General features: G+C 42.2%; 40 protein-coding genes and 1 other annotated feature. Of the genes, 30 read left to right on the forward strand and 10 right to left on the reverse strand.

The annotated features are described in order from the left end of the window. The first annotated feature begins 133 nt into the window (after positions 1–133). The 7 genes from addB to AC25Y6_RS16185 all read left to right on the forward strand — a co-directional run bounded on the left by addB (position 134) and on the right by AC25Y6_RS16185 (position 11,722). Positions 134–3,631 (forward strand): helicase-exonuclease AddAB subunit AddB, encoded by a 3,498-nt coding sequence (gene addB / locus AC25Y6_RS16155; protein ID WP_488143748.1) that lies wholly within the window; start codon positions 134–136, stop codon positions 3,629–3,631. Continuing rightward, on the forward strand, positions 3,606–7,319 hold the full coding sequence (addA, locus tag AC25Y6_RS16160) for a helicase-exonuclease AddAB subunit AddA (protein ID WP_488143749.1): 3,714 nt from the start codon (positions 3,606–3,608) through the stop codon (positions 7,317–7,319). The genes addB and addA overlap by 26 nt, the downstream gene beginning before the upstream one ends. Continuing rightward, complete coding sequence (locus AC25Y6_RS16165) at positions 7,316–8,500, forward strand: DUF418 domain-containing protein (RefSeq protein ID WP_488143750.1); 1,185 nt, start codon at positions 7,316–7,318, stop codon at positions 8,498–8,500. The genes addA and AC25Y6_RS16165 overlap by 4 nt, the downstream gene beginning before the upstream one ends. A 59-nt stretch (positions 8,501–8,559) precedes the next feature. Then, positions 8,560–9,459, forward strand: a complete 900-nt coding sequence (locus AC25Y6_RS16170) for a fumarylacetoacetate hydrolase family protein (RefSeq protein WP_482103793.1) — start codon at positions 8,560–8,562, stop codon at positions 9,457–9,459. 75 nt (positions 9,460–9,534) lie between these two features. Beyond that, positions 9,535–9,909: a YisL family protein gene (locus AC25Y6_RS16175; protein WP_482103794.1), complete on the forward strand. Its 375-nt coding sequence runs from the start codon at positions 9,535–9,537 to the stop codon at positions 9,907–9,909. Between the two features lie 212 nt (positions 9,910–10,121). Beyond that, positions 10,122–10,253, forward strand: a complete 132-nt coding sequence (locus AC25Y6_RS16180; protein ID WP_488143751.1) for a hypothetical protein — start codon at positions 10,122–10,124, stop codon at positions 10,251–10,253. 11 nt (positions 10,254–10,264) lie between these two features. Next, positions 10,265–11,722 carry an alpha-amylase family glycosyl hydrolase gene (locus AC25Y6_RS16185; RefSeq protein WP_488143752.1) on the forward strand — a complete coding sequence of 486 codons (1,458 nt, stop codon included), beginning with the start codon at positions 10,265–10,267 and terminating at the stop codon, positions 11,720–11,722. A gap of 623 nt (positions 11,723–12,345) precedes the next feature. On the opposite strand, the gene AC25Y6_RS16190 is transcribed toward AC25Y6_RS16185, so the two are convergent. Genes AC25Y6_RS16190 through AC25Y6_RS16200 form a run of 3 tightly spaced genes read right to left on the reverse strand, consistent with a single transcriptional unit; the run spans position 12,346 to position 15,389 of the window. Beyond that, positions 12,346–13,671, reverse strand: coding sequence for a CoA-disulfide reductase (locus AC25Y6_RS16190; RefSeq protein ID WP_488143753.1), 1,326 nt, complete (start codon positions 13,669–13,671; stop codon positions 12,346–12,348). Positions 13,672–13,694: 23 nt separating this feature from the next. Beyond that, positions 13,695–14,552 carry a DegV family protein gene (locus AC25Y6_RS16195; RefSeq protein WP_488143754.1) on the reverse strand — a complete coding sequence of 286 codons (858 nt, stop codon included), beginning with the start codon at positions 14,550–14,552 and terminating at the stop codon, positions 13,695–13,697. Positions 14,553–14,579: 27 nt separating this feature from the next. After that, positions 14,580–15,389 carry a Cof-type HAD-IIB family hydrolase gene (locus tag AC25Y6_RS16200; RefSeq protein ID WP_488143755.1) on the reverse strand — a complete coding sequence of 270 codons (810 nt, stop codon included), beginning with the start codon at positions 15,387–15,389 and terminating at the stop codon, positions 14,580–14,582. A 137-nt stretch (positions 15,390–15,526) separates the two neighbouring features. Here AC25Y6_RS16200 and AC25Y6_RS16205 point away from each other — a divergent pair, with 137 nt between their 5' ends. The 4 genes from AC25Y6_RS16205 to AC25Y6_RS16220 all read left to right on the forward strand — a co-directional run bounded on the left by AC25Y6_RS16205 (position 15,527) and on the right by AC25Y6_RS16220 (position 19,597). Then, a complete protein-coding gene (locus AC25Y6_RS16205) occupies positions 15,527–16,294 on the forward strand; it encodes a prolyl oligopeptidase family serine peptidase (protein WP_488143756.1) in 768 nt (255 codons plus the stop codon). A 54-nt stretch (positions 16,295–16,348) separates the two neighbouring features. Further along, positions 16,349–16,657: a metal-sulfur cluster assembly factor gene (locus AC25Y6_RS16210; RefSeq protein WP_482100221.1), complete on the forward strand. Its 309-nt coding sequence runs from the start codon at positions 16,349–16,351 to the stop codon at positions 16,655–16,657. Between the two features lie 163 nt (positions 16,658–16,820). Beyond that, the gene (gene rraA, locus AC25Y6_RS16215) at positions 16,821–17,306 is read left to right on the forward strand and encodes a ribonuclease E activity regulator RraA (protein ID WP_488143757.1); all 486 of its coding nucleotides are present in this window, start codon (positions 16,821–16,823) and stop codon (positions 17,304–17,306) included. 155 nt (positions 17,307–17,461) lie between these two features. Then, positions 17,462–19,597, forward strand: coding sequence for an ATP-dependent Clp protease ATP-binding subunit (locus AC25Y6_RS16220; protein WP_488143758.1), 2,136 nt, complete (start codon positions 17,462–17,464; stop codon positions 19,595–19,597). Between the two features lie 91 nt (positions 19,598–19,688). On the opposite strand, the gene AC25Y6_RS16225 is transcribed toward AC25Y6_RS16220, so the two are convergent. Then, positions 19,689–19,871, reverse strand: a complete 183-nt coding sequence (locus AC25Y6_RS16225; protein WP_482100224.1) for a DUF2929 family protein — start codon at positions 19,869–19,871, stop codon at positions 19,689–19,691. Between the two features lie 186 nt (positions 19,872–20,057). On the opposite strand from AC25Y6_RS16225, the gene AC25Y6_RS16230 reads away from it, so the two are divergent. The 3 genes from AC25Y6_RS16230 to AC25Y6_RS16240 all read left to right on the forward strand — a co-directional run bounded on the left by AC25Y6_RS16230 (position 20,058) and on the right by AC25Y6_RS16240 (position 23,670). Further along, the gene (locus AC25Y6_RS16230; protein ID WP_482103802.1) at positions 20,058–20,990 is read left to right on the forward strand and encodes a beta-ketoacyl-ACP synthase III; all 933 of its coding nucleotides are present in this window, start codon (positions 20,058–20,060) and stop codon (positions 20,988–20,990) included. 78 nt (positions 20,991–21,068) lie between these two features. Next, positions 21,069–22,304 carry a beta-ketoacyl-ACP synthase II gene (gene fabF, locus AC25Y6_RS16235; protein WP_482100226.1) on the forward strand — a complete coding sequence of 412 codons (1,236 nt, stop codon included), beginning with the start codon at positions 21,069–21,071 and terminating at the stop codon, positions 22,302–22,304. A gap of 1,201 nt (positions 22,305–23,505) precedes the next feature. After that, on the forward strand, positions 23,506–23,670 hold the full coding sequence (locus AC25Y6_RS16240; protein WP_482100599.1) for a hypothetical protein: 165 nt from the start codon (positions 23,506–23,508) through the stop codon (positions 23,668–23,670). Here AC25Y6_RS16240 and trpS read toward each other — a convergent pair. Both trpS and AC25Y6_RS16250 read right to left on the reverse strand, forming a co-directional pair. Next, a complete protein-coding gene (gene trpS / locus AC25Y6_RS16245; RefSeq protein ID WP_488143759.1) occupies positions 23,621–24,607 on the reverse strand; it encodes a tryptophan--tRNA ligase in 987 nt (328 codons plus the stop codon). The two genes, AC25Y6_RS16240 and trpS, sit on opposite strands and share 50 nt — an antisense overlap. 48 nt (positions 24,608–24,655) lie before the next feature. Further along, positions 24,656–24,912 (reverse strand) — a binding site (T-box leader). Between the two features lie 59 nt (positions 24,913–24,971). Further along, positions 24,972–25,316 (reverse strand): DUF3899 domain-containing protein, encoded by a 345-nt coding sequence (locus tag AC25Y6_RS16250; protein WP_488143760.1) that lies wholly within the window; start codon positions 25,314–25,316, stop codon positions 24,972–24,974. 238 nt (positions 25,317–25,554) lie between these two features. Here AC25Y6_RS16250 and AC25Y6_RS16255 point away from each other — a divergent pair, with 238 nt between their 5' ends. From AC25Y6_RS16255 to pepF, 10 genes are all read left to right on the forward strand, one after another. Continuing rightward, positions 25,555–27,261: a peptide ABC transporter substrate-binding protein gene (locus tag AC25Y6_RS16255; RefSeq protein ID WP_488143761.1), complete on the forward strand. Its 1,707-nt coding sequence runs from the start codon at positions 25,555–25,557 to the stop codon at positions 27,259–27,261. Between the two features lie 168 nt (positions 27,262–27,429). Beyond that, positions 27,430–28,359, forward strand: coding sequence for an oligopeptide ABC transporter permease (opp3b, locus tag AC25Y6_RS16260; RefSeq protein ID WP_488139532.1), 930 nt, complete (start codon positions 27,430–27,432; stop codon positions 28,357–28,359). Beyond that, entirely contained in the window at positions 28,359–29,378 is a 1,020-nt protein-coding gene (gene opp3C / locus AC25Y6_RS16265; protein ID WP_482100231.1) for an oligopeptide ABC transporter permease, read from the forward strand. Before opp3b ends, opp3C begins: the two co-directional genes overlap by 1 nt. 14 nt (positions 29,379–29,392) lie before the next feature. Next, on the forward strand, positions 29,393–30,457 hold the full coding sequence (locus tag AC25Y6_RS16270) for an ABC transporter ATP-binding protein (protein WP_488143762.1): 1,065 nt from the start codon (positions 29,393–29,395) through the stop codon (positions 30,455–30,457). Continuing rightward, positions 30,457–31,380: an ABC transporter ATP-binding protein gene (locus AC25Y6_RS16275; protein ID WP_482100233.1), complete on the forward strand. Its 924-nt coding sequence runs from the start codon at positions 30,457–30,459 to the stop codon at positions 31,378–31,380. Before AC25Y6_RS16270 ends, AC25Y6_RS16275 begins: the two co-directional genes overlap by 1 nt. 775 nt (positions 31,381–32,155) lie before the next feature. Then, the gene (locus AC25Y6_RS16280) at positions 32,156–33,361 is read left to right on the forward strand and encodes a putative glycoside hydrolase (protein ID WP_488143763.1); all 1,206 of its coding nucleotides are present in this window, start codon (positions 32,156–32,158) and stop codon (positions 33,359–33,361) included. 424 nt (positions 33,362–33,785) lie between these two features. Next, entirely contained in the window at positions 33,786–34,181 is a 396-nt protein-coding gene (spxA, locus tag AC25Y6_RS16285; RefSeq protein ID WP_482100600.1) for a transcriptional regulator SpxA, read from the forward strand. A gap of 203 nt (positions 34,182–34,384) precedes the next feature. Further along, positions 34,385–35,101, forward strand: coding sequence for an adaptor protein MecA (mecA, locus tag AC25Y6_RS16290; RefSeq protein WP_488143764.1), 717 nt, complete (start codon positions 34,385–34,387; stop codon positions 35,099–35,101). A 145-nt stretch (positions 35,102–35,246) separates the two neighbouring features. Then, complete coding sequence (locus tag AC25Y6_RS16295) at positions 35,247–36,398, forward strand: competence protein CoiA (protein ID WP_482103810.1); 1,152 nt, start codon at positions 35,247–35,249, stop codon at positions 36,396–36,398. Positions 36,399–36,452: 54 nt separating this feature from the next. Then, positions 36,453–38,270, forward strand: coding sequence for an oligoendopeptidase F (gene pepF, locus AC25Y6_RS16300; protein ID WP_482103811.1), 1,818 nt, complete (start codon positions 36,453–36,455; stop codon positions 38,268–38,270). 515 nt (positions 38,271–38,785) lie between these two features. Here pepF and AC25Y6_RS16305 read toward each other — a convergent pair. From AC25Y6_RS16305 to AC25Y6_RS16315, 3 genes are all read right to left on the reverse strand, one after another. Next, entirely contained in the window at positions 38,786–39,592 is an 807-nt protein-coding gene (locus AC25Y6_RS16305) for a DsbA family protein (protein WP_482103812.1), read from the reverse strand. After that, positions 39,589–39,981: a globin domain-containing protein gene (locus AC25Y6_RS16310; protein WP_482100239.1), complete on the reverse strand. Its 393-nt coding sequence runs from the start codon at positions 39,979–39,981 to the stop codon at positions 39,589–39,591. Before AC25Y6_RS16310 ends, AC25Y6_RS16305 begins: the two co-directional genes overlap by 4 nt. Positions 39,982–40,086: 105 nt before the next feature. Beyond that, positions 40,087–40,776 carry a lytic transglycosylase domain-containing protein gene (locus AC25Y6_RS16315; RefSeq protein WP_488143765.1) on the reverse strand — a complete coding sequence of 230 codons (690 nt, stop codon included), beginning with the start codon at positions 40,774–40,776 and terminating at the stop codon, positions 40,087–40,089. A gap of 157 nt (positions 40,777–40,933) precedes the next feature. Between AC25Y6_RS16315 and AC25Y6_RS16320 the strand changes: the two genes are divergently transcribed. The 4 genes from AC25Y6_RS16320 to AC25Y6_RS16335 are packed head-to-tail and all read left to right on the forward strand — an operon-like array spanning position 40,934 to position 43,744. After that, complete coding sequence (locus tag AC25Y6_RS16320; protein ID WP_482100241.1) at positions 40,934–41,323, forward strand: UPF0738 family protein; 390 nt, start codon at positions 40,934–40,936, stop codon at positions 41,321–41,323. An 18-nt stretch (positions 41,324–41,341) separates the two neighbouring features. Then, positions 41,342–42,016 carry a GTP diphosphokinase gene (gene yjbM / locus AC25Y6_RS16325; RefSeq protein ID WP_482103815.1) on the forward strand — a complete coding sequence of 225 codons (675 nt, stop codon included), beginning with the start codon at positions 41,342–41,344 and terminating at the stop codon, positions 42,014–42,016. Then, positions 42,016–42,816: an NAD kinase gene (locus tag AC25Y6_RS16330; protein ID WP_482104033.1), complete on the forward strand. Its 801-nt coding sequence runs from the start codon at positions 42,016–42,018 to the stop codon at positions 42,814–42,816. Before yjbM ends, AC25Y6_RS16330 begins: the two co-directional genes overlap by 1 nt. Further along, positions 42,788–43,744 (forward strand): RluA family pseudouridine synthase, encoded by a 957-nt coding sequence (locus AC25Y6_RS16335; RefSeq protein WP_488143766.1) that lies wholly within the window; start codon positions 42,788–42,790, stop codon positions 43,742–43,744. The genes AC25Y6_RS16330 and AC25Y6_RS16335 overlap by 29 nt, the downstream gene beginning before the upstream one ends. Here AC25Y6_RS16335 and prpE read toward each other — a convergent pair. Beyond that, positions 43,728–44,468: a bis(5'-nucleosyl)-tetraphosphatase PrpE gene (gene prpE / locus AC25Y6_RS16340; RefSeq protein WP_488143767.1), complete on the reverse strand. Its 741-nt coding sequence runs from the start codon at positions 44,466–44,468 to the stop codon at positions 43,728–43,730. The two genes, AC25Y6_RS16335 and prpE, sit on opposite strands and share 17 nt — an antisense overlap. A gap of 91 nt (positions 44,469–44,559) precedes the next feature. Here prpE and mgtE point away from each other — a divergent pair, with 91 nt between their 5' ends. Then, positions 44,560–45,933: a magnesium transporter gene (gene mgtE, locus AC25Y6_RS16345; protein ID WP_488143768.1), complete on the forward strand. Its 1,374-nt coding sequence runs from the start codon at positions 44,560–44,562 to the stop codon at positions 45,931–45,933. Positions 45,934–46,480: 547 nt separating this feature from the next. Beyond that, positions 46,481–46,936, forward strand: coding sequence for a hypothetical protein (locus tag AC25Y6_RS16350; RefSeq protein WP_488143769.1), 456 nt, complete (start codon positions 46,481–46,483; stop codon positions 46,934–46,936). The last annotated feature ends 180 nt before the right edge of the window (positions 46,937–47,116 follow it).

Raw genomic sequence — 47,116 nt, forward strand, 5'->3', positions numbered from 1 at the left:
TTCTTTCCGGCTTATCGCGGGAGGCATCCACAAAGCGCCGAAGCGTGTATGATGGGAAATAATATCAATTAGTCTTAAATGTTAAACACATATAGAAATAAATAACCTACATATATAAAAAGGAGGAAACCATATGTCACTGCGTTTCATTACCGGAAGGTCTGGATCCGGGAAAACGACATTCATTGAACGCGAAATTGCTACCGAACTCGAGCAGAATCCAATGGGCGCACCAATCATTGTCATCGTTCCGGATCAGATGTCGTTCTCGATGGAGCATAGTTTGTCCGTTAAGTTTGGCTTAAAAGGAATCATCCGTGCACAAGTATTGACGTTCAAACGCTTGGCATGGCGTGTGTTGCAGGAAACAGGCGGCATCACACGTAAGGAAATAGATAGCTTTGGTTACAGGATGCTTGTTCGAAGCGTTCTTGAAGACAACCGAGACGATTTTAAACTATTTCGGCAAGCTGCGAGTAAACGGGGATTCACTGAACAAATCGGGGATTTGTTGAAGGAGTTCAGCCGCTATTCTCTTGACCATCAGACAATGAACACGCTACACGAGACACTCGCTGCATCAGGCGCGCCGCGTACATTGCTCGACAAGGCGGAAGATTTATCACTATTGCTGACAAAACTTGAAGAAAAACTAGGCACAACATATGTCGATAGTGAAGGGCATCTTGCACTCCTTGCTTCGCAAATTCATCACGCAGACCTGTTAAAAGGGGCTGACATTTATATAGATGGTTTTGAAAACTTTACAACAAGGGAATACGAAATCGTGACGGAACTGATGAAACATGCAAATCGGTTGACGGTCGTATTGCCGATGGAAGGTGCGCTAACGGGTTTTGCGGATCACGAATTATTTTTCAATCCAGTTAGAACCTCGCTTAAATTGCGTGAATTGGCTAGGGCGGATTCCATCGACGTTGAAGAAGATGTCTTCATGCAGGGTTCGCACCGATTTCTCAATACGGATCTTACTCATTTTGAAGCTGAATTCGACCACTATCCAGCGCAGCAAAACCCATCTGAAGGCAATGTCGTTCTGATTGAATCTGCGGACCGGCGTGCAGAAATCCATGCAGTGGCACGCAAAATTCGTGAGCTGATGATATCAGGGAAACGGTACAAAGACATGTCAATCCTGTACAGGCAGCCTGAAAAGTATGATGAACTGATTGAAACTATTTTTCCGCATTATGATATACCAGTGTTTATCAGCCAGAAAAAGCCTATGCTGCATCATCCACTCATTGAGTTTTCGCGTTCAGTGTTAGAAGCGGTGACTATGGGATGGTCGTATGAATCGGTATTCCGTGCTGTTAAAACGGATTTGTTTTTCCCGCATAGGGAAACGAAATTACTATGGCGTGACAGGGCAGACAGACTTGAAAACTACGTACTTGCACATGGAATTCATGGACATCGTTGGTTCGACGACACTCGCTGGCGCGTGAAAAAGTACCGTGGGCTCGAAATGCATACAAATGTACAAACCGATGAAGAACTAGCAATGGAGCAGCAATTGCATATGATTCGGGATGCAATTAGAGAACCGCTCGCGGCTTTAGAACAACGTTTAAAACGATCGAAAACAGGCCGCGATGTAACGGAGGCATTGTTTGTATTCATGGAAAAACTTCATGTGTACGATAAAATTATCGATTTACGTGCTGAGGAAGAACGAGCGGGGCGTTTGCTTGGTGCAACGGAACATGAACAGGCATGGAACGGGTGGATTAACGTCCTCGATCAGTTTGTATTGATGTTTGGTGATAAGGAAATGGATGTTGTGGAAGCTGTTCGCATATTGGATGAAGGGTTTGATTCACTCGAATTTGCCCGCATTCCGCCGTCGCTCGACCAAGTGACTGTTACATCTGTTGAGGTTTCCAGTTTAATGGACATCGATGCGGTGTTTGTTCTCGGCGTAAACGATGGCGTAATGCCAAAACGAGTGGACAATGAAGGGCTTCTCTCGGATGTAGATCGTGAATGGTTTTCGCAAATTGGCTTTGAACTTGCGCCGACCTCGAAAATGAAGTTGATGGATGAAACATATATGGCGTACCGTGCATTCACGGCGTCGCGCGAAAAATTATATGTATCGTATCCAATCGCAGACGAGGAAGGAAAAGCACTCATTCCATCGTTATATATAACGAGAATTGGACAGTTGCTCCCGGGAACGCCACTTGAAATCGCTGTGACAGATCCATCTGAATTGCCACTTGAAGCCGATCAATTCGATTACATCAGCCATCCAAGATCAGCACTCCCTTACGTTTCCATGAAGTTGAAAGTGGCGGAACAGTCAGGTGTCCTGGAACGTGAATGGCGTGCGGTGATGGCGTATTACGAAGAGGATCCCTACTGGTCATCTGTGATAAGCCATATCTCGCGCCCGATGCATTCAAAGAATGATGCAGAACGTCTGCGATCCGAGATCACAACAGGGTTATACGGGGAATCATTTGTCTCTAGCGTATCACGCATTGAATCCTACTACAGTTGTCCGTTTCAACATTATGCGTCGTTTGGGCTTGGCTTACGCGAGCGGACGGAGTTTACACTTGAAGCACCAGCAATCGGTGATTTATTTCACGCTGCGCTTAAATGGATTTCGGATGAAACAATGCGTCTCGGGAAGTCATGGGCAGCGTTGTCACGCGAGGAATGCTGGAATCTTGCAAGAGGTGCAGTGGAAGACATTTCGCCATACTTTTTCAATCGGATTTTATTGTCGACGAACCGTTATGTCTATATTAAACGAAAGCTGATGCACATTATTCAGCGGACAATCTATTCACTTAGTACGCAGGCGAAATCGACTGTGTTTAAACCAGTTGCTATTGAAGCAGGATTTGGTCCGGGCGAGGAACTGCCAGCGCTTGAAATTCCACTACGTCGGGGCGATTTGATGAAACTGCGTGGGCGCATTGACCGTGTCGATGCAACGGAAATAAGCGGAAAAAACTATGTCCGCGTTGTCGACTATAAATCATCTGCGAAAAGCCTTGACCTGACGGAAGTCTACTACGGCTTATCCCTGCAAATGATGACGTATCTTGACGTTGCACTCGAAAATGCGGACGAATGGCTCGGAATCCATGCAGATCCAGCGGGTGTTTTATATATGCATATCCATAACCCGATGATCAGATCCGGTACGGAATTAACACCAACACTCTTAGAAGCAGAAATTGTGAAGTCCTACAAAATGAGAGGCTATCTGCTCGATAATCCGGAAGTCGTTATCGGAATGGACGCTGATATTGGACGGTCTTCTTCAATCGTACCGGCCTCTATTAAAACGGATGGAACGTTTGCAAAAACTTCAAAAGTCTTGTCTCCAGATGATTTACAGATGATGCGGTCATTTGTCAGAACGCGCCATCAAAAGGCAGGAGACGCGATGTTAGCGGGCGATACCCGCGTTTACCCGTACAAATTAAAAGACAAAATGCCGTGCGAGTTCTGTTCATACCGTTCGGTTTGTCAGTTCGATCCGACAGATCCTTCTTCACAGCACAGGCCGTACAGTGAAATGGACCCAGAAACGTCACTTGATAAAATGCGTAAGGAGGTTGCGGATGATGCAGATACCCTTGAAACCTGAAGGACTGACATTTACAGATGCCCAGTGGAAAGCGATTTGGGCGACAGGAAAAGATATTCTTGTTTCCGCTGCCGCCGGTTCTGGTAAAACGAAAGTATTAATCACACGAATGATTGAAAAAGTGTTGGATGAAACCGATCCGATAGATGTTGACGAATTGCTTGTCGTTACATTCACGAATGCGTCCGCTGCAGAAATGCGGCATCGAATGGCAGAGGCACTGGAAGAAGCCATTGCTGCAAGGCCGGAATCTGTACATTTGCGCAGGCAATTGAATTTATTGAATAAAGCTCAGATTTCAACATTGCATTCGTTTTGCATGAATGTCGTCAGGCAATATGCTTATTTGATAGATATCGATCCTGGATTCAGAATTGCGGATAGCACGGAAGCAGCGCTATTGAGTGACGATACAATTGGCGCTGTACTTGAGGATGCGTATAGCGCGGAAAATCCTGAAGCCATGTACCGGCTGGCGGACAGTTTCACGTCTGACCGCAATGATCAGTCGATTGAAACACTGATTGACCGGTTGTATGATTATTCCCGCGTCCATCCCGTGCCGGAACAGTGGCTACGCCTCATTCCGGAGCAGTATGAAATCGACGCCGGATCTTCCATAGATGATCTGCAATTTATCGGACCGCTGAAAACAGCTATCACGCATACCCTTGAGGAAGCGGCGGCACTGACCAACGACATGAAACGAATTGCACTTATGCTTGACGGACCAGAACCGCTTGCGGCCACGGCGGAAACGGATCTACTGTGGATAAATGAAGCCATCCATCGCATAACTGAAGGTACATGGGAACAAACCTATGCATTTTTTGGTACGCTGAAATGGGTGAAGGCCGCTACAATTCGCAAAGATTCGTGTGACGAGGAATTGGCAAAACGTGCGAAAGCACTTCGTGATGCAGTGAAAAAGATTATTAACACACTTAAAGAGTCCTATTTTACAAGGACTCCGGCTCGACTGCTCGATGAAATCCGGTTGATGGCACCGACGATGCATACGCTGATTGACTTAGTCATCGATTTTGGCAGACGTTTTGAACTTGTAAAAATAGACCGTGGGATTGTCGACTTTTCGGATTTAGAGCATTACGCACTGCGGATTCTATCCAAAGTAGAAGATGGGGTAATTGTGCCATCTGATATTGCAGTTGATTATAAGAACCGTTTTGCGGAAGTGTTGGTCGATGAATACCAGGACGTCAATTTGTTGCAAGAGACAATCATCCAGCTCGTCAAGCGTGGTGGGGAAGCGGATGGAAACTTGTTCATGGTCGGCGATGTCAAGCAGTCCATTTACCGTTTCCGTCTTGCGGAGCCAATGTTGTTTCTAGGAAAATACAATCGCTTTACCGAAACAGATGGCGATCAAGGATTGAAAATCGACTTGAATGCCAATTTCAGGAGTCGTAAAGAAGTACTGGATGCAACAAACTTCATTTTTTCGCAAGTGATGGGCGTGCGTGTTGGTGAAATTGACTATGACGACGCTGCAGCATTGAAATATGGCGCAAATTATCCTGAGAAATCTGTGATGACGGGTCTAACACTTCTTTACGAAGAAGCGGATGACGAACTAGAATTAGACGATGCGACTGAACTGGCGGGACAAAGCTTGAAAAGTTCGCAAGCAGAAGCGCGCTTTATGATTAAAAAGATTCAAGATATGATTGCATCTGGCGCGGAAGTGACGGATGCGTTTAGTGATAAAAAGAGGCCGCTTGAGTATCGAGATATTGTCATCTTAATGCGTTCAATGACTTGGTCTGGAGAAATTGCTGAGGAATTTAAACTGGCGGGTATTCCAATTTACACTGAACTAAAGCGCGGCTATTTCGATGCGCTCGAAGTAATGATTATGCTAAACACGTTACGGGTCATCGATAATCCGTATCAAGATATTCCGCTCGCGTCCGTCTTGCGCGCTCCGTTTATTGGTATGACAGAAAATGAATTGGCGCAAATTCGACTTGCTGGAAAAAGTGAGCCGTTCTTTGAGGCGTTGAACCGTTTTGTGTCAACTGGTGGAGCCGGTATTGCACCATCTACGCAAGAAAAACTGCAACGATTCTTCACGCAATTTGAGAACTGGCGCAACTTGGCGCGACGCGGTTCGTTGTCAGAACTTATCTGGCAAGTATTATCGGATACACATTACTATGAAATGGTGGGTGCCATGGCGAATGGTAAGCAGCGCCAGGCAAATCTACGTGCACTGCATGATCGTGCAATTGATTATGAAAAGACTTCGTTTCGAGGATTGTTCCGCTTTCTTCGTTTTGTTGACAGGATGCGAAAGCGTGGGGATGACCTCGGCGCAGCACGTTCACTAACAGAGAAGGAAAATGTCGTTCGTATGATGACAATTCATTCATCCAAAGGACTGGAATTTCCTTTTGTCTTCATCGCAGGGGCTGGCCGGAAATTCAATAAAATGGATTTCAATGAACCTTATCTATTTGACCAGCATTTTGGTTTGGCGGTCAAAGCAATCGATCCAGATAATCGCATCACGTATACATCATTGCCGTTCTTAGCAATGAAGGAAAAGAAAGAACTTGAAATGCGCGCGGAAGAAATGCGTATTTTGTACGTCGCGATGACTAGAGCAAAAGAGCAGCTTGAAATAATTGCTTCTGTAAAAGACATCGAGAAATCGATTGTGAAATGGCAGGATGCACAGCTTGTCAATCCTGACCAAATGCTGCCGGAATATACTCGATCACGTGCGAATGGCTACTTAGATTGGATTGGGCCGGCTGTTGCGAGACATTCATCATTCGCGAAATTTGGCACTATGCCAGGGGGGCAGTCCATTATGGATTCATCAAACTGGCATATAAATGCACTGCCTGTTTCCTCGTTATTTACGCGAATTGAGGGTATAGAAGAGGAAGAGATGCCGCCCGAAATCGTTCCAATAGAAGAAGTCGACGAAGATATGCTCGTAGAAGTGAAACGAAGATTCGATGCGACCTATCCGTTTCTTTCGTCCGTAACGAAGCGTTCGAAACAGACCGTCAGCGAGTTGAAACGCTTGGCGATTCTAGAACAACAGGCGGAAGAAGACATCGTAATCTCGGGAAATGAAGATGTAAGTACAGCGTATCTGCATCAACGACCGGCATTCATGCAATCGCGTGCGCTGTCTGCTGCTGAAGTCGGAACGGCGATGCACACAATTATGCAGCATATTGATATTCGTAAAAAAGGTAACGTCTCTACGATTGAAAAGCTAATAACAGAGTTGACGGCCCGCCAATTGCTGACTTTTGAAGAAGCGAATGCAGTCGATGCGAATCGGATAGCCAAATTTTTCAATATGGATATTGCAAAACGACTGATGTCAGCTGAGCGCATTGAACGGGAATTGCCGTTTACATATGCCCTTGATGACCTAGATGGCGACTATCAAATCTTGCAGGGAATCGCCGATTGTCTATTCAAAGAAAAGGACGGTTGGGTACTGCTAGATTATAAAACGGACCGGGTAAGCGGACGCTATGGTTCTGATGAAGAAGTGGAAGTAGAAATGCAAAAACGTTATGGAATCCAGTTGAATTTGTATAAGAAAGCAATTGAAGAAATCTTGAAAATCGAAATTAAAGAGATGGTCCTCTATTTATTTGATGGAGAAAGGACTGTGGACATACAGGGGGAAAGAAATTGAAATTAACTTCAACTACGCTTGGAAATCGGATTGAGACACTTGACGTGTTACGCGGAATTGCGCTGCTCGGGATTTTTATCGCGAATATGTTGCATTTCCATTCCCCTTATCTGTACTTGGATCCGTATACATGGTTCAGTGCACCGGGTGATGTGGAAAACTTCAAGTGGATAGATATATTTGTAGAGGCTAGTTTTTATCCGATTTTTGCAATGCTGTTCGGTTATGGCATAAACATGCAATATGAAAAAACGCTTGTCAACAGGTCACCGTTTGCTCCAGTTCTTGCACGACGCATGGGAATTTTGCTGCTTTTTGGATTGTTCCATGCGTTGTTCATCTGGATGGGTGACATCCTGTTTACTTACGCATTAATGGGCTTTATCATGATTGCTTTCATTAGAATCCCAAAGAAATGGATGCTTCCGCTAGCCGCGGTGCTGTATATCATTCCTACGGGTATCGTTTATGCAGCGACTTACTACTTAAACAAATTGCGCCCGGATGCCATGATGGAAGGGTACGCTGATATTCATCAGATTGAACGATCACTAGAAGCGTATGCTTACGGAAATTTCGGTGAAATCTTCACCTTCCGTTTTTTTGAGTGGGCTTTATACGGATTGACAGGGGTTCTCACTGCTCTATTCATCGTATTGCCACTAATCTTAGTCGGTGCGGGTTTGTCTAAATGGAAAGTAATTGAACGAGCTAGTGAATTTAAAGGACGCATCCTAATAGTGACTGTTATTACGCTTGCTGCCGGGATATGGATGAAGGCTGCTCCCTTCATAGGAGGCCCATCATCAGATTCGATTATGTTGCAATCGCTATTCGGCGGTCCTGTTTTAGGGGCGGGTTATGTCGGTCTAGTGCTTTTACTTTATCAGGTACCGCTGTTTCGCACATTATTCCGTCCGCTCTCAAAAGTGGGACGCATGTCATTGACAACGTATATCACACAATCCATTGTGGGTACACTAATTTTCTATGCCTATGGTTTTGGCATGTACGGCAAAGTGGATTTAGCTACAGGGATATGGATTGCAGTTGGTGTATTTGTCATCCAAGTCTTATTCGCAGAGCTATGGTTGTCGAGATTCCGTCTAGGACCACTGGAATGGCTTTGGAGAAAAGCGACTTATGGAAAGAATTTGCCGGATAAAGAGGAAAAAGGATAACGTTTGTCGTAATGAATTAGAATAAGACGTTTTTTCAATATGAAGGGGTGGGCACTCAGATGAAGTTATTATCGTTCCGTTATGAAGGTAGGACATTATTCGGTCCGAAAGTGAAAAGGGAAGAAGCTGTATGGGATATGATTGCCATTGCAGAAGCATATGAAGATGCTGAATTTCCTAAAACAATCACGGAAGGTATCGCATCAGGTCGTGACTTCGTTGATAAAGTGACAAAACTCGCTGAGCGAGCACGGGAGGATGAAAACGCAGATCAATTTAAACATGCGTTTACGGCTATTGAGTGGCTATCACCAATTCCGAGAACGCCTAAAAATATTCTGTGTGTAGGCAAAAATTATGCAGACCATGCGGCAGAAATGGGTTCGAATGCACCGCCTGAAAAATTGATGATCTTTACTAAATCTCCGACATCCATTGCTGCGGACGAGCAAGAACTTTCAATTCATAGCGATATAACGGATAACCTCGATTATGAGGGAGAGCTTGCTGTTGTTATTTGCAAAGAAGGTCGCAACATTCCGAAACAGCTTGCCTATGACTATGTTTTTGGTTATACAATTGCGAATGACGTAACAGCGCGTGACGTACAAACTGCGCATGGTCAATACTTCCTAGGGAAAAGTCTCGATGAATCGTGTCCGATGGGTCCATATATTGTGACGAAAGATGAAATTCCGAATGCACATGATTTATCGATTGTTACGAAGGTCAACGATGAAGTTAGACAAAATGGCAATACGGCATCGATGATTTTCAAAATTGATGAACTAATCGCAGAGATTTCACGATTCGTTACGCTTGAACCGGGCGATGTTATTTTAACAGGCACTCCCGCTGGTGTCGGAAAAGGCATGAAGCCGCCAACATTTTTGAGAAAAGGTGACTCGGTGAAAGTCTCAATTGAAGGCATTGGTACTCTTGTAAACAAGTTTGTTTAAGGTATATTCCTTTTGTGAAATAGGAGATTATGATAGGGTTATTATGTAGTTATAATAACAAATGAGGTGACAAGTATGGACGCATTAACAAACACAACACATCTTCATATTTTCACTTGGGTTGTCGGAATCATTCTATTCCTAGTTGCTACAAGCATGGACAACGAATCCAAAGGCAGAAAAATACTTCACATGATTGCACGTCTATTCTACGTACTAATCCTAATCTCAGGCGCATTGCTATTCTTCGAATACTCTTCGCTTGACGCAGCGCTGTACGGCGTCAAATTCCTATTGGGTCTTGTAACAATAGGTATGATGGAAATGGTTCTTGTCCGTTCTACAAAGAACAAAAGCGTCAAAGTGGTCTGGATTCTGTTCTTCGTCTTCTTATTGGCGACGTTATTCCTCGGATTCAAACTACCGGTAGGATTTGACTGGTTCGCATAAATTTTTGTGATGGGGAGGAATGAGGATGGAATCGAGAATCGGAATATTGTTTCTGATTGTTGTCTTGATGTTAATGGCATTGTTTGTCGTTTCTGCCTTCTATACTTCCCGGAAAAAGCGGACATCTTCAGAAGAGAATGAATAAGACACTTGCTGGCTAATTGCCGGCAAGTGTTTTTTTTGATTTTTAGGAAACAATAAAGTGTTGGTCAGTGGATAACGTTAATCCTTACCAATTTCACAAAATCGACCTATTTCGCGGTGTAGAAGAAGGTTTTTCACGTTATAGATGGCGGGCGGTCACTCTGTTTGGTAAAATGACGGATGACAGTTCGTTTATATAGGAGGCTATTTTGTGAAAGCGAATAAATGGTTTGGACTTATTGTAACTTTTCTATTACTGGTAGCGACCCTCAATCCATCGGGGGCATTTGCAGAAACGGAAAAGACAATTGAGGATGAAAGTATATATGATTTACTAGTTGACCGGTTTAACAATGGCGACGGAAATAACGATTTTGATGTCGATGCAACAGACCTTAGTGCGTTTAATGGCGGTGATTTCACCGGCGTGTCTACGCGCTTGGATTATATCGCAGGAATGGGTTTCACACTTATTTCGCTAGGACCTGTGTTTGAGACGGAAACGTATGACGGAAACAAAGTGCTAGATTATACAAAGTTTGACCCTCACTTTGGGACTGACGCAGAATTCTCAGAAATGGTAAAAGCAATTCATAAGAAAGATATGTCCGTTATCGCTGATTTTCCACTCGCTGGAGTTAGTTCGAATCATATCTGGGCGACAGAAGGAACAGTGAAAGCAGTGCCTGTCGCTGAAGGAATAATCGATTGGGATTATTCTGATACAGCTACTCAACAGGCTTTGATAGAAACGATTGCAGATTTTGTTAAAACGAATAAGTTGGACGGAGTTCGCTTAACAAAGATCGAACAAATTGACACGGCTCTATTGAATGACATCATTCAGGCTGTGAAAACGGCTAATCCGAAAGCGTATGTAGTGACAAATGAAGAAAGTGATGCGGACTTCGATTCTACACCTAATATGGAAAAAGTAAACGCAATGAGAGCATCTTTTTCACAATTTGACGCGGACTCTTCACCATTATCGATTTTTTCAAATGACACTGAGAAGGAAATGATCCAGTTCGATGATTTGACAGGACCGCGATTGACTTTCGATATGGTGGAAGCGAAAATGTTCCCGCCAACCAGATGGAAAATTGCAGCAACTGCTCTATTTTCACTTCCTGGAGTACCCGTAATGACATACGGTAGTGAAATAGCTGTGAACGGACAACAGGCACCTGAAAGTCACCAGCTTATGAATTTCAAGATTGACACAGAACTGATTGAGCATATCGGGGACCTCAACACACTGCGCAACAAGTCTGAAGCGTTGCGTAACGGAGATTTTGAAATGCTGCACAATGAGGGCGGATTTACGGTCTATAAGCGTTCAAATGACGAGGAAACATGGATTATAGCGCTAAATAATACGACAGAAACGGCTAGTCTAGAAATACCGAAAGAAGTATTCGGGGAAAATAAGAAACTACGCGGTTTGCTTACTGGTGATACGGTACTTGAAGGAAAAGACGAGATTTTCCGTATCGTACAGGAACGTGAAGTTGCTGAGATTTACATCGCTGATGAAGACAAAGGATTCAATATCCCTTATCTAATCGCATCCATTCTTATATATGTACTGTTCTTAGGATTCTTATTGACAGTTTGGCGTAAAGGAAGAAAAGGTAGAAAAGAACAAAAAGAAGGAAATATAAAATAAGAGGAAAAACACCAAGGTTAGTAGCCCTGGTGTTTTTTTATTGAGCCGCCATTTTCACTGGATTATTTTCGGCCCGCTTTCGGCGAATTAATCACGACACTTTTAGCCACGCATTTTTCGGTCATACTGTTGTGATTATTCGCCTGTCGCGTTCCTACAATATTCAAGTGAAAAGTGCAGTTGTTTTGAATGAAAGAATAGATGAGCTTCTATAAAGAGTGTAAGTGCCCGAAGATGCAATTTCGGGCACTCTCTCACGCTGTACATTGTATTCATTGCCTTACTCTATACGAAATTGATACTTCTTTATAATAAAAAGAGAAACACTATAATAGAAGGCTTTAGCGGTCAAAATTGTATCTTTGACCGCTTCTCTCCATGTGAGAAGCAATCTATTCTATCTTACCGAAAAGCTTAGGCACTTCTTGTACCAGTGTCTTTGGAAAGCGACGGATGAACGAACACCATACGATTATCGGAAAAATAAGTAGGGATGCGACAAAGTCGCATCCCTACTTATTAAAACATCTCGATAATGGTATAGAAGTCGTTCAATTCATAGCGATCCAAACATACTATACACGTAGTGCCGAGTGTCTAAACTCCAGCGCTTTTCAGGTCTACTAATCCGCTTTATAACCTACCATATTCACCGGATCTTTTGGTGAAGAGTAAGCAGGGGAGTAGACGAGTTCAAGAGCAGCTAAATCCTCAATTGTCATTTTGCCCATGATAGCGGTAGTGATGACATCGATTCGCTTGTCGACTCCTTTATCACCGACGGCTTGCGCGCCAAGGACGAGCCTAGACTTTTGATCATAATGGACACGCAATAAAATCTGTCCGTGATCCGGATAGTAGCCCGCGTTCGTCCGGCCTTTATAGACGGAAGTGCCAAACGCAATGCCTTCATCCGACAGACTTTTCGCTGAATGTCCAGTCATAGCAGCTGTCAGTGAAAACAGTTTTGTAATCGATGAACCAAGCAGACCATTCATTTTTACGGGTTTTCCTGCCAGATGGCTTGCAACAATGAACGCTTGCCGGTGTGCGTGCCATGCGAGTTTGACGTTTTTCGGTTTGCCCGTGAACCAATCTTTGGACTCTGCTGCATCACCAATCGTATAAATGTCCGGATCGTTAGTTTGCATAAAACTGTTGACGACAATCCCTTTTGTAGGACCGATTTCTAAACCGGCTTCGATGGCAAGTTTTGTATTCAGATCGATTCCGATGCTCGCAACGATAAAATCGACTTCAAAATCCACACCATTTTTCATTACTAAACGCTTGTCTTCAATGCGTTCAATGGCGTCTTCGAAGTAGATCTCTACATGATTGTCCTTCATCTCTTGCCCAAGTACTTCAGAGATTTCTGCATCCATGATATTCATGATGCGATCATTTCGGTCAATAACTGTTGTTTTCAATCCTTTATGGATGAAGTTTTCAGCAAGTTCGATGCCGATGAATCCGCCGCCGATGACTGCACAGGATTGCGGTTTTTCCTGTTCAATGTAATTCATGATTTCTTCCATCTCGGCAAAATTCTTCAATGTAAATAAAGGGAGTTTGCCAAGACCTTTCAAATCAGGAATACGGGAAGTGCCGCCCGGAGACAAAATGAGTTTATCGTAAGATTCGGTAAAAGTCTGTCCAGTTTCCAGGTTTTGTACCTCGACGGTTTTATACTGTCGGTTAATGGACAAAACATCATGCGCTAACTGGACATTAATATCCCGCTGTTCACCAAATTCTTCAGGCGATGCACCAACGAGTTTCGATTTCTCATCGATTAAGCCACCGATGACGTACGGCATACCGCATGTGCCATAACCCAGTACTGGATCACGTCCGAATAATGTGATTTCTGAATCCGGCACTGCTCGTCTAATTTGAGCAGCGACAGTAGAACCTCCTGCAATCGCTCCGACAATGACTACTTTCATGCATTCAATCTCCTCGAGAAATATTATTTATTCAACTTGTTTAAAAAATAGATACCGACCGTCCCAGGCCCTACATGAGCGCCAATGACTGAACCAATTAGGTGTATTTCAATGCTTTTAGGATGGAAAAGCTCTTCAATCGTTGCCTTCAACTCGAGTGCTACAGCTTCATCGTCGCCGTGGCTGATTGCAATCGTTTGTTCAGACAAATTATCGCCTCGCTCTGCCATCAAATCAGTCATACGTCGCAACACTTTTTTACGTCCGCGGTGTTTTTCAATTGGAACAAGTTTTCCACCTGCGACGTGGAGCAAAGGTTTAATGTTCAGTAAACCACCAATGAATGCACTTGCTTTTGATACACGCCCGCCACGTGCCATATAGTCAAGATCTTCCACGGTGAAAAGGTGCTCCATATGACCGGCCATGAAACGGATTTTACGTTCGATTGTCCGCACATCGTCTTCTCCAGCATCACGGAGACGGACCGCCTCTTTTACCAGCAGTCCGTAACCAAGAGATGCGCATCTTGAATCAATGACAATTAGATTCATACTTGGATTTGTTTCTTTTATTTGATCTTTTGTCATAATTGCAGTATCAAATGTACCTGATAACTCCGATGAAAAAGCAATGTATATTCCATCTTTGCCAGATGCTGCGAGTTCTCTCCATTTTTTCAGGAACAACTCGGGAGCTACTTGTGATGTCTTAGGTTGTTTACCATTCCGGATGGCATTATAAACTTCCAACGCATCAATTGTTGCTATGTCATCGTATTCCTTGTCGTCAATTAAGACGCGTAAAGGGAAAAGTGTAACATCGTTTTCTTCGTAAAATGACTTTGGCAGATCGCAAGCACTGTCCACAAAAATTCTCATTTAAATTCCTCCATTGGGTACATATAGTTACTTCAAGTGTAACCTCTCTCTAAGGACACGTGCAATGCCATCTTCGTTATTGGTATCAGTCACCTCATCCGCAATCGATTTCAATCTGTCAATTCCATTGCCCATTGCAACTCCAACCCCAGCATAGTCAATCATTTCTAGGTCATTGTCTTCGTCACCAAATGCAATAATCCGTTCTTTCGGAATATCCATCCATTTGGATACATGAGAAATGCCTACCGCTTTATTCAACCCATGCCGAACGATTTCGATGACTTTCCATGGTGCTCCCCATTGGCGGTGATCAATAACTTCAGCGTGCACGTCACCGAGATGCCGTCGGATGGTATCGACTTTATCGTCAGGTGCATGGATTAATAAACTAGTCGGATCGACTTGTAAAAACTTACGGATGTCGCCTTGTGTAATTGTAGGATTCCCAAAACCAAAAATATCAAGCAGTTTTTCGTCATGATAGTGCATATATACATCATCCATCACTTCAGCAACGATATTATGGAACGTAAATTCCTGCATTGCATCAATGACATCATTGACTACTGGAAGCGAAATCGTCTCATGTATGATTTTCCAAGATTGATCGCCTGGATGGTGTACGAACGCACCGTTGAAATTAACGATGGGCGTCTTAAGCCCAAGTTGACGATAATACACTTCACTTGCTCTGTATGGCCTACCGGTTGCAATCATGATGTGGTGGCCATTATCCTCTGCTAATTTTAATGTGCTTTTTGTTTTATCTGATATGACTTTTTCATCTGTGAGTAACGTCCCGTCAAGGTCGAGGACGATTAAATGTGGCTTCAAAAAAAACGCCTCCTTCTGTTAATTAGTCTATCGTTAAAGTGTGATGCACGTCAAAAAATTCCAACGCATAAAACGTACTTTTTGTTTTATTAGAAAAACTTTGGTAGGCTAGATTGAAAAGGAACAGGTGATTGTCTATGATGATAACTGACGAATCTTGGGGAAATATCCCATTACTTCATATAGTGGAAGAAGAGTTTGCAGACAAACAAGTGCCTGTCGTTATTTTCTTCCATGGATTTACGAGTGCTAAAGAACATAATTTGCATTACGCATATAATATAGCGAAAAAAGGTATTCGGGTTCTACTGCCTGATGCGCATCTGCATGGCGCTAGGGGAGAGGATTTAGACGAAGTTCAGTTGAGTTTGCGGTTTTGGGAAATCATCTTAACCTCCATTGAAGAAGCAGGTTTCTTGCATGACGAACTGCACAAACGGGGCCTTCATTCGACAGGGAAAATTGGTTTTGCGGGGACATCGATGGGTGGCATTACAACGCTCGGATGTCTTGCCCTTTATGAATGGATCGACACGGCAGCGGTTATGATGGGCGCACCAGGCTTCGTTCAGTTGGCAAAAGCGCAAATGGCTGAGTTTGAGCGACGCGGTTTTAAATTACCTATAACAATTGAAGAAAAGCAGAAGCTACTGGCAACGTTAGCAACGTTCGATTTAACGAAAAACCCATCACTCCTAAACAAGCGACCTGTCTATTTCTGGCATGGTGAGCAGGATGCAGTAGTGCCTTATGAACCGACGCATAACTTTTATAAGGCAGTCAAAGCAGCATATACTGACACGCCCGACAACATTAAATTTGTTTCAGATAAAATGGCAGGGCATGCTGTTTCCAGAACGGGAATGCTAGGAGCTGCGGAGTGGCTTGCTGTTCATTTGAAATGATGGAGCAAACTCTGTTATGATGGGACTATCAAACGCAGGGAAAGAGGGATGTAGATGAGTCAGGATATGAAAGACAGTATGATGGGCGCACTGGAAAACGTAATTGACCCGGAACTAGGTGTCGATATCGTCAACTTAGGGCTTGTATATGATGTTGAACTCGACGAAGAAGGTACTTCAAAAGTTACGATGACACTTACATCGATGGGCTGTCCGATGGGGCCGCAAATCGTTGCCAACGTGACACAAGAACTGATGGAACTCCCAGAAGTGAAAAATGTTGATGTTAACATCATTTGGAATCCACCATGGTCTAGAGAGAAAATGTCACGCTATGCAAAAATAGCGCTTGGCGTTAGATGATACCAATATCCAGACTGTGTGACTTAGAGATGAGTCATGCAGTTTTTTTGTTTGGAAAATCTACAAAGTCGGACGTAATTCAAACATAGCTTTAAATTAGTACCTGGTAAAAAAGGAATCTGGAATTAATGTCGAATGATATACATATAGGGAGTGGATGATTTTGTCGGTAAATACAGCTGATGTGTGTGACGATTTTGCAAGTGAGTTACAAGTATGTGCCATTGAATTTAAATCTTATGGTAAAAATAAAAACTTTTCTGGTCCGATTGCAACGGTTAAAGTATTTGAAGATAACGTTCTAGTAAAAGAAGCGCTGCAAACAATTCCTGAGGGCAGCGTTCTCGTGGTTGATGGAGGCGGATCCAAAAGATGTGCACTACTTGGAGGGAACCTAGGTGAAATTGCGGAAACACGTAAGCTTGCCGGTATAATTATAAATGGTTGTGTCCGTGATACAACTGAACTTTCAGCGCACAACATCGGTGTTCTTGCGCTTGGAAGCAATCCAATGAAGACTATAAAAGTGGGTAATGGGGAGCAGGATATCGTATTACGCTTCGGAGACATCGAATGGACGCCAAATCATTACGTTTATGCTGATGAGGATGGTGTCGTCGTCGCTCCTCGAAATCTATTTAGCAACTGACAAACCTCTGAGAAGGAAAGCCTCTTCTCAGAGGTTATTCCTTGTTTACAATCCAGTGCAAATACTTTACAACAAGTTCAATTCATCCTATAATTTAGTTAGTCAAAGATAGTCAAAGTCGAAGTTAACCTATAGAAAGGTGGATGGTTATGCGAATGGATGGACAACAAGAAGACCAGCGTACACCTCTTGAACAATTCGGACGCAATCTTGTCGAAGAAGTAAAAAAAGGTAAAATGGATCCAGTTATTGGACGTGATGAAGAAATTCGAAACGTCATTCGGATTTTATCGAGAAAAACGAAAAATAACCCTGTTTTAATAGGTGAACCTGGCGTTGGGAAAACAGCAATCGTAGAAGGACTCGCACAGCGGATTGTGAAAGGCGACGTGCCTGAAGGATTGAAAGACCGTCAAATTTACGAACTTGATATGAGTTCACTTATCGCGGGTGCAAAATACCGCGGTGAATTTGAAGAGCGCTTAAAAGGCGTACTGAAACAAGTGAAAGACAGTGCAGGGGAAATCATTCTATTCATCGATGAAATCCATACCATTGTCGGTGCTGGAAAATCTGAAGGTGCAATGGACGCTGGAAATATGCTGAAACCAATGCTAGCACGTGGCGAACTGTATTGTATCGGGGCTACAACGCTAGATGAGTACCGCATGAATATCGAAAAGGATCCAGCACTAGAACGTCGTTTCCAGCAGGTACTTGTACGCGAACCTTCCGTGGAGGATACCGTATCAATTTTACGGGGTTTGAAAGAACGCTACGAACTTCATCATGGCGTGCGCATACATGACCGCGCAATTGTCGCAGCGGCAACCTTATCGGACCGCTATATAACAGAACGTTTCTTGCCGGATAAAGCAATTGACTTAATCGATGAAGCGAGTGCGATGATTCGTACTGAAATCGATTCGATGCCATCTGAATTAGATGCAGTGACACGTCGGATTATGCAACTTGAAATTGAAGAACAAGCTATGCGTAAAGAAAAAGATGCAGTGAGTAAAAACCGTCTAGAGGTACTGCGGGGTGAATTGAAAGAACTGAAAGATTCGTCCGCAGGAATGCGTGAGCAGTGGGATTCGGAAAAAGCGGCATTGCGTGTCATTCAGGACAAACGCGAAAAACTAGATCGTTTCCGGCGCGAACTGGAAGATGCTGAAAATCGCTTTGATTTAAACAAAGCAGCGGAACTCTCTTATGGAAAAATCCCAACGCTTGAGCAAGAGTTGCATGAAATGGAGGCCATCCTCGTAGATGGTCAGGAAAATCGACTGCTCCGTGAAGAAGTAACGGAAGAAGAAATTGCAATGATTGTTGCGAGGTGGACGGGCATTCCAGTGACGAAACTGGTTGAAGGTGAACGTGAAAAACTGCTTCGTTTGCGTGAAACACTTGAAGAGCGAGTTATCGGGCAAGATGATGCGGTTCAACTTGTAACGGAAGCCGTATGGCGTGCGCGTGCAGGTATTAAAGATCCAGACAAGCCTATTGGTTCATTCCTATTCTTAGGGCCAACCGGCGTCGGAAAGACTGAACTAGCGAAAACACTTGCAGCAACACTGTTTGATTCGGAAGATCATTTCATCCGCATCGACATGTCGGAATACATGGAAAAACACAGTATATCGAGACTGGTCGGCGCACCACCTGGCTACATCGGTTACGAAGAAGGCGGCCAGTTGACAGAAGCGGTTCGTCGCAATCCATACGCGGTCATCTTGTTGGATGAAATCGAGAAAGCACATCCGGACGTTGCAAATATCTTGCTACAAGTGCTAGATGATGGACGGATTACCGATAGTCAGGGAAGACTCGTAAATTTCACAAATACAGTTGTCATCATGACGTCAAATATTGGCTCAGCCTACTTGCTTCATGGTTTGGACGATACAGAAAATCATGCAGCAGAAGATCTCGTTATGGCTGAATTAAAAAATCATTTCAAACCGGAATTATTAAATCGAATGGATGATATTATCATTTTCCATTCGCTTACAGGAAATTCGTTCCGCAGGATTGCACGAAAAATGATTGATGACCTCGTCAAACGATTACGCATGCAGGAAATTGCTTTGGAATACAGCGAAGATGTACTTGATTGGATTATTAATGAAGGAACAGATGCCGATTTCGGTGCACGTCCATTGAAGCGGTTCATCCAGCGCCATGTTGAAACAATTGTTGCAAAAGAAGTCATTAAAGGCGATCTCAAGCTGAATGATAAGCTCGTTCTTACTATGGAAGAAGGAAAACTGGTTATTCAGCTAGTCTAAAAGAAAAAGCCGCGGCGCTTGAATTCCGTGGCTTTTTCTATGGGTTATCCAATAAAAAACCATCTCCGACGTGGGAGATGGTTTTTGTTGATCAATTATCTGCAACTTCTCCGTTTGGTAAAGCTTCACCCAAGATGATGACGACTACACCAACGATTAAAGAAACAACCACACCTGCCATGAAGTCAAATGGTACGTTGGCAATTGCACCAGTTACATAGTTCAACATTGTGATTAAACAGAAAGACCAGAAAAATGTCATTACGTATCTCATCGAATTCACCTCTACATTACTATTTCATTATTTATCATAGCACAGCAAGTGCATTGGAGAAACTATTTTCCATGGAATCAGAAGTTTATTTGGCGAAAAAGTGTCAGCGGGTTGAAAAATCGGCCTGTTTCTTTTATAGTTAAGAGCAGGTACTAATAATAGATGATAAAGAGCGGGGGATGCGAAATGAATGCTGGTATATTAGGCATGGGTAAATACGTGCCAACACAAGTTTTAACGAATGCGGACCTTGAGAAGCGTTTAGATACTTCAGATGAATGGATACGTACAATGACAGGCATCGAAGAAAGACGAATTGCAGATGATTCAACGAATACTTCTCATATGGCCTACAATGCCGCAGTGGAAGCGATTGATAAAGCAGGAATTAAGCCAGAAGAAATCGGACTAATCCTTGTTGCGACAGTAACACCGGACCGACCGTTTCCTTCTGTATCTGCCATGCTTCAAGAACAGTTAGGCGCAACACATGCAGCAGCAATGGATGTTTCAGCGGCTTGTGCAGGTTTCATGTACGGTGTTGTTACTGCGAAACAATTCGTCGAGTCGGGAGCATATGATTATGTACTCGTTGTTGGTGTTGAAAAACTTTCAAAAATCACCAACTGGGAAGACCGCAATACCGCGATTCTTTTTGGAGATGGAGCGGGAGCTGCTGTCATCGGAAAAGTGAGTGAAGGACGTGGAATTCTGTCATTCGAACTTGGTGCAGACGGTAGTGGCGGCAAACATCTATACCAGGATGAAAAACTTGTCATGAACGGCCGCGAAGTATTCAAATTTGCTGTTCGTCAAATGGGAGAAACGGCTGAAAGTGTTATTGAAAAAGCGGGTCTTCAAAAAGAAGATATTGACTTTCTCATTCCACATCAAGCAAATATCCGAATTATGGAAGCATCTAGACAACGACTTGGTTTACCAGTCGAAAAAATGTCGAAGACAATTCATAAATATGGTAATACATCTGCGGCATCTATTCCCATTTCACTTGTCGATGATTTAGCTGAAGGCAAAGTAAAAGATGATGATGTCCTGGTTCTTGTTGGATTCGGTGGAGGATTAACATGGGGTGCTTTATGCATCAAGTGGGGACGTTAAGAATTGGGGAAATACGTTTTAAAATGGTTTTGCAATAACTGATCGAATTATCTTATATAGAGGGGAAGTTTATACGCTATGGAAACAAAACGTGTAGTAGTTACAGGAATTGGTGCTGTTTCGCCATTGGGGAATTCCGCTGAGGAGTCATGGAGTGCGGCATTAGAAGGCAAGTCTGGAATTGGACCATTGACAAGACTTGACAGTGATAAGTTTCCTGTAAAAGTAGCAGCAGAGGTTAAAGATTTCGATATCGAAACGTACATCTCGAGGAAAGATGCGCGTAAAATGGACCGATTCACACATTTCGCGCTTGCATCCTCGATTATGGCGATGAAAGATGCGGACCTGGTACTTGAAGGCGACTTAGCGCTTCGTACAGGTGTATGGATTGGATCAGGCATCGGTGGCATGGAAACACATGAACAACAGTTTCTAACATTCCAAGAGAAAGGCTACCGCCGCGTTAGTCCATTTTTCGTTCCAATGATGATACCGGATATGGCAGCTGGCCAAGTTTCCATTTACCACGGTGCAAAAGGCATTAATTCATGTACAGTAACAGCTTGTGCATCAGGTACGAATTCAATAGGCGACGCATTTGAAGTCATCCGTCGAGGTGAAGCGGATGTCATGATTACCGGCGGGGCAGAAGCACCGATTACAACGATGGCTGTTGCTGGTTTTTGTGCAAACACAGCTTTATCACTAAATCCGGATCCAGCAACTGCATCACGTCCTTTCGACAAGGAACGTGACGGCTTCGTAATCGGAGAAGGTGCGGGGATTCTCATTCTTGAAGAGTATGAACATGCTGTCGCACGCGGTGCGAAAATTTACGCGGAAATGGTCGGATACGGTTCGACAGGTGATGCATATCACATAACAGCTCCAGCACCTGGTGGCGAAGGCGGTGCGCGAGCGATGATGCAAGCGATTGAAGACAGCGGCATCAGTCCTGACAAAATCGATTACATCAATGCCCACGGGACTAGCACAGCGTATAATGATCAATACGAAACAATGGCAGCAAAAACAGTTTTCGGTGAGCATGCTTATAAACTTGCAATGAGTTCAACCAAATCAATGACGGGTCATTTACTTGGTGCGGCAGGCGGATTGGAAGCAATCTTCACAGTGAAGGCGCTACAAGAAGGAATTCTTCCACCGACAACAAATTATGTCAATGCGGATCCTGAATGTGATCTTGATTATGTCACTGAAGGTGCACGTAAAGCCGACATCACTTATGCAATGAGCAACTCTCTTGGTTTTGGCGGACATAACGCTACACTCGTGTTCAAAAAGATATAAATTAAAATGGTTGGGCGTCCCTTTTAAAAGGGGCGTCTTTTTTTGCTTGGTTAGGTTTTGGATTCGGTTTATAAACAATGCGATGGCAATTAACGACAGTATATATACGTAGAGTGAAACGGAGATTCTGCTAATACCGCTTTGGCGCTTTGTGGATGCCTCCCGCGTTAAGCCAGAAAGGAGACCGCTTTCCGTCTTATCGCTCCGGCTACCACGTAGTCGCGCCTGCGCTGGAAGGTCTATTTTAGAAAGCACATTTCGTTATTGAGGATGAGATTGGTAAATGTTAATTCCATAAAATGAGAGAATGAGTTTGACAACAGTATGTATATATAGAACGAACCAGAAAGCCGGTTAATACCGCTTCAGCGCTTTGTGGATGCCTCCCGCGATATGCCGGAAAGGAGATCGCTTTCAGTCTTATCGCTCCGGCTACCACGAAGTCGCGCTTTCGCTGGAAGGTCAATGTAATAGGAAAGCATATTTCGTTATTGGAGATTTGACTTGCAATCTATAGTGCCTTTTTCTCCAATGAAATTAGTATCAAATAGTAATCACATTATAATCTCAGTGCATACATCTCAGAATTACTATCAATAATGGAACGCTCCAGCGCAAGCGCGACAAGGGGTAGCCGAAGCCCTGAGACAGGATGCGAAGCGCTATTCCAGGCTCAGGGCCAGAGGCATCCCCAAAGCGCCAAGCGGTATAAATTCCACACTCTGAACTAAAACTCTATCAATAATGTTACACTCCAGCGCCGGCGCGGCAAAGGGGTAGCCGAAGCCATGAGACTGGATGCGTAGGTTTATCCAGGCTCATGGCGAGAGGCATCCCCAAAGCGCCATGCGGTATAAATTCCACACTCTGAACTAAAACTCAATCAATAATGTTACACTCCAGTGCCGGCGCGGCAAAGGGGTCGGCGAAGCTATAAGACTGGATGCGAAGCGTTAATCTAGGCTCATGGCGAGAGGCATCCCCAAAGCGCCAAGAAATCTAAATTCCACACTCCAAATTGCCCTAGCCATATAAGCCAGCCAACTATATCTCCAAATTTACTCCACACAAAAGCCCCTCTTTCGTCTAAAAGAGGGGCATGCAGTCATATAATCAAAGAAAATCAAAAGGACGATGCATAATGACAAGGTTATTCCTATTCCTTATGAGCTACGGACTCATTGTCGTTACAGTTTCAAATATGATTTTCTATTTTAACTACAGATCACTAGGATATGAGTGGTATCAAATATTCTATTTCATTTTACGTACGGCGGATTTTACACTGTTCGTTATTTCCGCAATCGTGATCATTCTTACCGTCTACGTCCGAGCCCCATCGCGGCCTCCATCTTACCGAGAGTGACAGACGCAATTGCGTTTGCTTTCTCCGCACCTTTATCCAGAATTTCATCAAGAACAGGTGAATCCAACAACTCATAATATCTTTCTTGAATAGGCGTCAAATGATTAATAACTGCTTCAGCAACACCCGCTTTAAATGCACCGTATCCAAGACCATCGTATTTCGCAACGAGATCGTCAATTGACACGCCAGACAATGCAGCTTCAATTGTTAGCAGATTTGATACGCCGGGCTTATTCTCGATATCGAATGTAACGATGCCTTCTGAATCAGTCACTGCGCTTTTGATTTTCTTTTCAATATCTTTCGGTGAATCGAGAAGAGAGATGGTTCCCTTTTTATTAGGGTCGGATTTACTCATTTTCTTTGAGGGATCCTGAAGGGATTTGATACGTGCACCATTCTTTGGAATCCGGACTTCAGGAATTGTTAAGACCTCGCCGTATCTCTTATTAAAACGTTCCGCCAAATCTCGTGTTAACTCGAGGTGTTGCTTCTGATCATCGCCGACAGGAACGATGTCAGTGTTATACACTAAAATATCAGCGGCCATAAGTGGTGGATATGTCAGCAAGCCAACCGAAACACCTTCTTTGCCTTCCGCCTTATCTTTAAATTGTGTCATGCGCTCAAGCTCGCCGATCGTCGATATACATTGCATCATCCATCCTGCTTGTGCGTGCGCCGGAACCTCCGACTGGATGAATAATACCGCCTTGGAAGGATCAATCCCGCTTGCAATATAAATGGCAGCTAGAGAACGAATGGTTTTTGCGAGTTCCACCGGATCCTGTTGAACTGTAATCGCATGCTGATCAACAATGCAAAACAGACATTCAAAGTCATTTTGCAACTCTGTAAATTGACGGAACGCTCCAATGTAGTTGCCCAGTGTCACTGTTCCTGTAGGCTGAACGCCTGAAAAAATGGTTTTCATCTTTACATCTCCTCCTCAATCATAAAAAAACATCAGCCGTCCCCGTAAAAAAGGGACGACTGATGTTTGATCAACCGTGGTACCACCCGAATTGCCCGAAGGCCACTCTGATTCCCATAACGCGGGGGACGTGACAAATTTCCACACGGTTCGATCAATAAATTCAAGCTAAATTGAACGAACTCAAGTGGGTTGACTTGTCAGGCTCAGGATCCCATTCTTCCAGTTTAGTATGCTTGTTTGCACCAACCACAAGCTCTCTGCAATACGAATACTGAAATACTCTTTTCCTTCAAAGCCATTCGCTATAAATGTTATTCACCATTATAAAGCGTAAAAGAAAACAATGCAATAGGCGGGTTCCTTATAAATAGAAGACAACGAGGGCAATTCCTGTTACAGCGAGGATGAGTGCACCAACGCTTAGAAAAGGGCCAACATTCCCTGTAAATATTTCTGAAGGCTTTCGCATCGACATGACATCTTCCATTCGTTTCTTAGATGTAAATACTTTTCTCATGCTTACCGTGAATACATCGAAAAAACCGGTTGAAAAAACAAGTGAAACCAAACCGATGAACATTATAATACCGCCAATGATGAAAGATGCATTTATATAAGAGAGGAGAGTCATCTCTTTGAAATAGACAAGCATCATTACAGCAATTAGTAGATGTGTGATTAGAAAGTTACGGAAAATTGTTTTCATATAACTACCTCGTTCCAAAGTAATAGTAATGGTATAGACAGAAAAAATCAATAGTACAGAAAAAAGTTTATGAATGTTTTACCAAAAAGTTCCGCTGTAAGCGTTACCATTATAGCATTATAGGAATAATATCTGTATTAGTACACTATGATATTTTAAAAAGGTATGTACAACTGAAATAATCATAGTATAATGATGAAGTACCTAGTTATCAGACAATTTAGAGGAGGTCATCGATTTGAAAACCCACAAGTTTATGTGGCTAATTAGTATCATGCTTGTACTTAGCGTGTTCCTAGCAGCGTGCGGCGACAAAAATGAAGACGCAGGCACTACAGAACCGGAAAAAGACAAAGACAAAGGAACTACGGAAGAACCTGCTGAAGATGTAGCACAAGTTCTTAATTTGGTTGAAGAGGCAGAGATTCCTTCTATTGACTCATCAATTTCAGAAGATGCAGTTGGTTTCAACGTACTGAACAACATCATGGAAGGGCTTTACCGCCTTGACCAAGAAAGCCTTCCGGTACCAGCTATGGCAGAAGGCGAGCCAGAAATCAGTGAAGATGGACTGACTTATACATTCAAAATTCGTGATGCACAATGGTCAAATGGAACACCTGTAACTGCACATGACTTCGTATATGCTTGGCAGCGCGCGATTGATCCTGACACAGGTTCACCTTACGGACCGTACTTGATGGCGGGAATGATTAAAAATGCTACTGAAATCGGCGAAGGGAAAGCAGAAATTGCAGACCTAGGCATTAAAGCTGAAGATGATAAAACTCTTATCATTGAACTTGAACGCCCGGTTGCTTACTTCCTATCACTTATGTCTTTCGGGACATTCTTACCACTTAATGAAGAGTTTGTAACAGCACAAGGCGACAAATATGCATCTAACTCTGACGCCATGATTTATAACGGCCCATTCTCATTATCTGATTGGGATGGTACAAGCGGTTGGAAATATCTTAAAAACGATAAATATTGGGATGCAGAAACTGTAAAACTTGATGAAATCGTTGTTGACGTTGTCAAAGAAACTGCAACAGCAGTTAAATTATATGAACAAGGCAAGAAAGACCGTGTAAAACTTTCTGCTGAATACGCAATGCAATTTGCTGATAATCCAGACATCGTCAATGAGATGGAAACAGCAGTATTCTACTTCAAAATGAACCAAGAACGTGGTGGTAAGGCTACGCCACTTGCTAATGCTGACATTCGTAGAGCAATTGCCACAGCGTATAACAAAGAAGAACTTGCAGACGCAGTTCTTGCCAATGGATCTATCGCTGCAAACTTCTTAGTACCAACTGCTTTCACATTTGACGAAGACGGAAAAGATTTCCGTGACTACAGCAAGGAATTCGCTGTGTATAACGTTGAAGAAGCACAAGCTTCATGGGCAAAAGGACTTAAAGCATTAGGTACAGATAAAGTTGAACTTGAAATCCTTGGTGGAGACACTGAAAATGCTAAAAAACAACAAGAATGGTTCAAATCTGAACTTGAAAGAAACCTTCCAGGTTTGACGATCAAACTGAAAGAAGTTCCTTTCGCTGTACGTCTTGAACTTGATGATACAAGTGATTACGATATTCAATCAGCTGGATGGGGCCCTGACTTCCAGGATCCAATCTCGTTCATGGAATTGTTCGTAACAGGAAGCCCACAAAACAAGATGAACTACTCTAATCCTGAGTATGACAAATTGATTGAATCTACAAAAACGACAATCGCAACTGATCCAGTAGCACGTTTTGAAGCTTTTGCAAAAGCTGAACAAATTCTTCTTGAAGATGACGTGGCTATTGCACCTCAGTATCAACGCGGAAGAATGGTTCTTATGAATCCAGCGGTAAAAGATCTTGCTACACATCCATTCGGTGGCGACTATAGCTACAAATGGGCGTACATCGACGCTGCAGAAAAGTAAGAATAACAATTTGTTAGCTTAAAATCTTATAGAAAAGAGAGTATATGGGTATTTCTGACCATGTACTCTCTTTTTCACTGAGATGGAACAAACTAAAAATTCATTTTATCAATGTATTGCAAATTGACTATGTAGTAGGTTTAATACGAATTTCCAGGAGGTATGAAAATGGCAAAGTATATCACAAAACGCGTGATTTATATGTTCCTATCACTATTTCTAATCGCATCATTTACATTTGTCCTTATGAAACTGCTTCCAGGGTCCCCGTTAGCTTCCGCAGAAAAATTATCCATTGAGCAAAGGGAAGTCGTTTATGAGAAATATGGCTTGAACGATCCGATCCCCGTACAGTACGTCAGGTATATGGGGAACCTTGCAAAAGGTGACTTTGGTGTATCGTTCCAATATAAAAATGCGGATGTCACTACTCTTATTGTGAAGAAACTAAAATACTCAGCTATTTTAGGTGCTCAAGCGCTTATTTTCGGTACCTTAATAGGAATCGTTCTTGGGATGATTGCTGCTTTGAAGCAAAACACAGTCTGGGATTACGGAAGTACAATAATCGCAATTCTAGGAATTTCGATACCATCGTTTGTCTTTGCCGTTCTGCTGCAATATGTCTTTTCTGTGTGGCTTGAATGGCTACCTGTCGGTCTTTGGGAAGGATGGAAGTCAAGTATTCTGCCATCCATCGCACTAGCAATGGGCCCGATTGCCGTCTCGGCAAGGTTCATTCGTACAGAAATGATAGAAGTATTAAGTTCAGACTATATTTTGTTAGCGAAAGCGAAAGGTGCAAACTGGTTTGAGATAGCTTTCAAACATGCATTTCGTAATGCGCTTATTCCACTCGTCACGGTACTTGGACCGCTCGCAGCTGGATTATTGACAGGATCACTCGTAGTAGAGCAGATTTTCGCAATTCCAGGTATTGGTGAACAGTTCGTCACTTCTATTAGCACGAACGACTTTTCTATCATCATGGGTACGACGATGTTCTTCTCAGTCCTCCTCATTGTGATCATATTAATTGTGGATATTCTTTATGGGATTATTGATCCGCGTATCCGTTTGTCTGGAGGTTCCAATTAATGAATAAAAACTTTGATAAATTACCAAAGGATTCGTTTGAACGGATTACGATAGATAGTTCACATGCAGAAAGAATTTCGAAACCTAGTTTGAGTTTCTGGCAAGATGCTTGGCTTCGTATTCGGAAAAATAAAGCAGCTATCGTTAGTATGTTTGTTTTAATCTTTATCGTATTTATGGCATTTGCTGGCCCTTACATGGTTGAACATGATCCAGAGGATGTAAGAGTAGCGCATGCGAGCTTGCCGCCGAAAGTTCCAGGACTTGAAAAACTAGGGATTTTCGATGGTGAAGGTAAACTTGGTACAAAAACAGTCAATCTCTATGAACTGAAGAAGGTTGACGAGTATTACTGGTTTGGTACAGATAGCCTAGGACGAGATTTGTTTTCACGTCTATGGCAAGGAACGCAAATTTCTTTAATCATCGCTTTCGTTGCTGCTTTCATTGATGTTGTAATAGGTGTTATTTACGGTGGGATTTCCGGTTATTATGGGGGTCGAACCGATGACATTATGCAACGGGTTGTCGAAGTGTTAATCGGAATTCCAACGCTAGTCATCGTAATACTGATGCTAATGATTATGGAACCGGGTATCTGGGCAATCATTATTGCCATATCGATAACCGGATGGATCGGCATGTCTCGTATTGTCCGCGGCCAAGTCCTTAAGTTTAAAAATCAGGAATTTGTCTTGGCGGCCAAAACGTTAGGTGCAAGTGATAGACGAATTATCAGCAAACACATACTACCGAACATTATGGCGATCATTGTTATCAATATGATGTTTACAATTCCGACTGCGATATTCTTCGAGGCTTTCTTAAGCTTTATCGGGCTTGGTCTTCAAGCGCCAGAAGCGTCTCTTGGAACGCTGATTAATGATGGTTATAAATTCATTCAGTATCAGCCGCATATTTTGTTCTTCCCGGCATTTGTTTTGAGTATTCTGATGATCTCGTTCAACTTAATCGGGGACGGAATGCGTGATGCACTTGATCCGAAAATGAAAGATTAAAGGAGGAAAGTGAAATGGAGAAAATTGTTGAAGTGAAAAACCTGGAGCTTTCCTTCCATACGTTTGCAGGAGAAGTGAAAGCAATTCAAGGCGTCAATTTTGAAGTTTACAAAGGGGAGACCCTCGCGATTGTTGGTGAGTCGGGTTCAGGTAAGTCAGTAACGACAAAATCTATCATGCGACTGCTTCCTAAATCCAGCACAGAATATAAAAATGGTGAAATTTTATTCGGAGGAAAAGATCTGCTGAAACTTTCTGAAAAAGAGATGCAAAAAGTTCGTGGAAAAGACATCTCGATGATTTTCCAGGATCCGATGACATCTCTCAATCCAACAATGACAATTGGCAAGCAGATTATGGAGCCGTTGTTGAAACACCAAAAGCTTAGTAAATCCGATGCTTGGAATAAATCGATTGAGTTATTGGGCCTTGTCGGGATGCCTCAGCCAGATATGCGAATGAAACAATACCCTCACCAATTTTCAGGTGGGCAACGCCAGCGTATCGTTATCGCTGTTGCACTGGCATGTAATCCAAAATTACTTATTGCGGATGAGCCAACAACTGCCTTGGACGTAACAATCCAAGCCCAAATTTTAGAGTTAATGAAAGACCTTCAACAGAAAATCGATACGTCGATTATATTTATCACACATGATCTAGGTGTTGTAGCGAACGTAGCTGACCGTGTAGCGGTCATGTATGGTGGGCGAATCGTCGAAGTGGGAACGGTGGATGAGATATTTTACAACCCGCAGCATCCGTATACATGGGGCTTGCTGAGTTCTATGCCATCACTCGATACAATAGACGAAAAACTATATGCGATTCCAGGGACGCCTCCAGATCTGTTGGATCCTCCAAAAGGGGACGCGTTTGCACTGCGCAGTGAATACGCTATGAAGATTGATCTTGAACAGGTTCCGCCACTATTTAAAGTGAGTGAAACGCATTATGCCGCTACATGGCTTCTGCATCCGGATGCGCCTCAAGTGGATCCTCCAGTGGCTGTCATGGAACGAATGAAGAGATTCCCTGGAAGCCGTTATTACGTTGGTAATGCAGGAGGTGACCATTAATGGCTGAGAAATTAGTAGAAATCAAAAACTTGAAGCAGTATTTCAATTATGGGAAAAAGAATGAAGTGCGTGCAGTTGACGATATTACATTCGACATCTATAAAGGGGAAACACTCGGTCTTGTAGGTGAATCAGGTTGTGGTAAATCCACGACTGGCCGTTCAATCATTCGGCTTTATAATGCAACAGGCGGAGAAGTTATCTATGATGGCATCGACGTGCATGCGAAAAAATCGCAGAAAGAACTGAAAGAGTTTAACCGGAAAATGCAAATGATATTCCAGGATCCTTATGCTTCATTGAATCCTCGAATGAAAGTGCTTGATATTATCGCCGAAGGGCTCGATATACATGGGCTTGTAAAGAACTCGAAAGAACGTACAGCACGTGTCCACGAGTTGTTGGAAACAGTCGGTTTGAATCGCGAGCATGCGAACCGGTATCCACATGAGTTTTCGGGCGGACAGCGTCAACGTCTAGGTATCGCACGTGCGCTAGCAGTTGAACCTGAATTTATCATCGCGGATGAGCCGATTTCAGCGTTGGACGTATCGATTCAAGCACAAGTAGTTAACTTGCTTAAAGAGCTTCAAGAAGAAAGAGGATTGACGTATCTATTTATTGCGCATGACCTTTCAATGGTAAAGTATATATCAGATCGGATAGGGGTTATGTATTTCGGTAGACTTGTCGAAATTGGACCTGCTGATGTGTTGTATACTGCACCTTTACACCCCTATACACAATCGCTTCTATCAGCGATTCCGTTACCGGATCCAGCTTATGAACGTAGCCGTGTCCGTAAGAGCTACAATCCAAAAGCACATAACTACACTGAAGATGAAGAAGTGAGCATGCGCGAAGTATCACCGGGACATTTTGTCCTTTGCTCACAACGTGAATTTGATTCCTTTTCAGTGTGATTAGCTACTAGATTACACACTGGGCAGTACATGTATAGGTACTATTGGATTGCTCTGAATCGAACAACCTATATACGATTAACGAGATGTCTTGATAAGGAGGGATGCGACTTTGTCGCATCCCTCCTTATTTTTTTCGGTAGCCATATGGTAGTTATTCATTCGGCGCTTTCCAAAGACACTAGTACAATTAGTGCCGTAGCTTTTCGGGACGAAAGAATAGATCGCTTCTTATTTAGAGATAAGCGGTCAAAAATACAATTTTGACCGCTCTAACCTTCTTCTATAGTATCTCTATTTTCAACTTAAGGAACTACTACTTCATAGAAGAGAATACAATATACAACGCGCAAGAGTGCCCGAAATTATATCTTCGGGCACTTACACCTTTTATAGAAAGGCATCTATTCTTTTATTTCAAAGCAACAGCATTTTTCACTTGAATATTGTAGGATCGCGACAGGCAATTAATCGCAACAGGATTCCCCTAAAGAGTGTGTCTAGAAGTGACGGAGTCACTTCTAGACATCCTTGCCCCTCGGTAAAAGTGTCGTCTTTAATTAGCCGTAAGCGGACCGGAAATAGTCCAGTGGAAAATGAGGTTTTTAATCCCTTCCGCCCGTATTTTATACTTATTAATGGTTTATCGACAGCTGTGCTAATATATGAAACTAGGTCGGTCTTCGACAAGGAAACTGGCAATTCTCTATATATCGCTATTATTCATGTAGTCAATTTGATAGAATGATTGAAAAGAGAGGATGGTTCGATTGTTATGAAAACAAAGATATGGTTACCGGCTATGCTGCTTATTCTAGCAATTGCGCTACCAATCAAGACAGATGCCGACGAAGTTAAAAAACACGAAGATTTTGCCGAACGCTCTTATGGTTTTGAAGCAATAGATGTGAGTATAGTTGCCTCCTCAACGCTATTTAGCTTCGATTCAGGACTGACATTTGAATACCCGGATGCAATTCGGGGTGTCTACGTAACAGGGCACTCTGCGGGCGGTGAACGTTTTAATTATTTAACAGATTTGCTAGATAAGACAGAACTGAATGCAATGGTTATTGATATTAAAGATGATTTCGGAAACATAACCTATACACCTGCGGATGATTCACCCTTGAAAGCATTGGATATCGGTAAACCTTATATTGAAAATCCTCAAATCATGTTGAAGACATTAGAAGAAAAGGAAATCTATCCAATTGCCCGTATTGTTGTATTTAAAGATAGTGTCCTTGCAGAAAAGCGTCCGGATTTATCATTTATGGAGGGCGACAGCGTATGGAAAAATGGACGGGGAGAATCATTTGTCAATCCTTTTATGAAGGAAGTATGGGATCACAATGTCAATATTGCCATTGAGGCTGCTAAAATGGGTTTTCAAGAAATTCAGTTCGACTATGTTCGTTTTCCAGAAGGCTTTGAAAAACGTCATGATTCGTTGAAGTATACATATGAATCCTATGCGGAATCTGAACTCGACCCTGTACAACGCCGTGTAGAAGCAATTACGGAATTCGTTGCCTATGCACGTGAGCAATTGAAACCATATGGCGTCAAAGTATCAGTTGATATTTTCGGTTATGCAGCAACGCTCCCGGAAGCGCCAGGCATCGGACAGAACTTCGGAAAGATATCGGAAAATGTGGATGTCATATCATCGATGATTTATCCAAGTCACTGGACGTCCTATTTTGGTATTAAAAAGCCGGACCTTGAACCGTATAAATTGGTTTCTGAATACGCCAAGTTAGAAAATGCAGTGCTAGCTAAGCTTGACAATCCACCGATATCACGACCTTGGATACAAGATTTTAGTGCACCATGGCTTGGATCAGGAAATTATTTGCGTTATGGAAAAGCTGAAGTCGATGCGCAAATCCAAGGTCTGAAGGATAACGGTATAAACGAATATCTACTATGGAATGCAGGAAACAAATATTCACCAGGTGTAAATTACAATCCATGATATACAGAAAGTTCAGGAACGCGATTGCTGTTACTGGATTTTCTTTTTATTTAATGAAACCTTTACCACTATAAGACGTATTATATAGTGTAGATAATTAAACGATGAAGTACTTATTTTCAATTAGATACAATCTAAATGAGAAATAGATTTAATTGAAAGAGGGATGTTTAATTATTTTTCCTTTCGGGTATAACAGTAGAGAGTACAAACACATACTGTTAAAGTTCAACAAAAGCCTTTAATGTTGTGGAATTGTGACAATAGTGTATGAGCCAATGAATATTTCTGGAAAAGTGTATTCATCAGTAATGAATACGTGTATAATAGAAAATAGAAGCAATCAGATTAAAGTTATTCTAATTTACTTGTAAAAATATATATCAAAACATTCGAGCCGACTGAAAGGAAGTGTCAGCATATGATGGTTACATTATTTACTTCACCTAGCTGTACATCATGCAGAAAAGCAAAAGCATGGTTAGAGAAACACGAGATTCCGTATACTGAACGTAACATTTTCTCAGAACCATTGAATATTGATGAAATAAAAGAAATTCTTCGAATGACTGAGGACGGAACTGATGAAATTATATCCACTCGCTCAAAAATATTCCAAAAACTAAATGTTGATGTGGAAAGTCTTCCACTGCAACGTCTGTACGAGCTAATTCAAGAACATCCAGGTCTTTTGAGAAGACCAATCATCCTAGATGAAAAAAGGCTTCAAGTAGGCTATAATGAAGATGAAATTCGCCGATTCCTACCGAGAAAAGTAAGAGCCTATCAGCTGCAAGAAGCGCGGCGCATGGTAAACTAATCAAACCAATAGTGTGAAGCTGATAGGGATTGACATTGCAAAATGCCGTATTCCTATCAGCTTTTTGTATTTCTCTTGCTTTCCTGGTGGATGTTCTCTACAATGCTATTACTATCAAAATTATTCGTCCTAAGGCGTAACCCTTTCAAATCGTAGAGGACGGTCATATAGTAAGTATAAGCATTGCAGTTTTTTTACACACAATGAAGGGAACTGGACTTGTCCTGTTCCAAGGAAGGGAGAGAAAAGGGATGGAGATAGAGCGCATTAATGAAAATACAGTTAAGTTCTTTCTTTCATATATTGATATAGAAGAGCGTGGCTTTACCCGTGAAGAAGTTTGGTATAATCGCGATAAAAGCGAGGAATTATTCTGGGAAATGATGGAAGAAGTGAATGACGAAGCCGAATTTGAAGTTGAGGGACCATTGTGGATTCAGGTCCACGCGATGAATGGCGGTATTGAAGTGACTGTCACGCGAGCACAAATGTCAGAGGATGGCGAACCATTAGAATCACCATTTACAATGGATGATCCTAAAAAGTTATTTCAACATGGGAAAATGTTTGACGATGATGCGGATGGAAATAACTCGAAAATGTCAGAGATAGACGATATCGCATACGAGTGGCTTGACAATATGTTCGTCTTTACTGATTTTGATTACCTCATTCCATTATCTGTTAAAGCAGCAGACTATGATGTAAAAACATCGCTGTATTCATTTGAAGATAACTACTATCTACATGTGGAATATGATGTCGATACGATGGACGATTCGCGTAAGTCGGATTTGTTTAGCGTAATGTCCGAATTTGGAGATCCATCAAATTTGACAATTCATAGAATTGAAGAATATGGCGACCTCATTATGGACACTGATGTGTTTGCAAAAGTGCAACAGTACTTTGGAGATTGATTAAAATTTCTTAAAACAGCTACCTACTATTGAACTGCACTACAATTGTTAGCTCAACCTAACAATTAGAGGTGCAGTTCAACGGGTAGCTTTTTTGTTTGCGTTTTTATTTGAATTTTCGTACTATTGAAGATGAGGGAGGGGATTGTTTATTCTTACAGCTAAAACAGGCGAAGGTGAAATCATTGTACTAACTAGGAAATTAAAAAGAGAAAAATTGAGACAGTGGCGACAGTTACAATTATTCTATTGCCAACAATGTAATACACAGGTTCAGTTAAAAGTTGGTGATATTAAAGTTCCTCATTTTTCACATATGAAAGGCGCATCCTGTTCGACCCTTTTTTCTGAAGGCGAGTCACAAGAACATTTACGAGGAAAACAACAATTATATGGGTTTCTGCAACAATACGCGAAAGATGTAGAACTTGAACCCTTTTTGAAAATGCTGACACAAAGACCCGATATTCTTTTAACTACACCAACAGAATCAATACCAATCGAATTTCAATGCAGCACCATTCCGATTGCTGACATTGAATCTAGATCAGATGGCTATCGTAGTATTGGCATGAATCCAATCTGGATTTTGCATACCCCGGCAAAATTCGTGCATGCGCCCGTAGGTATAGGCGTATTTCATTTATCAAAATTTCATGAGAGTTTCTTAACAAATACATCCCCTGAAGGTCTTACACTACTCACATATAACCCCCAAACAGAACGTTTTCACTACCTCACTAGTCTAATTTGTATTGCTGGTAAGCGTTATATCGGCATGCATCGGACTTTGCCGTTATCCCTTCAAATCTTTCCTTTTGCACGCCCAAAAGCACCATCAAAGAATGAAATCAGAAAGTATACAGCAATTTATATATCCATGCGAAATCAATTTATTCAATCATGCATATTATTGAATAGAAAAGGTGTAAATAATCCTTTTTTAAGAATGTGCTATGAAATGCGTACTTTACCTGCGCATCTTCCGCAATGGATTGGATTACCCGTTCTTTTTAACAATGTATTTAAGGAGCATGATTGTGAATGGCAATTGGCTTTCCTCTATCACGTGAATAGGGAAGGGATTAATATAATGGAAATTACAAATAGCCAGGTCAGAAGATATGTATCCCGATTGAATGGATCGTCAGAGGGACAGCTAAAAGCATGTCTTGCATACTTGAAATATCTTCGTTTCATTGGCGTTCATTCCATTAAAGATAGTACAGTTATAAGTGAAGAAGAAATTTCTGAGTTGTTATCAGAAAGATTCCTTGCAAAGTGGAGCGAAAATTGAGAAAATAGAATTGATTCGTATCCCGAAATAAAGGGAGAAGGGGGATTAATGAAAATGTCCGAAAACAAAAACAAAGTACTAACGCGTGAGGAAGTAAAAGTAGAGGAAACTTGGCGTCTTGAAGATATCTTTGCAACAGATGAAGCGTGGGAAAAAGAATACACTGAAGTGGAAGCGTTCTCCGGTAAGGCAGAGTCTTATAAAGGGACATTAACCAATGGCGGCGATGCATTATACAATGCTCTAAAATACCGTGACACACTCTCAGAGAGATTGCGTAGGCTTTACACATATGCGCATCTAAAGACTGACCAGGATACAACTAACAGCTTCTACCAGGCGATGGATAGTCGCGTGAAATCACTCTATGTCAAGGTGTCGACTGCGTTATCATTCTTCCTCCCAGAGCTTCTGTCAATTGATGAAGCTGAACTCGACAAACAGGTTGTTGAACATGAAGAACTTCGTCTTTATAAACAGGAATTCGAAGAAATTAATACACAAAGACCACATGTACTACCGGCTGAACAAGAAGCGCTTCTTGCCCAGTTATCGGAAGTGACAGGAAATTCTTCAGAAACGTTCAGTATGTTAAACAATGCTGATTTAACATTCCCGATGGTTAAAGACGAAAAGGGAGAAGAAATAGAGTTAACACATGGTCGCTATGTGAGGTTCTTAGAGAGTGACGATCCACGCGTTCGTGAAGAAGCATTCAAAGCGATGTATACAAGGTATGGTGAATTCCAGAATACTTTTGCATCGACTCTTTCTGGGAATGTGAAAAGCGATAACGTTAACGCACGCATCCGTAATTATTCATCTGCTCGTGAAGCGGCAATGTCGAATAATCATATTCCTGAACAAGTTTATGAAAACCTAGTTTCTACAATCAACAAAAACGTCCACTTATTGCAACGTTATGTGGCACTTCGTAAAAAAGTATTTGGACTTGAAGACCTTCATATGTGGGATATGTATGCACCACTCGTAAAGGATGCTGACATGAAAGTTCCATATGATGAAGCCGCACAGACGATGCTGGATAGTTTCCATCCGCTTGGTGAAGAATATGTCTCCATCGTCAAAGAAGGCCTTGAAAACCGCTGGGTCGATGTCCGTGAAAACAAAGGGAAACGTTCTGGAGCTTATTCCTCAGGTGCCTATGGAACAAATCCTTATGTGTTAATGAACTGGCAAGATAATGTCAGCAACTTATTCACGCTGGCACATGAATTCGGACATAGCGTCCATAGTTACTATTCACGTAAAAGCCAGCCATATGTCTACAGCGGATACTCCATTTTTGTGGCGGAAGTTGCGTCAACAGTGAATGAAGCTATATTGAATGATCATCTCTTGAAAACAATTGATGATGAACAAAAACGCATTTACTTACTGAATTATTGGCTCGATGGTTTCAGAGGAACTGTTTTCCGTCAGACGATGTTCGCTGAATTCGAACACCTGATTCACGAGCTTGACCAGCAAGGGGTCGCTTTGACTGCGGAAAAACTGACTGAAGAGTATTATGCGCTCAATAAAAAATATTTCGGTGAAGACTTGGTTGTCGATGAAGAAATCGGTTTGGAATGGGCTAGAATTCCTCACTTCTACTATAATTATTATGTCTATCAATACGCAACAGGTTATAGTGCTGCAGTTGCGCTCAGCAATCAAATTCTGACAGAAGGGGAGCCCGCTGTTGAACGTTATGTAAATAACTTCTTGAAAGCTGGTTCTTCCGATTATCCAATTGAAGTTCTTAAAAAGGCAGGCGTTGATATGACGAGCGCTGCGCCAATTGAAGAAGCGTGTCGTGTTTTCGAAGAGAAATTAAATGAATTAGAGGACCTGCTCTTGAAAAAGTAAGTAAAATACAGAAACAGCCTTATCCGCCTATTTTAAAAGCGGATAAGGCTGTTTTTTATCATAGATTTCGAAAAATATAAAGTAAGCCGCCTTCGTGTAACGGTCAATGTGACGTTCTTGTGAAATTCTTTGTGAATTGTTGATGCTACTATTATCTTGTGATAAGATAAGGATGTGAAATAAATCACATACCAAACATACACCCCTTTTGTTTGAACGTGAACATTTCCCCCATTCCCTTTGATATAGAGCATTCACTCCCCCCCAGGAGTGAGTGCTCTTTTCTGTTGGCGGAAAATGGCGGGCTTATTTAAAACGAATGGCATTCTTTGAATCGTTATTGTCTGTGAGTGAGATAGTCATGACTTACCTCCAAATATCCATGAATCAATCGTGCTAATTTATAGTAGTCCAGACAACTTTGAATACTCTTCCACAATGCGCAATCCATCTCATTCCCAATCAAAAAAGCATCATCTCCCATAAATTCTGGGGGACGATGCTTGTTTAATGAATTAGCTCTTTTTTTTACGCCATAGTGTTATATCTTGAAAAGAAACGCGTTCAACATTTTGTTGAAGAAGTCGTTTTTTAAGTTCACGCTCAGCGGATTTCTCTGAGATGCTGTAAATGTTGGCAATTTCTATTGTGGAAAGTGTATCGAATCGTTGGAACAAATCCTCTAAAGGTGGAGGGATATCAGGGAAAACAGGCCCGCCTATCAGTTCTTCCAATATTTGTTCGTACACTTCATAGTCATACAAACCGCTTACTTTCAATCCTTCATCTTCAATGTTTTCATTGAAAAAAACGAAGGTAGGGGCTTTGTCGACTTCCATTTCTTTTGCCATATACAAATCGACTTGTAAAGACCGCAACACATTTTTTGAAGAGAAGTCCTGAATGAATTCGTCGACATCTAAATTTACCTTATTTGCAATTTCAAGGAGTACCGAAAATGATAAGACATTCCTAGATTTCAAAAATGAGTATTCTAGCATTTTGGATAAGAAACGGAACCCGGCACGTTTACCTTGAAACTCCGCAGTTTTAACAGCAATGCTTGGAAAAGAGGGATGGACTTTTTCACAAGCCAGCTCATCAATGAATTTTTCCTTAGATTGAAGATTCATCTTGGGCAGTGATGTACGCAATGCGATACGCAGTGTAAAGTATCGATCATACTCCACTTGCAGTTTCCGAAGTAAAGGCTGAAGTGACCAGCAATCTCCGCATAACGGGTCGATATAAACATACAACTCGACAGGTCTTTTGCATGAGGAAGGAATAACCGGATTCTCCATCAAATTTCGTCGATTCACGTTATCTCTCCCCCGGTCCTGTTCACCATATGATTGGCAGTCAAGACGAGGCGTTTATAGTAGATATCACGTATTTTTTCATCAAGTTCTACCTCATCCATCGCTTCTGCCATGCAAGCTAACCATGCTTCTGCTTGAACTGGAGTAATGGGAAATGGCATATGACGTGCTTTCATCATGGGATGGCCATGTTCTTCAGTATATAAATTGGGGCCGCCTAAATATTGTGTTTGAAATTGTTTTTGTTTACGTGCTGTTTCTGTCAGGTCGTCCGGGAAAATCGGGTATAGGTCCGGGTGTACGGCAACTTTAGCGTAAAACAGGTCGATAAGTTCCGATAACTTTGTAGCACCGATCTCCTCAAAAGGGATCAAAGGTTTTCGCATCATTCTGTCAATCTCCTTTGCTCTGACTGTACTGATATTCTATCAACCCTTCACTCCTTACACAAATAAATAGCTTGCAGAGTGAAATGGAAATCAAAATTATCATTGTTAAACTTTCAAATAGTAAAGCACTTTTGTGACATATTGCTGTGTTTCTTTGAAAGGAGGAATTCCCCCGTGTTTTTTTACGTTACCAGGACCTGCATTGTATGCGGCAAGCGCCAATTCAACATTGCCGTCGAACTGATTTAGCATTTGTCTTAAGTACTTCGCTCCACCCATCACGTTCTGAGCGGGGTCGAAACTATCTTTGACACCCAAGAACTTCGCAGTGCCGGGCATCAGTTGCATGAGTCCCTGTGCGCCTGCATGACTCACAACATTATTGTTAAAGTTTGACTCCTGTTTGATGACTGCAGAAATTAGATTATCCGGTAAATTGTACTTTTTTGCGGCTTGGCTGATAATTTCGCTATAGTTGCCATTCGTAGTAGATGTAGCGGCAATTGGAATAGGCTGCACTTGTTGAGTGGCATCCATTATGGCACTTAGCGTAGAAGGTTTGAAAACGCCATTAATCCCATTATATCTCAAACTTTCAGTTGTATTACTATTTCCAAGTAAAGCGGACGTAGAAGTGGATAAGGAGTCCGTTATGGATGTGTCACCCAACATTTCTTCTAGTATCGTATTGAACATAGAGGTTGAAGTATTATTTTGTCCTGCATATGTCTGAACAGCTCCTAGAGACTGGAGTGCATTTATCTCCAATACTGTACGAAATGTGCGCGTATCCATGACGATTTCCCCTTTCCTATGTGGTGTGAGTAATTGCTGGATATCTATCCTTACATATAGTATACCAATTTATGTGGAATAACGCATTTTCTAAACTGCATGCACGTTCTCCATATGATAGAATGTACGTAATGACAGATGAAGGGAAGAAGAAATTATGAACATACAAAATCGAATTCATAGAGCGCAGCGCAACAACGATCAGGTCCTTTTTTTATTGGAAGAAGGTGCTGAGAAACCACAGGGGCTTCCATCAGGGAAGATGATTACAGATTCCGACAACCTTTCGTTTGTGTACCTGTTGGAAGGGGAAGAAGGATACAATCACGTTTATTTCCCTGAGGAAGTATGGCCATTCATGCTAGATGTATTGACAACGGAAAATGATCCGGCAATTTCTTGGCAAGAAGAACTAATTGTACTTCCCGGATTCAGAGATGAACTGTTGATGTTAATTTATAATATTGAGGGTAATGATAACTACGGGGAAGTTTTCTCTACGTCAGTTGAGAAAGCATTTAGTTCGATTCTTCAACAAATGGACTAACAGTTGGGAGGGATCCGGATGAGGCAGTGGAATCAGTTTCTAGAACCTTACAAACAAGCGGTTGATGAACTGAAAGTGAAATTGAAAGGTTTGCGAAATCAGTATGAATTGGAAGATGTGCATACGCCTGTTGAGTTTGTGACAGGTCGGATAAAACCGCTCGCGAGTATATATGATAAGACGCTTGAAAAAGGGATTCCGTTCGAACCTTCACCGGAACTTGCTGCCGAACTTCCTGATATCGCGGGAATTCGATTGATGTGTCAGTTTGTTGATGATATCAGTACCGTTGTGGAAACGTTACGACAGCGGAATGATCTCGAAGTGATAGAGGAACGCGATTATATATCGAATAATAAACCGAGTGGCTACAGATCTTACCATTTGATTATCAAATACCCCGTTCAGACAATTCATGGGGAAAAGACCATTTTAGCGGAGATTCAAATTCGCACATTGGCAATGAATTTTTGGGCATCGATTGAGCACTCATTAAACTATAAATATGAAGGTGAAATGCCCGATGAAATTAGGCATCGGCTTGAAAGAGCCGCGGAAGCCGCTTTCCGACTGGATGAAGAAATGTCCTTAATCCGTAATGAAATACAGGATGCACAACAATATTTCAGTGCATTTAAGGAAACGGCTACGAGACGTTATGGTGAAAATAATGGGAAAGGAGGAGAAAAATGATGAAATTTGCAATCCAGTCACGTAATGATGATTTATCAAATCGATTACTTGGCGAAGCAAAAAACTATTTGGTTGATTTCGGCATGGTGTTTGACGAAGAAGAACCTGATATCGTTCTGTCGATTGGCGGGGATGGTACATTACTTCATGCCTTTCATAAATACCAACACCGCCTGAAAGAAACTGCATTTGTTGGAATTCATACAGGCCATCTAGGTTTCTATGCAGATTGGAAGCCGGCTGAAATTGAGAAACTTGTTATCTCAATCGCTCGTAAAGATTTTGAAGTTTTCGAATACCCGCTTCTGGATGTCAAGATTAATTATGCAAATGAAAGAGACAGTGCCCTATTCCTAGCACTGAATGAATCGACTGTGAAGTCACCTGACGTAACGCTTGTGATGGATGTTGAACTGAATGGCAACCATTTTGAACGCTTTCGCGGTGATGGTCTATGTATGTCTACACCTTCAGGATCCACTGCATATAATAAGGCGCTGGGAGGGGCAATCATCCATCCATCGCTGCCTTCAATGCAGCTAACGGAAATGGCGTCCATCAATAACCGGGTTTTCCGCACTGTGGGTTCATCGCTTGTTCTTCCAGCGCACCATAAATGTATATTGACTCCTGTCAAAGGACCGGATTTCATGGTAACAGTGGATCATTTGCAACTTCTTCATAAAGATGTAAAGTCAATTGAATACACAGTTTCACAAGAAAAAGTGCGTTTTGGAAGATTCCGACCGTTTCCATTTTGGAGAAGAGTACATGACTCATTCATCGACAGCGATGTTTAATGCGTTAGAGCGGGATGCACGTTTTCAACTTAAATTTCATGTAGATGAAGAGGGTCTGCTCCTGCGCGAATACCTCCACGCAAAAGGGATATCCAAAAGGACATTGACAGCGACCAAATACGACGGTGGCACTATTACAGTAAATGGATTCAAACGAAATGTTCGACATCACTTACAATTAGGCGACGAAGTAATTGTCTTCTTTCCACCGGAAGTACCTAGTCCCGGTTTACGACCAGAGCCCGGTCCACTTTCTATTGTCTTTGAAGATGATGCACTTATTATTATTAATAAGCCAGCGGGTCAAAGTACGATACCGTCACGAGATCATCCAGTCGGTACGATTGCAAATTCACTTGCCGGTAAGTTTGCCCTTGAACGACTGCCATCGACGGTTCATATTGTGACTCGCCTGGACAGGGATACTTCAGGTTTGATTTGTGTTGCAAAAAACCGACATATTCATCATCTATTAAGTGAGCAAATGATACATTCTGCTTTTCACAGACAATACGTGGCGATTGTAGAAGGCCATATACAGCAGGAAAAGTTCAGTATTTCACAACCAATTGGCAGAAAAGATGGCAGTATCATCGAGCGAATTGTTCGTGAAGATGGTCAAAAAGCCTTGACCAAAGTAGAAGTTAAAAGACAATCTAAGATAAATGGAAGTAAATTTACAGAAATTGCACTAATTTTACATACAGGGAGGACACATCAAATACGTGTCCATATGCAGTGGGCGGGTTTTCCGCTCCATGGCGATGACTTATATGGCGGCAGTCGTGGATTGATTGGGCGGCAGGCACTACACTGTGCAGAAATTGGATTTACCCATCCACTTACGGGTGAGTATCTAAAGTTCAGCTGTGAAAGCCCAATGGATATGAAACAATTGTTGCATCATAATGTCAATCAAAATCAGTGAACTTCTCAGGGATGAACGGCTGGTGTGATGGAACCGAGATGATTTCCATTTCGGGATAACGTAACGCGGAAAGCTTTCCTCCAAAGACACAACCTGTATCGATATTCGCAGTGTTATTTATGATGCGAGATTCTATTACAGGTGTATGCCCGTATACGATATAAGGAGTTCCACTGTACTCCTTAGCCCAATCGCGTCGAAGAGGTCTTCCGTCAGGTAATTTTTGTCCTGTAATATCTCCGTAGAGGACGAAAACTCTCATCTTTTCCGACCGCGGTTTACCGATCATATCTTCGCGAATACCAGCGTGAACAACAATCAGATTGCCTACATCCAAGGATTGATACAATGGTAAACTTTCATAAAAACTACGATAATTACTAAGAAATTGCCTGCGTTCATCCTTTGATAATGCATCAAGTTCAGCCACCGTAGTTTCGAGACCGTGTGTGAGTTGAACTTGATTTCCTTTGGCAAATCGATAAAATTTATTGCAATGATTTCCCGGGGAATAGAGAAGAGATTGGTTTTTTTGAATCTTGAATAAGAGATTTAACATCTTGATTGAGTCAGGACCTCTGTCCATGGCATCGCCAACAAAGGCGACTTTTCTTCCGTCCGGATGCAGGGGAACACCTGTGCTTATGGTGTATCCCAGCTTTTGAATTAACTGCATAAATTCATCGTAACAACCATGGATATCGCCAATAATATCGAATTTCATAATATCAACATCCTTTTAGTATTTATATTAGTTTATAATACCCATATTCAAATCAATAATGCACGATAGACATGGAAAGGAAGGTGTAGCTATGAACACAAAAGAAGAGATGAATGAAGAAGTCATTTTCGATGAAGAGAAATTAATAGAGACGCTCGTTCAACATGATATAAAATCTTTCCGGAATGAATATCTACTCCTTCATCCGTATGATCGGGCACTGTTTTACGAGAAAGTTACACCAGAACTACGAGAAATCATTTATCAATACTTATCTCCGAAAGAACTTGCAGAAATTTTCGAGACAAGCGAAATTAGTGGCGACGAGTATAAGCAGTTCCTTCAGGAGATGGACACGACGTATGCAGCAGACATGATTTCGTACATGTTCGTCGATAACGCGGTAGATGTCCTGAATGAACTCGACAAAGCACAAGTTGTTAGTTATTTAACCTTGATGGATAAACAAGCGGCTGCCGAAATCAAAGCCTTACTCCATTATGAAGAGTATACGGCAGGTTCGATTATGACGACGGAATACGTAACAATTCCGCAAAACTCAACCGTTCGTTCTGCTATGACGATTTTGCGTAGTGAAGCACCAAAAGCTGAAACAATCTATTATATTTTTGTTGTGGATGATTCCTATCGTCTGACTGGTGTCATATCGCTCCGTGATCTAATCATTGCACATGAAGATACGTTGATCAGTTCCATTATGAGTGAACGGGTTGTTAGTGTTCTTGTTTCGGAAGACCAGGAAGATGTAGCCCGAATGATTAAAGACTATAATTTCCTCGCAGTACCGGTCGTTGATTTCCAACATCATTTGCTAGGGATTATTACAGTTGATGACATTATTGACGTCCTTGCTGAAGAAGCATCTGATGACTATTCCAAACTTGCAGGGGTTTCCAGTATGGATACTTTTGACAAAAACTCTTTCTCAGCGATGAAAAAGAGGCTTCCATGGTTACTTATCTTATTAGTACTTGGAATGCTAACTGCAAATTTGATTGATCTGTTTACTGAAACCATTTCAAAAGTAGCACTCCTTGCAGCATTCATTCCTCTGATTGCCGGAACAGCGGGGAATAGTGGTACTCAAGCGCTTGCTGTTGCAGTACGTGGTATCGCAACAGGTGACGTTGAGGATGAAAGTAAATTTAAGTTGCTTCTACGCGAGGCGGGAACGGGTCTCATGACGGGATTCATCTGCGCACTATTTGTTGTTGGTCTCATTTACGTTTGGAAGGATCAATTTGTGATAGGGCTGTTAGTCGGTGCCGCAATTTTTGTATCGATTTTTGTCGCGACAATTTCAGGCTCTTTCATTCCTTTGTTAATGCACAAATTGAAAATTGACCCGGCAGTTGCATCAGGGCCTTTTATTACGACGTTAAATGATGTTATAAGTGTTATTATTTATCTTGGCCTCGCTACTGTTTTCATCGCTGATCTTTAGATCAGCGGTGAATTTTTTTGTTTGGAGAAGTTTATGTGCGTGGGGCCTTCAGCTTTTCGGGTGGATCCAGCTTCAGGCGCCAACTCCTCGGAGGCTCACAGGATGTGAGTTACACAGCGGGGAAGGATTGAACTGCATCCTTCCTTATTGCCGCAGGACGCGGCGTACTTTGGCTGTGATCTTTGAAAGGCAGGTCGGCTATGCGGCAAAGAGCGCCGCTTCGCCGCCCTGTCCTATGCCTGTCGGAGCTGTGCGGCGCCTTGCGCTTTTCGGTGGATCCAGCTTCAGGCGCCAGACGCTCGGGTCATAAGGCAGACCAGCTACGTGGCAAAGAACGCCACTGCGCTGGTCTGTCTTATGCCTGTCGCGTCTAGACGGCTCCTTCAGCTTTTCGGGTGATCCAGCTTCAGGCGCCAACTCCTCGGGTCATAAGGCAGGACGGCTATGCGGCAAAGAGCGCCGCTCCGCCGCCCTGTCTTATGCCTGTCGGAGCTGTGCGGCGCCTTGCGCTTTTCAGGTGACAATTCGAAATTTAGGCGCATATACTGTGGTTAAAAAGGATGTGCTGATCATTTATCGAAATGAGCCATTATTATTTGTTCATGGACCGCCTGTCTTTATGAAAATTGCCATCACAGTCGAGGAAAGCACGTCAGTATTTGTTATAGATGGGGAAGAGCTTGAGGCTACTATAGATGTTATTGAAGAGGGGCTGGAGGAAAAGGAGATAGATGTAGACCAGGTGCAAGAAGAAATAGAATCAATCTCGGTTGCGGATCCATCTATCGTGAAGCGAATAATGTATCTAGGCACATCGTTTCCGCGGCAAGCCTATCAACCCCTTCAATTTGTATTAAGTGATGAAACATTGACAGGGAAAATCGAGAAGATTGAAGGCGAAACCCTATTCATTGAAATCAATGATGGAGACAATGAATTTGTTGCTGTAGAAATGGGCAATATTAGTGAAATACTTTGGCGCGGTAATCCATTTAGGGATTAGTAGAGAAATAACTTGAACACACACTGGGCATTACGAGTACAGTTGCTCTTGGATAGCTTTGAATTAAACAATTTCTATAACATTATCGAGATGTCTAAATAAGTAGGGATGCGACCACGTCGCATCCCTACTTAATTTTTTGTGCGCCCGGCATGGGCTATAACTTGGTGGTGAAAGTCC

Source organism: Sporosarcina sp. Y1004, assembly GCF_057669665.1.

Bases quoted from the DNA above. Each gene is read 5' to 3' on its own strand.
- addB (WP_488143748.1), top strand. From the start codon at position 134: ATGTCACTGCGTTTCATTACCGGAAGGTCTGGATCCGGGAAAACGACA.
- addA (WP_488143749.1), top strand. From the start codon at position 3,606: ATGATGCAGATACCCTTGAAACCTGAAGGACTGACATTTACAGATGCC.
- AC25Y6_RS16170 (WP_482103793.1), top strand. From the start codon at position 8,560: ATGAAGTTATTATCGTTCCGTTATGAAGGTAGGACATTATTCGGTCCG.
- AC25Y6_RS16175 (WP_482103794.1), top strand. From the start codon at position 9,535: ATGGACGCATTAACAAACACAACACATCTTCATATTTTCACTTGGGTT.
- AC25Y6_RS16190 (WP_488143753.1), bottom strand. From the start codon at position 13,671: ATGAAAGTAGTCATTGTCGGAGCGATTGCAGGAGGTTCTACTGTCGCT.
- AC25Y6_RS16195 (WP_488143754.1), bottom strand. From the start codon at position 14,552: ATGAGAATTTTTGTGGACAGTGCTTGCGATCTGCCAAAGTCATTTTAC.
- AC25Y6_RS16205 (WP_488143756.1), top strand. From the start codon at position 15,527: ATGATGATAACTGACGAATCTTGGGGAAATATCCCATTACTTCATATA.
- AC25Y6_RS16210 (WP_482100221.1), top strand. From the start codon at position 16,349: ATGAGTCAGGATATGAAAGACAGTATGATGGGCGCACTGGAAAACGTA.
- AC25Y6_RS16220 (WP_488143758.1), top strand. From the start codon at position 17,462: ATGGATGGACAACAAGAAGACCAGCGTACACCTCTTGAACAATTCGGA.
- AC25Y6_RS16225 (WP_482100224.1), bottom strand. From the start codon at position 19,871: ATGAGATACGTAATGACATTTTTCTGGTCTTTCTGTTTAATCACAATG.
- AC25Y6_RS16230 (WP_482103802.1), top strand. From the start codon at position 20,058: ATGAATGCTGGTATATTAGGCATGGGTAAATACGTGCCAACACAAGTT.
- fabF (WP_482100226.1), top strand. From the start codon at position 21,069: ATGGAAACAAAACGTGTAGTAGTTACAGGAATTGGTGCTGTTTCGCCA.
- AC25Y6_RS16240 (WP_482100599.1), top strand. From the start codon at position 23,506: ATGATTTTCTATTTTAACTACAGATCACTAGGATATGAGTGGTATCAA.
- trpS (WP_488143759.1), bottom strand. From the start codon at position 24,607: ATGAAAACCATTTTTTCAGGCGTTCAGCCTACAGGAACAGTGACACTG.
- AC25Y6_RS16250 (WP_488143760.1), bottom strand. From the start codon at position 25,316: ATGAAAACAATTTTCCGTAACTTTCTAATCACACATCTACTAATTGCT.
- opp3b (WP_488139532.1), top strand. From the start codon at position 27,430: ATGGCAAAGTATATCACAAAACGCGTGATTTATATGTTCCTATCACTA.
- opp3C (WP_482100231.1), top strand. From the start codon at position 28,359: ATGAATAAAAACTTTGATAAATTACCAAAGGATTCGTTTGAACGGATT.
- AC25Y6_RS16270 (WP_488143762.1), top strand. From the start codon at position 29,393: ATGGAGAAAATTGTTGAAGTGAAAAACCTGGAGCTTTCCTTCCATACG.
- AC25Y6_RS16275 (WP_482100233.1), top strand. From the start codon at position 30,457: ATGGCTGAGAAATTAGTAGAAATCAAAAACTTGAAGCAGTATTTCAAT.
- AC25Y6_RS16280 (WP_488143763.1), top strand. From the start codon at position 32,156: ATGAAAACAAAGATATGGTTACCGGCTATGCTGCTTATTCTAGCAATT.
- spxA (WP_482100600.1), top strand. From the start codon at position 33,786: ATGGTTACATTATTTACTTCACCTAGCTGTACATCATGCAGAAAAGCA.
- mecA (WP_488143764.1), top strand. From the start codon at position 34,385: ATGAAGGGAACTGGACTTGTCCTGTTCCAAGGAAGGGAGAGAAAAGGG.
- pepF (WP_482103811.1), top strand. From the start codon at position 36,453: ATGTCCGAAAACAAAAACAAAGTACTAACGCGTGAGGAAGTAAAAGTA.
- AC25Y6_RS16310 (WP_482100239.1), bottom strand. From the start codon at position 39,981: ATGATGCGAAAACCTTTGATCCCTTTTGAGGAGATCGGTGCTACAAAG.
- AC25Y6_RS16315 (WP_488143765.1), bottom strand. From the start codon at position 40,776: ATGGATACGCGCACATTTCGTACAGTATTGGAGATAAATGCACTCCAG.
- AC25Y6_RS16320 (WP_482100241.1), top strand. From the start codon at position 40,934: ATGAACATACAAAATCGAATTCATAGAGCGCAGCGCAACAACGATCAG.
- yjbM (WP_482103815.1), top strand. From the start codon at position 41,342: ATGAGGCAGTGGAATCAGTTTCTAGAACCTTACAAACAAGCGGTTGAT.
- AC25Y6_RS16330 (WP_482104033.1), top strand. From the start codon at position 42,016: ATGAAATTTGCAATCCAGTCACGTAATGATGATTTATCAAATCGATTA.
- AC25Y6_RS16335 (WP_488143766.1), top strand. From the start codon at position 42,788: ATGACTCATTCATCGACAGCGATGTTTAATGCGTTAGAGCGGGATGCA.
- prpE (WP_488143767.1), bottom strand. From the start codon at position 44,468: ATGAAATTCGATATTATTGGCGATATCCATGGTTGTTACGATGAATTT.
- mgtE (WP_488143768.1), top strand. From the start codon at position 44,560: ATGAACACAAAAGAAGAGATGAATGAAGAAGTCATTTTCGATGAAGAG.